The 57671-nt window shown below is 46.0% G+C and carries 59 protein-coding genes (1 of these 59 running past the window's edge); 46 read left to right on the forward strand and 13 right to left on the reverse strand.

Translation table 11 applies throughout. The annotated features are described in order from the left end of the window. The 3 genes from J2Z65_RS17435 to J2Z65_RS17445 form a co-directional block, all read left to right on the forward strand. Positions 1-300 (forward strand): group II intron maturase-specific domain-containing protein (locus J2Z65_RS17435; RefSeq protein WP_280526925.1); only part of this gene is annotated, 300 nt, incomplete at its 5' end. Between the two features lie 176 nt (positions 301-476). Continuing rightward, positions 477-1526 (forward strand): YheC/YheD family protein, encoded by a 1050-nt coding sequence (locus tag J2Z65_RS17440; RefSeq protein WP_167058080.1) that lies wholly within the window; start codon positions 477-479, stop codon positions 1524-1526. A 100-nt stretch (positions 1527-1626) separates the two neighbouring features. Continuing rightward, positions 1627-1833, forward strand: a complete 207-nt coding sequence (locus J2Z65_RS17445) for a hypothetical protein (protein WP_167058077.1) — start codon at positions 1627-1629, stop codon at positions 1831-1833. A 33-nt stretch (positions 1834-1866) separates the two neighbouring features. On the opposite strand, the gene J2Z65_RS17450 is transcribed toward J2Z65_RS17445, so the two are convergent. Then, positions 1867-2166 carry a hypothetical protein gene (locus J2Z65_RS17450; protein WP_167058074.1) on the reverse strand — a complete coding sequence of 100 codons (300 nt, stop codon included), beginning with the start codon at positions 2164-2166 and terminating at the stop codon, positions 1867-1869. 107 nt (positions 2167-2273) lie between these two features. Between J2Z65_RS17450 and J2Z65_RS17455 the strand changes: the two genes are divergently transcribed. The 4 genes from J2Z65_RS17455 to J2Z65_RS17470 all read left to right on the forward strand — a co-directional run bounded on the left by J2Z65_RS17455 (position 2274) and on the right by J2Z65_RS17470 (position 5417). Beyond that, positions 2274-2582, forward strand: a complete 309-nt coding sequence (locus J2Z65_RS17455) for a hypothetical protein (protein WP_167058071.1) — start codon at positions 2274-2276, stop codon at positions 2580-2582. A gap of 14 nt (positions 2583-2596) precedes the next feature. Then, entirely contained in the window at positions 2597-3067 is a 471-nt protein-coding gene (locus J2Z65_RS17460; protein WP_167058068.1) for a hypothetical protein, read from the forward strand. A gap of 145 nt (positions 3068-3212) precedes the next feature. Next, positions 3213-3971: a phosphoribosylformimino-5-aminoimidazole carboxamide ribotide isomerase gene (gene hisA, locus J2Z65_RS17465; protein WP_167058065.1), complete on the forward strand. Its 759-nt coding sequence runs from the start codon at positions 3213-3215 to the stop codon at positions 3969-3971. 75 nt (positions 3972-4046) lie between these two features. After that, positions 4047-5417, forward strand: coding sequence for a PDZ domain-containing protein (locus tag J2Z65_RS17470; RefSeq protein WP_167058062.1), 1371 nt, complete (start codon positions 4047-4049; stop codon positions 5415-5417). Here the strand turns inward: J2Z65_RS17470 and J2Z65_RS17475 are convergent. Next, a complete protein-coding gene (locus J2Z65_RS17475) occupies positions 5414-6307 on the reverse strand; it encodes an alpha/beta fold hydrolase (RefSeq protein ID WP_240159690.1) in 894 nt (297 codons plus the stop codon). The two genes, J2Z65_RS17470 and J2Z65_RS17475, sit on opposite strands and share 4 nt — an antisense overlap. Positions 6308-6453: 146 nt before the next feature. Between J2Z65_RS17475 and J2Z65_RS17480 the strand changes: the two genes are divergently transcribed. Continuing rightward, the gene (locus J2Z65_RS17480) at positions 6454-8004 is read left to right on the forward strand and encodes a tetratricopeptide repeat protein (protein ID WP_167058059.1); all 1551 of its coding nucleotides are present in this window, start codon (positions 6454-6456) and stop codon (positions 8002-8004) included. A 35-nt stretch (positions 8005-8039) separates the two neighbouring features. Further along, the gene (locus J2Z65_RS17485; protein ID WP_167058056.1) at positions 8040-8570 is read left to right on the forward strand and encodes a hypothetical protein; all 531 of its coding nucleotides are present in this window, start codon (positions 8040-8042) and stop codon (positions 8568-8570) included. A gap of 7 nt (positions 8571-8577) precedes the next feature. Here J2Z65_RS17485 and J2Z65_RS17490 read toward each other — a convergent pair whose 3' ends face one another. Beyond that, positions 8578-9207, reverse strand: coding sequence for a TerC family protein (locus tag J2Z65_RS17490; RefSeq protein ID WP_167058053.1), 630 nt, complete (start codon positions 9205-9207; stop codon positions 8578-8580). Positions 9208-9414: 207 nt separating this feature from the next. Between J2Z65_RS17490 and J2Z65_RS17495 the strand changes: the two genes are divergently transcribed. The 3 genes from J2Z65_RS17495 to J2Z65_RS17505 all read left to right on the forward strand — a co-directional run bounded on the left by J2Z65_RS17495 (position 9415) and on the right by J2Z65_RS17505 (position 12251). Beyond that, complete coding sequence (locus J2Z65_RS17495; protein ID WP_240159689.1) at positions 9415-10320, forward strand: S-layer homology domain-containing protein; 906 nt, start codon at positions 9415-9417, stop codon at positions 10318-10320. A 132-nt stretch (positions 10321-10452) separates the two neighbouring features. Then, positions 10453-10623 (forward strand): hypothetical protein, encoded by a 171-nt coding sequence (locus tag J2Z65_RS17500; RefSeq protein ID WP_167058050.1) that lies wholly within the window; start codon positions 10453-10455, stop codon positions 10621-10623. Positions 10624-11039: 416 nt separating this feature from the next. After that, positions 11040-12251, forward strand: coding sequence for a CapA family protein (locus J2Z65_RS17505; RefSeq protein ID WP_167058047.1), 1212 nt, complete (start codon positions 11040-11042; stop codon positions 12249-12251). 84 nt (positions 12252-12335) lie between these two features. On the opposite strand, the gene J2Z65_RS17510 is transcribed toward J2Z65_RS17505, so the two are convergent. Next, positions 12336-12560, reverse strand: coding sequence for a hypothetical protein (locus tag J2Z65_RS17510; RefSeq protein ID WP_167058044.1), 225 nt, complete (start codon positions 12558-12560; stop codon positions 12336-12338). A gap of 103 nt (positions 12561-12663) precedes the next feature. Here J2Z65_RS17510 and fosB point away from each other — a divergent pair, with 103 nt between their 5' ends. After that, positions 12664-13104, forward strand: coding sequence for a metallothiol transferase FosB (gene fosB / locus J2Z65_RS17515; RefSeq protein WP_167058041.1), 441 nt, complete (start codon positions 12664-12666; stop codon positions 13102-13104). Between the two features lie 137 nt (positions 13105-13241). On the opposite strand, the gene J2Z65_RS17520 is transcribed toward fosB, so the two are convergent. Together J2Z65_RS17520 and J2Z65_RS17525 are read right to left on the reverse strand one after the other, a co-directional pair. Then, the gene (locus J2Z65_RS17520; protein WP_167058038.1) at positions 13242-13409 is read right to left on the reverse strand and encodes a hypothetical protein; all 168 of its coding nucleotides are present in this window, start codon (positions 13407-13409) and stop codon (positions 13242-13244) included. A gap of 57 nt (positions 13410-13466) precedes the next feature. Further along, the gene (locus J2Z65_RS17525) at positions 13467-14351 is read right to left on the reverse strand and encodes a DUF2334 domain-containing protein (protein WP_167058035.1); all 885 of its coding nucleotides are present in this window, start codon (positions 14349-14351) and stop codon (positions 13467-13469) included. 371 nt (positions 14352-14722) lie between these two features. Between J2Z65_RS17525 and J2Z65_RS17530 the strand changes: the two genes are divergently transcribed. The 17 genes from J2Z65_RS17530 to J2Z65_RS17610 all read left to right on the forward strand — a co-directional run bounded on the left by J2Z65_RS17530 (position 14723) and on the right by J2Z65_RS17610 (position 33321). Continuing rightward, on the forward strand, positions 14723-15733 hold the full coding sequence (locus tag J2Z65_RS17530) for a LacI family DNA-binding transcriptional regulator (protein WP_167058032.1): 1011 nt from the start codon (positions 14723-14725) through the stop codon (positions 15731-15733). A 103-nt stretch (positions 15734-15836) separates the two neighbouring features. Next, the gene (locus J2Z65_RS17535) at positions 15837-17273 is read left to right on the forward strand and encodes an extracellular solute-binding protein (RefSeq protein WP_167058029.1); all 1437 of its coding nucleotides are present in this window, start codon (positions 15837-15839) and stop codon (positions 17271-17273) included. A 74-nt stretch (positions 17274-17347) separates the two neighbouring features. Then, a complete protein-coding gene (locus tag J2Z65_RS17540) occupies positions 17348-18223 on the forward strand; it encodes an ABC transporter permease subunit (RefSeq protein ID WP_167058026.1) in 876 nt (291 codons plus the stop codon). A gap of 8 nt (positions 18224-18231) precedes the next feature. Next, a complete protein-coding gene (locus J2Z65_RS17545) occupies positions 18232-19101 on the forward strand; it encodes a carbohydrate ABC transporter permease (protein ID WP_167058023.1) in 870 nt (289 codons plus the stop codon). Positions 19102-19132: 31 nt separating this feature from the next. Beyond that, entirely contained in the window at positions 19133-20413 is a 1281-nt protein-coding gene (locus J2Z65_RS17550) for a CehA/McbA family metallohydrolase (RefSeq protein WP_167058020.1), read from the forward strand. 6 nt (positions 20414-20419) lie between these two features. Continuing rightward, positions 20420-21211, forward strand: a complete 792-nt coding sequence (locus J2Z65_RS17555; RefSeq protein WP_167058018.1) for an endonuclease/exonuclease/phosphatase family protein — start codon at positions 20420-20422, stop codon at positions 21209-21211. A 39-nt stretch (positions 21212-21250) separates the two neighbouring features. Beyond that, complete coding sequence (locus J2Z65_RS17560; protein WP_167058015.1) at positions 21251-23875, forward strand: DUF5054 domain-containing protein; 2625 nt, start codon at positions 21251-21253, stop codon at positions 23873-23875. A 97-nt stretch (positions 23876-23972) separates the two neighbouring features. After that, positions 23973-24983, forward strand: a complete 1011-nt coding sequence (locus tag J2Z65_RS17565) for a LacI family DNA-binding transcriptional regulator (RefSeq protein WP_167058012.1) — start codon at positions 23973-23975, stop codon at positions 24981-24983. A gap of 201 nt (positions 24984-25184) precedes the next feature. After that, positions 25185-26327, forward strand: coding sequence for a GNAT family N-acetyltransferase (locus J2Z65_RS17570; protein ID WP_167058009.1), 1143 nt, complete (start codon positions 25185-25187; stop codon positions 26325-26327). 22 nt (positions 26328-26349) lie between these two features. Beyond that, a complete protein-coding gene (locus J2Z65_RS17575) occupies positions 26350-27174 on the forward strand; it encodes an ABC transporter permease (RefSeq protein WP_167058006.1) in 825 nt (274 codons plus the stop codon). Positions 27175-27203: 29 nt separating this feature from the next. Continuing rightward, the gene (locus J2Z65_RS17580; protein WP_167058003.1) at positions 27204-28235 is read left to right on the forward strand and encodes an ABC transporter ATP-binding protein; all 1032 of its coding nucleotides are present in this window, start codon (positions 27204-27206) and stop codon (positions 28233-28235) included. Positions 28236-28260: 25 nt separating this feature from the next. Next, a complete protein-coding gene (locus J2Z65_RS17585; protein WP_167058000.1) occupies positions 28261-29403 on the forward strand; it encodes an extracellular solute-binding protein in 1143 nt (380 codons plus the stop codon). Next, entirely contained in the window at positions 29400-30245 is an 846-nt protein-coding gene (locus J2Z65_RS17590; protein ID WP_209856004.1) for an ABC transporter permease, read from the forward strand. The genes J2Z65_RS17585 and J2Z65_RS17590 overlap by 4 nt, the downstream gene beginning before the upstream one ends. A gap of 74 nt (positions 30246-30319) precedes the next feature. Beyond that, the gene (locus J2Z65_RS17595; protein WP_167057997.1) at positions 30320-30781 is read left to right on the forward strand and encodes a hypothetical protein; all 462 of its coding nucleotides are present in this window, start codon (positions 30320-30322) and stop codon (positions 30779-30781) included. Then, on the forward strand, positions 30778-31797 hold the full coding sequence (locus J2Z65_RS17600; protein ID WP_167057994.1) for a CehA/McbA family metallohydrolase: 1020 nt from the start codon (positions 30778-30780) through the stop codon (positions 31795-31797). The genes J2Z65_RS17595 and J2Z65_RS17600 overlap by 4 nt, the downstream gene beginning before the upstream one ends. Beyond that, positions 31794-32552 (forward strand): MgtC/SapB family protein, encoded by a 759-nt coding sequence (locus tag J2Z65_RS17605; RefSeq protein ID WP_167057991.1) that lies wholly within the window; start codon positions 31794-31796, stop codon positions 32550-32552. The genes J2Z65_RS17600 and J2Z65_RS17605 overlap by 4 nt, the downstream gene beginning before the upstream one ends. A 16-nt stretch (positions 32553-32568) precedes the next feature. Then, positions 32569-33321, forward strand: coding sequence for a glycerophosphodiester phosphodiesterase (locus J2Z65_RS17610; RefSeq protein WP_167057988.1), 753 nt, complete (start codon positions 32569-32571; stop codon positions 33319-33321). Positions 33322-33377: 56 nt separating this feature from the next. Here J2Z65_RS17610 and J2Z65_RS17615 read toward each other — a convergent pair whose 3' ends face one another. Then, positions 33378-33722 (reverse strand): DUF1904 family protein, encoded by a 345-nt coding sequence (locus tag J2Z65_RS17615; RefSeq protein WP_167057986.1) that lies wholly within the window; start codon positions 33720-33722, stop codon positions 33378-33380. A 217-nt stretch (positions 33723-33939) separates the two neighbouring features. On the opposite strand from J2Z65_RS17615, the gene J2Z65_RS17620 reads away from it, so the two are divergent. After that, positions 33940-34290 carry a hypothetical protein gene (locus J2Z65_RS17620; protein WP_167057983.1) on the forward strand — a complete coding sequence of 117 codons (351 nt, stop codon included), beginning with the start codon at positions 33940-33942 and terminating at the stop codon, positions 34288-34290. 81 nt (positions 34291-34371) lie between these two features. On the opposite strand, the gene J2Z65_RS17625 is transcribed toward J2Z65_RS17620, so the two are convergent. Then, entirely contained in the window at positions 34372-34851 is a 480-nt protein-coding gene (locus J2Z65_RS17625) for a C40 family peptidase (RefSeq protein ID WP_167057980.1), read from the reverse strand. 194 nt (positions 34852-35045) lie between these two features. Between J2Z65_RS17625 and J2Z65_RS17630 the strand changes: the two genes are divergently transcribed. The 11 genes from J2Z65_RS17630 to J2Z65_RS17680 all read left to right on the forward strand — a co-directional run bounded on the left by J2Z65_RS17630 (position 35046) and on the right by J2Z65_RS17680 (position 48015). Then, positions 35046-35861 carry an MBL fold metallo-hydrolase gene (locus J2Z65_RS17630; RefSeq protein WP_167057977.1) on the forward strand — a complete coding sequence of 272 codons (816 nt, stop codon included), beginning with the start codon at positions 35046-35048 and terminating at the stop codon, positions 35859-35861. 47 nt (positions 35862-35908) lie between these two features. Further along, on the forward strand, positions 35909-36778 hold the full coding sequence (locus J2Z65_RS17635) for an aminoglycoside 6-adenylyltransferase (RefSeq protein ID WP_167057974.1): 870 nt from the start codon (positions 35909-35911) through the stop codon (positions 36776-36778). 298 nt (positions 36779-37076) lie between these two features. Further along, positions 37077-38603, forward strand: coding sequence for an MDR family MFS transporter (locus J2Z65_RS17640; protein WP_167057971.1), 1527 nt, complete (start codon positions 37077-37079; stop codon positions 38601-38603). A 306-nt stretch (positions 38604-38909) separates the two neighbouring features. Beyond that, positions 38910-41708 (forward strand): glycoside hydrolase family 3 N-terminal domain-containing protein, encoded by a 2799-nt coding sequence (locus tag J2Z65_RS17645; protein ID WP_167057968.1) that lies wholly within the window; start codon positions 38910-38912, stop codon positions 41706-41708. Positions 41709-41995: 287 nt separating this feature from the next. After that, complete coding sequence (locus J2Z65_RS17650; protein ID WP_167057965.1) at positions 41996-42682, forward strand: GntR family transcriptional regulator; 687 nt, start codon at positions 41996-41998, stop codon at positions 42680-42682. Between the two features lie 181 nt (positions 42683-42863). Continuing rightward, positions 42864-44297, forward strand: coding sequence for an FAD-binding oxidoreductase (locus J2Z65_RS17655; RefSeq protein WP_167057962.1), 1434 nt, complete (start codon positions 42864-42866; stop codon positions 44295-44297). 6 nt (positions 44298-44303) lie between these two features. Then, on the forward strand, positions 44304-44843 hold the full coding sequence (locus J2Z65_RS17660) for an MFS transporter (RefSeq protein ID WP_167057959.1): 540 nt from the start codon (positions 44304-44306) through the stop codon (positions 44841-44843). Position 44844: 1 nt separating this feature from the next. Beyond that, on the forward strand, positions 44845-45009 hold the full coding sequence (locus tag J2Z65_RS17665; RefSeq protein ID WP_167057957.1) for an HIT family protein: 165 nt from the start codon (positions 44845-44847) through the stop codon (positions 45007-45009). Positions 45010-45071: 62 nt separating this feature from the next. After that, positions 45072-45938: a VOC family protein gene (locus tag J2Z65_RS17670; RefSeq protein WP_167057954.1), complete on the forward strand. Its 867-nt coding sequence runs from the start codon at positions 45072-45074 to the stop codon at positions 45936-45938. 185 nt (positions 45939-46123) lie between these two features. Further along, positions 46124-46780, forward strand: coding sequence for a YheC/YheD family protein (locus tag J2Z65_RS17675; protein ID WP_167057951.1), 657 nt, complete (start codon positions 46124-46126; stop codon positions 46778-46780). 104 nt (positions 46781-46884) lie between these two features. Next, entirely contained in the window at positions 46885-48015 is a 1131-nt protein-coding gene (locus tag J2Z65_RS17680) for an L-dopachrome tautomerase-related protein (protein ID WP_167057948.1), read from the forward strand. Between the two features lie 81 nt (positions 48016-48096). On the opposite strand, the gene J2Z65_RS17685 is transcribed toward J2Z65_RS17680, so the two are convergent. Then, positions 48097-48861 (reverse strand): DUF817 domain-containing protein, encoded by a 765-nt coding sequence (locus tag J2Z65_RS17685; RefSeq protein ID WP_167057945.1) that lies wholly within the window; start codon positions 48859-48861, stop codon positions 48097-48099. A 271-nt stretch (positions 48862-49132) separates the two neighbouring features. Here J2Z65_RS17685 and J2Z65_RS17690 point away from each other — a divergent pair, with 271 nt between their 5' ends. The 4 genes from J2Z65_RS17690 to J2Z65_RS17705 are packed head-to-tail and all read left to right on the forward strand — an operon-like array spanning position 49133 to position 55004. Next, complete coding sequence (locus J2Z65_RS17690; protein ID WP_167057942.1) at positions 49133-50815, forward strand: efflux RND transporter periplasmic adaptor subunit; 1683 nt, start codon at positions 49133-49135, stop codon at positions 50813-50815. A gap of 31 nt (positions 50816-50846) precedes the next feature. Continuing rightward, on the forward strand, positions 50847-51569 hold the full coding sequence (locus J2Z65_RS17695) for an ABC transporter ATP-binding protein (RefSeq protein WP_167057940.1): 723 nt from the start codon (positions 50847-50849) through the stop codon (positions 51567-51569). Then, positions 51566-52744, forward strand: coding sequence for an ABC transporter permease (locus J2Z65_RS17700; RefSeq protein ID WP_167057937.1), 1179 nt, complete (start codon positions 51566-51568; stop codon positions 52742-52744). The genes J2Z65_RS17695 and J2Z65_RS17700 overlap by 4 nt, the downstream gene beginning before the upstream one ends. A gap of 52 nt (positions 52745-52796) precedes the next feature. Beyond that, positions 52797-55004: a hypothetical protein gene (locus J2Z65_RS17705; RefSeq protein ID WP_209856005.1), complete on the forward strand. Its 2208-nt coding sequence runs from the start codon at positions 52797-52799 to the stop codon at positions 55002-55004. Between the two features lie 91 nt (positions 55005-55095). Here J2Z65_RS17705 and J2Z65_RS17710 read toward each other — a convergent pair whose 3' ends face one another. From J2Z65_RS17710 to J2Z65_RS17725, 4 genes are all read right to left on the reverse strand, one after another. Continuing rightward, positions 55096-55995, reverse strand: a complete 900-nt coding sequence (locus J2Z65_RS17710; RefSeq protein WP_167057931.1) for an SDR family oxidoreductase — start codon at positions 55993-55995, stop codon at positions 55096-55098. Positions 55996-56088: 93 nt separating this feature from the next. Continuing rightward, entirely contained in the window at positions 56089-56271 is a 183-nt protein-coding gene (locus J2Z65_RS17715; RefSeq protein WP_167057928.1) for a hypothetical protein, read from the reverse strand. A gap of 3 nt (positions 56272-56274) precedes the next feature. Further along, entirely contained in the window at positions 56275-57465 is a 1191-nt protein-coding gene (locus J2Z65_RS17720; protein WP_167057925.1) for a Ger(x)C family spore germination protein, read from the reverse strand. Positions 57466-57492: 27 nt separating this feature from the next. Then, on the reverse strand, positions 57493-57671 hold the 3' end of the coding sequence (locus J2Z65_RS17725; protein WP_167057922.1) for a spore germination protein. It continues 1327 nt past the right edge of the window; the window shows 179 of its 1506 coding nt (coding positions 1328-1506); its start codon lies beyond the right edge, outside the window; the stop codon is at positions 57493-57495.

Genomic DNA, 57671 nt, shown 5'->3' on the forward strand with positions numbered 1-57671 from the left:
TTCCTGATGGGATGGTTGGGATACTTTCGCATTGCGTCAGCCAAAACACATTGTGGAAATCTAGATCAGTGGATTCGTAGAAGATTACGGATGTGCTTGTGGAAACAGTGGAAGAGGGTACGCACAAGGATTCGCGAACTGCGAGCTCTAGGAGTTCCCGAATGGGTGGCACTCAAAATGGCGAATTCGCGTCGTGGAGCTTGGGAAATGTCCCGAAATACAAACAACGCCCTAGATACCTCTTACTGGGAGGCAGAAGGGCTGAAAAGTTTGCTTACTCGTTATTTGGAGCTTTGTTAACCTTTAGGAACCGCCGTATGCGGACCCGCATGTACGGTGGTGTGAGAAGACGGGGGCTAGCCGCCCCCTCTTACTCGATCATGTGAAAAAAAGTTGAAGATCAGCTCTGTTTCGGACCAGAAAGAGCCCAATTGCATACAGTGTTAAAGATGATTTTAAGAGGTGGAGGCGTTATTGTGCGCAACGTGGTTGGCATTCTTCTGGATCGGAAAACATACTTAGGCATTCAAAGCAAACAGACCGGGTATGAACAAATTGATCTTTATAATCAAGCTGCTGAGAAACTTGGCATTCATCCTTTTTATATGTGCCTGCAGCATACGAGCGGGAATTCTGTTCTAGGTTTATGCTTTGAGAATAAAAGGTACCGGCTTATCCGGCTTCCAATCCCGAAGGTCATCCATAACCGTGCGATGTCGCTTTCGCCTTTATTGCATCGGAATTTGAATCTTCTCGCCAGTTCAAGCCGCGTCTTCAATCGCCGTAATCGATATGACAAACTGTTTATTCATAAGCTCTTACATACGAAAGAGTCGTTGCGGATTCACCTGCCTACAACTTTAGCGTATTCTCGCAAGCATATGTTGGAAGCGATGGGGCGATTCTCGGATTTTTTCGTCAAACCGACAAACAGCTCGTTAGGGGAAGGGATTATTAAGCTTTCTAAGCAAGATCATGAAACTTGGCGGCTTTTTTGGAGTAATCATCAACCTAGGGTTGTCAGCAGGGACAAAGCGCTTGCCTTTATACAGGAAAAGGTTGGAAATCAATGCTATCTTATCCAACAGGCGATTATGTTAGCAACGTATCGAAACAGGCCCTACGATTTACGAGTATCGGTTCAGCGCGGGGATAAAGGCATATGGCAGGTAAGCGGGATTGCTGGAAAAGTTGCCGCCCACAATAGGCAAGTTACGAATCTGGGCAAGGGCGGAGAAGCTAAGCGGTGTGAAGAATTATTTAGAGAAAGCGGGTTTCAGCCTGACCTAATGAAAGAAGCTATAGATAAGGTGTCACTGCGAATTGCCGAGTATCTAGGTAAACGATTGCCGGAAATGGCAGATGTAGGTTTGGATGTCGGAGTTGATCTATTGGGTCACATTTGGCTAATCGAAGTAAATGGCAGAGATCAAAGGTATGAATTTAAGAAATTAAATATGGAGGATACATTTTATCGAACGTATGAGACTCCGCTTGTGTATGCCAAATATCTACTCAATAAATAAAGAGGACGATCAAACAATCGAATTGGAGAATTCATCTAGTACACTAGCAATGCCAAACGAATACACTATGAATATAGCGCAGTAAAGGTGGAGTCTGATAGTGAAAAATCGGGTATTAGTCATTAAAATGAATTTATTGCCCTGGTACAATGAGCTCAATGATACGTTGGAAATCAACAACCCGGCATTCCCAGGATCTGTCCGTGAGAGAATTGCATTGTTTGGCGATTATTCCATCATTGCTATTAATCGCTTAGAAACGAGACTAAGACAGGATCGCCAAACAGCCAAAAGAAATAACCTCTAAAAACGTAAAAATACGATTTGGAGGTTTTTTCTTTTACAAGTGAAATTTTTCGATTTGTTCCCACTGCTGTTCAATCTCTAATATTTTCTTTTGGATGGGACCGAAGAGGTCGTAATGCGGATAAGAAGGACTATGGTGAATATATCGCGGATTGAGATCATGAGACACACACCAGTTGGTTAATCGCTTCAAATCCGAGCAACCTACCTTAGTAACAGTACGCACACCGCTAAATCGCTCATCGAGCCAATAGTGGGTTAAAAAGGCAATTTCGCCGCGGATGACGGCTTCTTTCCACCGATTAAGCTCATCTCTTTTTATGCCAAATGCCATAGTGGACTCCATCCTACTGTTTATTTTCATGGTAAAGGCTTAGAATATATAAAAGTGTGTTATAATTATACAATACATCAATGGTACATGGAAAAGGGGCACAAAAATTGAATGTTCATTTGAATTTTACGAACAAGGGCAAGCTGGTCATCGAGAATTTTAATAATGAGGAATTAATTGAAATTTTCAGTCGATATATGAACACATTGACAAAGAAATATGCAGTTGATATTAACGTACCTGAAGAGGCCAATCAAAATATTGTCCAAGATGGCTCGTTTAAGGTTGTTCTTTCCAATGTGCAATGCGACGTCGATACCTTTTTTAAAGAGCTCAGCCGGGATATCAAAGTACCTTTGAAAAAAAGGTCAGAAGGCAAATTGGAAAACGTATTTAAAATTCAAGTGATCGAGTAAGCGGCGGAGGTTTTATGCTGAGTTTAGAAGAAAAGTTAGCGATTGTGGAATCATTTCCCGAGTTGCAGCGTAAGGATGTTTCTCTGGGACGCATTAATTTTCATTATGAAGAAAGCAGCTATGATAAAAAGATTGTCGTCTACCATCTGCACCCGAACGGCAACGGATTTGTTTATGCAGATTATGTGAAAGGCTATGCAACGGATAGCAAAGGCTTTATCAATATTCGTGATTTTAACGGGGATGAGCTTCGCACCATTATTCAAAAGTCCATTCTTTCGTTAACGGATCCTTCATCCAAAGCTCAGCCGAAAATGGACTCCCCGAAGGAAGAACGGTGGACGGATGAAGACGGTCACGTTCTTTCCGTTACTTTTTCCGAGGATCTGTGGTACGTTTATGCTGGAAGTAATTTGGACTGTGCTTTCGAAACGTATGAAGAAGTCGAAGAGTATATGTCAGAAGAAGGATTTGCCAAGCAATAAATCAGCTATCAGGAGAGGGCCATCCCATGTGGTTTGGGAAGGTCCTTTCTTATGACTTAGACATGTAGGTCATCTAGGGTAATAATGTGCTATAATATTTGGAAAATCAAGTTAGCAACAATTTAGGATAGTGGGGGTAAAGTCATTGGAATTTCGGCCATGCATCGATCTACATAACGGAAAAGTGAAACAAATCGTTGGTGAAACATTAGGCACAGAGGGAAATGCTATTATAGAAAATTTTGTATCTTCTTATGATTCCAAGCACTATGCCTCCATGTTCAAACAGGATCAATTACTAGGTGGACATGTGATAATGCTGGGTGAGGGTAACCAAGATGAGGCTGTCAGCGCGCTTCAAGAATACCCCGGCGGCTTACAAATCGGCGGCGGCATCCATGCTGAGAATGCCAAGTATTACTTGGACCGCGGCGCTTCCCATGTGATTGTGACCTCTTATATTTTCCGCGATGGACAGCTCAATTTGGAAAATTTGAATAACATTGTAGCTGTGGTTGGAAAGAAACGTTTAGTCATTGATTTGAGCTGCAAAGAGAAGGACGGTAAGTGGTTTGTGGCGACTAACCAATGGAAGCAGTTGAGCAATTTTGAACTAAATGAAGAAAACATTCGGTTTCTGGAGCAATATTGCGATGAGTTTCTGATTCACGCAGTTGATGTTGAAGGCAAACAAAGCGGTATTCAGCAAAGTCTGGTTAGCACGCTCGCGAAGTGGGTAACGATACCGACAACGTATGCCGGCGGGGCAAGATCCTTCGAGGATATCGAGTTGTTCAAACAATTGTCGGACGGGAAGCTGGATATTACGATTGGCAGTGCACTAGATATTTTTGGGGGGAGCCTTTCGTACGATCAAGTTGTAGCCTATATGAAAGAGCAATGAATCTGAGATAATAAAGTAGCGAACTCTCCTGACGAGAGCATCAGCTACTTTTTTACATAGGGAAGGATGCGTAAAATGGCTCTCTGGCAAAAGCTTTACTATTCGGGGATGGTTTTGACTATGCTGTTAGTTGTTACAGGCGAGTTGATTTGGCTCCCCGATCCGCTGCGGTTTGGCGGCACGATGTATTGGATTGATGTCATCGATGAGTTGATTTATGTCCTTGTCCTCATTCCCTTGCTTTGGATGGCCGGTTCGCTTATTCATCTGTTTTCGGACAAACAGGTAGGGATGCGGATCCGAACATCAGCTGTTATCGCGGCTGGTTTGGCGAGCGCCATCATCCTGCTGACGATACCGAAAAGGCTGGAGTATTCGGCAGGGGCATTTATTCTGACCTTGCTGCTGGTGTTTGTGGATTTATTGTTCCATGAACGGAAACGCCGCAAGCTTCCGATCCGGAACATAAGTATTTTCGCTGTAATGGCGTGTTTCTTGTTGGTTATGTTTTGGCCTACGAAATATTTGGTTACGTACCCGGGATTGACCCTGAATATGAACCGATATGCGCACGCGAGTGAAGGCAGTGTTCACAGTGATATCTCGGGCGTGCTCGTGTTCGAACGTCCTGCTTTTCCGATTGATTGGGTTTATGCCAAGCTTTTTGCAAAGTATTCGTTTGAAGTCGAAGATTTAGGGATGACACTTGGTGAATACAATCAAGAAGTACGGCTTATGAAGGAGGATGCGAATGCTGCAGGAAGTGCTGTTGCTTTTCAAAAGGTGGGAAAAGGGAAGGGGATCACTTCCAGCGGTGTCCGAATTACGGCCATCCTCAAAGATAGTCCTGCCGCTGCACATATACGGCTTGGCGATGTGATCCAACAAGTGAACGGCCAAGCCGTTACCACGGTTCAGGAACTCACTGAACGAATGAAAACGGTCAAGCCTGGCGATCAGGTATCGATTGCGGTGCTGCGCGGCGGCCAATCAATCACCCTGCAGGCTGCAACACGTCCGAATCCTGATGATCCAAGCCGTGCAGCTTTCGGTATCCAAGTGGCGAACGAATTGCAATATGATATCCCGCAGCTTGTGACCTATCATGATTATTTATTGCATGAAGGCGGCCCGTCTCATGGCGCCATGTTGGCGCTAACCTTGATTGATCAACTTACCCCTTGCGGAGTGACCTATGGCAATCACGTCGCTGGTACGGGAACAATGGAGCCAGATGGCTCTATCGGTCCAGTAGGAGGGTTGGAACAGAAAGCCTATACCATAAGCCGAACGAACGCCGATGTGTTCTTTGTGCCTGCTTCAAATGAGGCGGAAGCGAGAAAAGGGGCTCCTCACCTTCAAATCGTGCCCGTACAGACGTTAGATGATATTTTGAAGTGGCTAAAAGATCATTCTAAGCAGGCAGGTCAGTTATCCTGCCCTTAGTCTCTGGCAGCCTCGTACAGCTTCCTTGCGATACGCTTAGGTTCGAACTGTATTGTTGTCATATGATCGCCCGGCGTTTGGATGAGTCTGAATAAGCCTAAGCGACTGGACATCTGAGGGTGCCACCCATAATCAGGATTACTCAGCGGTAACGCGGTATCGTCTGTTAGATGCACGTAGCTTCTTGGTACGGTGAGACTGTAAAATTTCTTCAAATTCAGCTTTTCAAAAAGAGGCCCGGCAGGTTCCGGTGAGATTTTATTATAGAGGGATTGGACCTGTGGAAGGCTTCCCAAATTAGAGAATTGTTCTCGGTATACAGGAAACGGGAGCATAATCGTATCGTCTTTTGAACTTTTTCTAAGCTGTTCAAACGTGCCTAACATGGGGGCTGGGAACTCATCAACCAGCCTTTCGCCATCTTTCAGTACAAAAGCGTTAATAAAGACGAGCCTTTTTAAACGTTCAGGGACAAGCTCTGCTACTTTTTGTACCAATGTGCCGCCGAAGCTATGTCCAACCAAAATGATGTTGTGAAGATTATGTGATTGTATATAATCGGCAATGGATTTCGACAACATCGGATGGGTAACAGCCTTGTTAGGGTCAGCGCCATGTCCTGGATACTCGGGGACATAGACGATATGGCCCTTTTTGCGAAGCTCGGCTGCGACACCCGCCCAGAAGCTTGCATCCGCCCAAGATCCATGAATAAGTACGAAGGTGAGGGGCTGCTCCCTTTCACGGTACTCTTGATCTGCATCCTGTTCCCACGGAGCCGTTGACATAAACGGCCAGTTGGTAGGTTGAAATGGAAAATGGCCCGAATAGGGGATCGGGAACGGCAAGTACGCCGGGGCGTGTGGGGGAGTTTCATAATTGAGAGTCATGGTAGACTTCCTTTCAAATAAGATGTAATACTATATGCCCAGAATGGCCTTTTGCCTATGGAAATATCGGAAGGATGTCCGGAAAGGGCTTTTATGGTAAGATGGGAATGGTTTTCCACAACATTCAAGTAAAGTAGGTTCTGTGCATGGCATTCAACGATCCGAAGAAGTACCGATTCAGTGAGTCTCCTATCTGGGAGCTGCAGCGAGCCTATTATGAAGAGCAGGGCATACGTGCATGGCAAAATAATGAGGTTCCTGAGTACATAACTAGTAATCCGATGATTGCAACCTGCTATGCGGAGATCATATTTGGCTTTCTTCAAGACCGGGCAAATCTAGGCAGCTTTTCTGAGCCTGTTACGATTGTCGAACTTGGCGCCGGCTCTGGCCGTTTAGCCTTTCATATTCTGAAGGAATTGTGCACGATGAGGGATTATGCAGGTATGCCGCTTCCCTCTTTTCGTTATGTGATGAGTGACTTGGTACTCAAAAATATCACCTACTGGCAGCAGCATCCGAGCTTGCGCCCATTTGTGGAACAAGGGATCCTGGATTTTGCCCAGTTCGATGCCGTGGCGGATTCAGAGCTAACCTTGACGGAAACCGGCATCCGCATCCGAAGGGGAGACTTGCAGCAGCCTCTGCTCATATTGGCGAATTATTTTTTTGACAGTATCCCGCAAGAGCTGATCTATGTTGATGATCAAACCGTCTATGATTGCATGGTATCACTTCATTTCTCAGACAAAGCTGCAGAGTTAAGCGCCTCTGAGATGCTGGAAAGCGTGACTGCCGAGTATGAATATCGCCTAGCTGCGGATTACGAGCAGGAATCGTATCCCTACCGCAATGTGATTGCCCAATATACGCAAAAGCTTGAGGATTCCCACATCCTCTTTCCCGTCAGTGGCTTGCAATGTCTTGAACGCTTGAGCTTGCTCTCAAGTGAAGGCTTTCTGCTAATTACTGCAGATAAAGGAGACCACCGCCTGGAGAGCTGGGAATATAGCGAGCCGCCTCAGTTGATTCATCACGGCAGCTTTTCACTAACAGCCAATTATCATGCCTTGAATTATGTTTGGGAGCAAAGAGGAGCCCGATGTTTATTTACGCAGCATCCGTATCATCACTTGAACATTGGCTGCATGTTGATGATCGCTAATCCGCTCGGATATGGAAACACTCGATTAGCTTATCGGCGATTTATAGAGCGTTATGGCCCGGATGATTTTATCACGATCAAAGAATGGCTGGATGCGTATTTGGAGCAACTGGAAGTGCCGCAGTTCCTATCCTTTTGGCGATTGTCCGGCTATGATGCGCAGCTATTCCTGCAATGTTCAAGCCGACTTATGGAGCTGCTGCCGATGGCTGAGGAAGGGACGTTCTCCGACATTCGTCAAGGCATTTTGCAGATGTGGGAGGGGTACTATCCGATGGGGGCTCAGCATGAAACTGCTTTCGAATGCGCAGAGCTTCTGTACCATATGGAAATGTTCCAGGATGCGATAGTCTTCTACGAACGAACGGATGATGTCTATCATCAAAACCCCGATGCTCTTTATGCAATGGCGATCTGTTATTACGAGGTAGGGCAATTTGAAGCTGCAAGGCGTTATGCCGAGATTATATTGAAGCTAGTACCAGAGCATGAAGGAGCTTTAGCGCTATTGGAGCTTGAAGATCAGCTGTAAAACTAGCCGTGCTAAGCAGAGGAAGGTGATATTTCGTGGAAGAGCAATTGCAAAAGGCTAAGGAACTTTTTGTCTTGTATCGAGGCAACTTTATTCACATGCATCGTGAGGGTGTCCTAGAGGCTTACAAACAATTTGAAGTCGGAAGACAAGTGGAAATTGATTGGTATTCTGAAATGATTGATGCATATGCCAAGGAATTGTCGATCCGGAACTGGGAGGCGGTCTCCGGCTTGGGGGCGCTGGCTAAATATTATCAAGACGCCCGAATCGTTGATCATGTGACTGCCTTTATCTCTCGTCAATTGATGGGCGCGGATAGCATCGTTAAGTTGATGTATGCCGAGAAACTTTTGGAGATTATTCAGACAACGAAGAACGTCATTGCCAAAGAAAAATTATATGAGGCTTATCGGCATGCGTTAAGAGTTTTGGAGGACATCATTGCAAAACCGCTCATTGTTGACCCGGGGCATGAGCTTTCTCTTTTTCAATTAAAAGACAAGAAATCGCTTAACCTTCGCGCAAGAAAAAGCATCGAGGAGATTAAACTTGTTGAGTTTTGAACAGATTCTACAATCGGTGCGTTCTGCTTCTCCAGAAATTAAACCACCCCACACCACAGATCGCACACATCGCAATAATGCCCATTAAATCGAACCATTCCTCTTGAAGCAGCAGGAGGATGCCTGGTTCTTTTTTTATTTGGAGGACAGCGAGTTGCGCCAATAGGCCGGCGATGGCGATTTCCAGCCACGGCATTTTGACGAAAAACTCTTCCATTTTGGAGGAAAAAAAGAATAGAAGAAATAAAGCTGGGAGCACGCCCATGGCAATAAATGCAACGTTATTCGAAAGTCTGGCTGAGAGCAGAATACTATCAATGCCCATAACTAAATCTAATGAAGCAATGCTGCTAAAGATCCATATCAGTGAAAAATGCTTTCTCATTTGATTTTTAGGCAAGACCATCCGAATGGCAAAGAAGAACATGACGGCGGCCGTACAAACACTGACGTAGGGAACTTTGGACCAGGACTGGACACAGGCGATATAGATGATGCGCAGGAGGCATAATACAATCAAAAGGTACACTCTAAACTTACTTCTCAGGCTGTACCTGTTAAGTGAATTTTGAATCATGATCGCGTTATCTACATTTGTAAATAAATTATATATGAAAATAATAAACCAATTTTGCATAGAAGGATTTCCTTTCGCGGGCATTCGCCTGTCCCTAGAGACTAAGATCATTATATGATTGGGATTCCAAAATAAACCAAATCCATCATAGAAATGAGTCTGAACATTTGATTTAAAAAGCATAACAATCTGCAACATTATGGAGAACCTTCACGTTAAGTAGGTAACACCATGGGAGTCATATTAAAATAGCAAAGGAGAGAATAAATGATGAAAAAGTTAGCCGCCATAACGTTAACTTCCTTGTTGATTAGCTCATTGACATTTAGCTCCGCATTTGCGTTTTCGGACTTGGAGGAAGGTCAATCGGAAGCTATATTGGCATTGAAGGATCGGGGGATCGTGAGCGGGATCGACAGCGAACATTATGTACCGAAAGGTAAAATCAGTTATGCGCAAAGCGTGCAAATGATTGTTAAAGGCTTGAACTTGAATCTGGACACGATTCGTTTCATTAAACAGCCTGTGGCATCGGATACGTATACGAACATACCGAACGATGCTTGGTATGCGGATGCATTTATCATTGCTCATTATAATGGACTTGAAATTCCTAAGGATGTGAATCCGAACTCAACCATTACCCGTGAGCAGTTCGGGGATTTACTCGTGCGTGCCCTTGAAAAGAAAGGGAATTTCCCGTTAGTCAAAATGTTTATTGTCATCAAGGATGAGGATCAAATAAATGTGAATTACCAAGGCACTTTGCAACGATTGTTGCTGTATAAGATCACACAGTTGGATAAAGACGGCAAGTTCAATCCGAAAAGCGAACTTACGCGTGGCGAAGCGGCCAGATGGGTATATCAAGCGATTCGATTTGTAGAAGCTCATACGCAGAATCCGGCTCCGGTTGAAGAAGTTTCCGTTAAGGTTGAGAAAGTGAATGACGATGTCAATAAAGTGACTTTGTCCAAAGAAATGCCGAATCCCGGATACGGCCTTGTTATTCAAGCAATCGAGTTAACGGCGGACGGCCAGGCGGTCATTAAATACACGGTGAAGAAACCGAACCCGGATATGATGTATCCGCAAGTGATAACTGAAGTAAAGGCAGAAACGTATGTTTCTTCCAAATATAAAGCAATTGCTGAGCCTGCTGGCTCACAATAAATAGGAACTGCTGCTGCCTTGTATGAGGTGGCGGCATTTTTTTTGTGCCCTTGCAACCTGTCATTTGGACAGGTCCGGATTTAACTCTCTCTCATAAAATATAGCATCCTATTTTAATAGGAGGTGAGAGAGATGAAAATAAACTATTTTACGTTAACTTTGGGCTTGATTGGTGCAGCTAAATTGATTTTAGACGCGTACGGGATGGACCTTATTAAAGATACAGATATGAACGCGATCGCAAACGGTGTTGCTGCCTTGCTTTCTGTTATCGGTATTTATACAAACCATCAGAAACCTTAGTCTATCTTGTTTGAGGTGGAATAGGACAAGGGAGGCATCGAGTATGTACTCGGGGCCTTTTTTGTGTACAGCCCGTCTCTTGCGAATGATGGGAACTACAGGGTGATATTTCTTCGGAAATCGCCATTTTGCCCAAATGTGGGAAACTATGGTCAGCTATTTCCTCATATTGCTCGAATTTCCGCCCAAATCGGAGAAATAAAGCCCTGTAGATCCCCTATGCCTGCGAAATCCCCGCTTATCGCTAAAATAGCGGACTGTGGTTTCTTTCAGGCGGCTGGGTGGCATGGATTGCTTAACTTTGCAGGCAAATGCATTTGAAACAGAAGGGCGCTATTGGAGCAAAATTAGCTGCGGTAGAGGGAATTGTTCTGCTTGGACATAATAATGTAAAATGTCAAGCTGGAGGGATTGACTTGAGTAGAAAACACGTCGCTATGGTCACTGTGATCGCTTTAATGCTGCTGCTAAGCGCCGGATGCTTCTATTCCGCCAAACCTTCTGTCCCTCAAGAACCCACTCCGCAAGCCAAAGAATCACAGCCACCTTCAGCCGCGATTCAGCCTGTCCCGTCAATCCTGCATACCGCGCCTACGGAAGTAAAGCCAAGACAGTATAAAGTAACACTCGCAGCAATCGGTGACGTTCTGATTCATAGCGAAGTTTATCAAGATGCCAAGCAAAAGGACGGCACATATCATTTTTCAGGCATGTTTGAGAGCGTGCAGAGATACTTGCGTGAACCTGATCTTTTAGTTGCTAATCAGGAGACGATGATTGGAGGGAAGGAGCTGAGACTGTCCGGTTATCCTTCATTTAACAGCCCGCATGAAGTCGGGGATGCCTTGAAGAAGGCAGGGGTGGATCTTGTTACCGTCGCCAATAATCATACGCTTGATCGTGGTGAAAAAGTGATTCAAAGCGCTCTTTCGTACTGGGATCGACTAGGCATTCCTTACACAGGATCTTTTAAATCACAGGAAGATCAGAGTCAAATCCGTACACTGACCAAAAATAACATCACATTTTCTTTTCTGAGCTATTCCTATGGCACGAACGGGATTCCTCATCCCAAAGGAAAAGCCTACTTAATCAATCGAATTGAAGTCACTCAGATCGAGAATGACGTGGAGATCGCCAAGCGAATCTCTGACGTCATCGTAGTCGCCATGCATTGGGGGACGGAGTATGAGTCTTTACCCAATGAGAATCAAAAGTTCCTTGCCCAAAAGCTAGCGGATCTAGGCGTACATATCGTTATCGGAAATCACCCGCACGTTCTGCAACCACCGGCGTGGGTGACGGGGAAAAATGGCAACAAAACACTCGTGCTGTACTCGTTAGGTAATTTTATTTCCGCTCAAGGCGGATTAGCTAAACGCGTCGGCGGAATGGCGGCGATAGATGTCATCAAAACCACGGAGAGAGAAAACTTAGCGATTGCGTTGCAGCATCCGGCTTTTCTTCCCACCTATACCACTTACCGAAAAATGACCCAGTTTAGGGTGCTCCCCATGCGTCAAGTCAGCGAGGAGCAGCTGAACAACGGCAATTTCCAATATGATCAAATTCAGAGACATATGAGAACTTATATGCAAGAACTGAGATTCATCGATACCGATAAGTAGCGATATGAAAGCGAAACACCCCTCGAACTTTTCGAGGGGTGTTCCTTGTGTAAGCCCAGATGGGGCTTCATCTCGTTCGAGTCATTACGAGAGACTATCCTCTTCATCTGTGCTTGCCGTTGCTCGTGCAGTTCGCGCTTCAGCCAATTGTGCATGCGCCGCGTCCAGTTGTTCTTGCGCTGCTTGAATCACTTGACGGCGATTATTATCGGCTGTTTGAGCTTCGTTGAGATTTTTAAGTGCATCAGCTACTGCATTATGAGCTTGGATCTCTGCATCTTGCTGCTGATTGGATTGTTGGTCTGACATGAGGCGGCCTCCTAATTGTTGGAATTTTGCTTAGTTAATATTCCCAAGAAAGCAGGAATCATTCATTGGATAATGGAAAATATAGGCCGAAGGAGGGTTTTGTTTGAAAATTAACAGCGTAAATCACTTTCTTTTTTCTGTCACGGATTTAGATAAATCCATTCAATTTTATCAAGCTGTTTTTGGGGCAAAGCTGCTAGTGAAGGGGAGAAGCTTAGCTTATTTCGACTTAAACGGCTTGTGGCTGGCGCTGAATGTGGAAAAGGACATTCCTCGCAATGAGATTAAGCATTCTTACACGCATATCGCATTTACAGTTGAGGATGAAGATTTTCAAACGATGGTAGAAAAACTTGAGCAACTAGGGGTGAACATACTTCCAGGACGTGTGAGAGATGAGAAGGATAAGCGTTCCGTCTACTTTACGGATCCAGATGGGCATAAATTTGAATTTCATACGGGCACTTTGGAAGATCGGTTAGCTTACTACATGAACGAAAAACCTCATATGTTATTTTATGATAATGATGATGATGCCAAATAAGTCGGCAATGTGCGGTCTATTGATCAAGTAACGGCTCTGGAATCCGTTGTTGATGAGATTAAGCCCATTTATCGAAAGAGGCTGCCCTCAAGGTTGATCTACCTTTGGGACAGCCTCTTTGATTTGTAACAGGATCTTTAATCTTGCGACTGGCTGTTGGAAGAAGCGGAAGGGTTGGATTGGAATACTTCTGCTGCTTCCTCTGCGGAAAACTCCGTATCATCTTGACCTGGAACCGGAAGTTTATTTAGTTCTGTAGACTGAACTTGCGCTTTGTTTGCTTGATTATTATTTTGATTCTGCATAACGACACCTCCTTAGTCTTTTAACAACAAAGTATAGTATCCCATAAAAGGAATATTTTATACGGATTGTGAGGACATAAAAGAATAAATCAAGTCTTGAATGTTGACGAACCTCCGCTCTTTGGAGAGCATGTCGTGGATTAGCCGTTTGAGAGGCGTACGTTCCTCGTAGTAGGGAGGAGCATATTTTCGAATGTGAATGTACGGAAATTCAAGAAAGGGATGATAAAAGAAGGAAGCCAAATCCGTCTCTTCGTACTGACTAACTTGGTTCATAATCCTGGTGACATCTTGTTCTACGGCATCAGAGCTAACATAGCCAAGGGGGGTTGGCACGTAATAGGTTCTTCCAACAATTGAAGCAGCGGTTTGATAGGTCACCTGCCGATTGGTCGGGTCGTGGGGATTGTTTTCGTAAATGAGCCAGGAGCAGGCTTCCAGAATTTTACGCTGCACCTCCGATGCGGCATAGTGCGGTGTTTCAAACCAATCCGGCCGCAAACCGGCAGTTTGAAAGGCAGACAAGGCCATGTGAAATCTGCCGTATGCATAGGACCTCTGAATATGCAGGCTATCCGAAAGAGAGGACTTCGGATCATCTGGCGGACAATCCTTGAGGCAGTCCGGATAAGCAAATTCAAACCCTTCGCCGCTGACGGATTGACCGTATTGATGGGTATAGCCGTGAATGCCCAGCGAAGCGCCGCGCGTTCTTAATGCTTGTAACGTTTCAACAAATCTTACGGATACAGGATCAAAAGGATTGCTGATCGTACAGTCATATTGAAGCTCCGGATTAATGAAGCGGGAAATGACAGCCACGTGAAAAGGTATTTTTTGCATATATAAATAATCTGCAACGGCGCGCAATTTCAACTGGCTCTCCGTTGTTTCGTAATAGCCTCCAGGTCCGATATCCTCCAGCCGTAGTAGTGCTTTCACGTTGAAATCCCCCCGCAACGAATAGGTTGGTTACTTCCAATACCATTGTATGTGTAAGACTTCTGTTTCAGTTCGATGAAAATAGGCGGCGTAATTCATGGGTAATGTTGTCGATTTATAGCGAAGTAAGTCGATTTCTGACAAAGAGGAAAGTCGATGAAAGAAAGCGATTTCATTTATTGTTAAAATCGTGTAAACTCCTTATATGACGTTAGGTTAACCGCTTTCCCGAATTTTACGAATAATTCATAAAAAACCTGTTGTAATTTGCATGTTTTTAACTATAATAAGAAATACAAGGATCGTTAAACCGGTTTAATTAAACCGCTTTAATGAATGATTAGAATAAAGTGCTTAAAGGAGGTGGAAGGATGGCTACCATTGATGATGTTGCCAAGCTGGCAGGTGTTTCCAAAGGAACCGTCTCGAGCGTTTTCAGCAAAAAGCGACCGATTTCTCAACCGGTGACAGATCGGGTGCTTTCGGTAGCCAAAGAACTAGGCTATTTTCCGAATCATATTGCCAGAAGCTTGGCGATTAAGAAGACGATGATTGTTGGATTGAAGATGCCGATTTCTAAGGCGGGCAACCTGTCACAATTTGAAATTCAAATGCTCAATGGTGTGATAAAGGAATGTACGAAGCACGGGTATCGCATTCTGCTCGACACGCTTCCGGAGCACGATGATCTTACGCAATTTTCAAGTGATCCTGTAGATGGCGTTATTATGCTGAATCCACGTAAGCATGATCAACGCATTGAGCGATATGAACAAATGAGAATTCCATTAGTGCTTGTAGGAAGGCCTGATCCTTTGGATAGTTCGATCAGCTACGTGGATAACGATAATGAACAGCTGGCGTACGAAGTCGGCAATTACTTGCTGACTCAGGGTCACCGTTCTATCTTATTCTTAAATGCCTCATCTGATATGACGGTGTCGGTCGATAGAGTAAATGGTTTAAAGAGAGCTTTCGATGTACAGGGAACCCCTTTTCATAACGCCAAGGTCATGAACTTTGACCGCAAACATCACGCAACACCAACAGAGTATGGTTACATATCCATGATGCAATCGCATCAAAAGATTCCTTTCACGGCTGTCGTGGCTGACACAGACAGAGTTGCGCTTGGCATTCTGCGAGCTACCAGAGAGCTTGGGATGGAAGTTCCAAGAGATCTCTCGATCGTGGCATTAAGCAACGACGTGAGGCTGGCCGAAGAGATGACGCCAAAGCTGACATCCGTCGAGCTTTCAGCGGAAATGTTAGGAGCCGAGGCTGGACGCATTTTAATTCAAAAAATGATTGATCCGCAAACAGTTGAACAATGCATTGTAGACGCACAACTCATTTATCGCGAGTCTTGCAGAACCCTATAGGAATGAGACGCATTCTGAACCGGTTCATCGTTTGAAATGAAAGCGCTTTATTAAGGTTTCGTAAAGGCTTGTCCCATAAAAACGCAAATTACGGAGGGGTAATATGAAAGCCAAGAAAACGAAAGTTGTCAGTTCGATGATGGCCGTTCTACTCGTTGGAAGTTTAACTGCTGGTTGTACGTCAACTAGCACGACGGGGAGCGAAACGCCGAAAGCATCCGATCAGCCGAAAGCAGCTGAAGGGAAGAAGGAAGAGCGTTCACTGCGGATGATGTCCGCCGTCATTGGCGGTAAAACGCCGGAAGAAAACGTCCTGTTTGAAAAAGAAATCGAACGCTTAACGGGCATTAAAGCGAAGTTGGAAAAGCCAGCTTCCGATTACAATCAGAAGCTGATGGCGGCCGTTTCCTCAGGCGAAAAGTACGACCTTCTGCAAGTGAGCAAAGAACTTATGAATACGTTGACAGAGCAAGGCGTTCTCATGCCGCTGACGGACCAAGTGAAAGGGTCGAAAACGCTGCAAGATCCTGATGTTCTGCCAACACAGGAATGGGACCAAGTCAAAACCAAAGACGGCAAAATCTACGGTGTATTCAGTAAATTCCAAGGTGGAACGATGCCGATCGTGCGCGCTGACTGGCTTAAAAAGCTCAATCTGCCTGAGCCCAAAACCTTTGACGACTACTATAAGGTGTTGAAAGCATTCACGGAGCAAGATCCGGATGGCAATGGAAAAAAAGATACCTATGGGCTGAGCACAGCCGGGATGTATGAGCTGCAAGGCTTCTTCAGCGGCGCTGGCTTGAAGCAACGGTATGTGGAGAAAGACGGTAAGCTGGATGTTCCTTATTCAACGGATGCAGCCATCCCAGTCTACGAATGGTTGAACAAATTGTATAAAGAAGGCATTCTGGACCCTAACTTCGCGACAAACGATACAGGTAAAATGCGTAATCTATTCCTTGCTGACCGTGTGGGCATGATTACTTACTGGGATGCTTGGGTAGGCATGCTGAACAACACAAGGAAAATTGCCGATGCCAACACGACATTTGAAGCGAAGGGCCTTCCAGGGGTTGCAGGCGCTGACGGGAAATATATGCTGCGCCGTGGAGATCCGGATGTTTGGGTGATTCCGGTTAACGCGCAAAGTCCGAAAACAGCCTTTGAGTTCATCGAGTGGTGGCACTCCAAAGATGGTATCGTTCTTGGCAGCATGGGAATCAAGGATACGGATTATAAGGAAAATGACGGTAAATATGAGCTTACGCAAGCCGGAAAAGATCATGCCATGGATCATGGTGTCCCTTTCTGGTATAACAAAAAGTTCCCGAATCCATTCGGTTTACTTCCAGGCGTGAAAGAAGCGCAGGATCTTGTTATGAAAAATGCAACGCTGGAGCTAACGCCGCCTAAATGGGCAGATGCGGAGAAAATTATTAACGAATACTCCTTCAAAGCCATTCTTGGCGAGATGCCGGCTGCCGATGCTGTGAAGAAAATGCGTGAGCAATTGAAATCAGCAAAATTGATCGATTAGTTTCTCTGTACGGTGCTTGGGGGAGTATGTGCTGCATGCTCCCCTTACAACTAATGGCAAGGTGGTGACTTCGCTTGAAAGCCTTATGGAAATTTAAAGCCCTTTACATGATGATGCTTCCAATCATGGCCTATTTCCTTGTATTCTCCTATTATCCGCTCGTTCGTGGCTTCATCATCTCCTTTCAAGAATTCAGATTGATTGGAAACCGGCCGTTTATCGGATTTGATAATTACCTGACGGTGCTGAAAGATCATGCTTTCTGGGAAATGCTGCAAAATACGCTGCTGCTAGGCGGGGGCATGCTGCTCATCGGCTTTATTATGCCAATTGCGCTTGCGCTATCGCTTAATGAGATCCTTCAAGCCTGGTTTAAAAAAGTCATCCAGATGATTGTTTATATTCCGCACTTGTTTTCATGGGTAGTCGTTGGCGGCATGTGGATTCTCATGCTTTCTCCGGATACAGGCATTGTGAATGCGATCCTCAAACTGGTAGGCATGGAAAAGCCGATTGCCTTTATGTCCAGCACGGACTCGGCCCGTTGGGTCATGGTGCTAACTTCGGTGTGGAAAGAGATGGGCTTTATCTGCATCCTCTATCTGGCGACAATTGTAGCGATCAATCCTGCTCTCTATGAAGCCGCACGTATCGATGGAGCGAATCGCTGGCAATTAGTTCGTTATGTAACACTGCCATCGCTGGTTTCAACGATGAAAGTGGTTATTATGCTCAACGTGCTGAGCATTCTGCGTATTTTCGATCAAATCATCGTCATGCGCAACGGCGCCATTGCCAAGAAGGTCGACGTCATCATGATGTACACGTACCAAAAAGGGATTCTGGAGTTTAAAGTCGGTTTAGCAACATCAGCAGGATTTCTAGTGATTTTCGCGACATTGATCATTACGTTTGTGACCAGAGCGATCATTCGCTATGACGAGGGGTGAAGGGATCCATGAAAACAAACAAATTGCATACGAGTTGGGGAAGCCGGCTGTTCGATGGGATTAATCTGTTATTTTTGTTCATCCTGCTGGCTACGATGCTTATTCCGTTATTGAATACGTTCGCGCTGGCTTTCTCATCCAATTTTGCTTCCATGCAGCCAGGCATTATTTTATATCCGAGAGAATTCAGTTTCCAAGGTTTTACGACTGTTTGGAATCGCATGCAATTGTATCTACCATTTATGAATAATGTGATTGTCACACTTGTAGGAACGGTTTGTCATGTGTTTCTATGCTCGATGGCTGGTTATGTACTGATCCAAAAAGGGTTACCTGGGAAAAAGCTGATGGTCTCAGCTATTTTACTTACAATGACGATTCCAAGCGAAGCGATTATGATCCCGCTTTATGTGGTAAATAAAGAGCTTGGTTTGTTAAATTCTTTAACGGCATTAATTATGTCCGGTTTAGTTTCCGGATTCAGTATTTTACTTATGCGCAATTTCTTCTTATCTGTACCTGTTGAAATGTCGGAGTCAGCGACGATGGATGGGGCTGGTGCATTCCGAATTTTCTTTACCATGTACATCCCCCTTGCTGCGGCGGGACTGGCGACAGTGACCCTTTTCGAATTCGTTAGCCGTTGGAATCAATTCACGCCAGCACTATTATTTATTAGCAATCACGCGAAATATACGCTGCAAATTGCCTTGAAATCGTTAATCGTGGATACCGATTCGACATCCAGCAACTTTATTGTTACTACGAATGTTAGGATGGCAGGGATTGTGATAGCGCTTATCCCTCTCGTCATTATTTATCCTTATGTGCAGAAATATTTCGTTAAAGGCATTTTGGTAGGAGCAAACAAAGAGTAATCTTCATGGAAAAGGGAGCGTGGTAGTCGTCATGCTGCAGCTTAATCGAAGAAAACAAATCGCGGTATACCGGAGAGATATCCATCACTTTGAGCAAAGTACATATATTGAAGTACCATTCGAAATGCCTGAACAAGTGGAAGAGGTTCATGTTCATTTCTCGGTTCAATCACATGGTGAGGCTAAACCGGTCATTGATCTTGGCGTCAGAGACAGCCATAAAGTACGAGGCTGGAGCGGCGGTGCGCGTTCCGAGTTTGTTATCGGACTGGAAAAGGCGACTCCCGGCTATTTGCCTGGTGAGCTGCAAGCCGGCGAATGGGCCGTTCTTCACAATGCCTATAAGGTTCCGGCAGAAGGCTGTGAGGTGACGATCACGGTCACGTTCTACTTCCATACTGCGCGCTGGTTAAAAGGCGATCTGCACACACACAGCGTGAACAGTGATGGAACCTATACCTTAGAGGAAAATGCTGCAATCATGGAGCAGCTTGGATGCGATTTCATTGCAATGACGGATCATAATGCGGTCAGTCAAAATTATTCGTATCCTCGAAATACGTCGGTTGTCATGATTCCTGGGATGGAATTTACAACGAATTTCGGTCATAGCAATTTCTTAGGCGTACTAGAGCCTATTGATGATTTCCGGGTAAAAGGCCAAGAGGATGTCAACGCTCGAGTGGCGACAGCACGTGAGCGCGGGGCTAAAATCGTTCTTAACCACCCCCACTGTGATTATTGTCCTTGGGAGTGGGATCTGTTTGTGGACCATGATTGGTGGGAAGTATGGAATGGCCCTTGGACAGCGCGCAATGAGCGAGCGTTGATCTGGTGGCAGGAGCAGCTTGCATCAGGCAGAAAGCTTGTCGCGATTGGAGGCAGCGATGTTCATCGGCCTGATCCCTATGTGAAGCATGCGATGCCGTGTACATGGGTGTATGCGGAGGCGAAAACCGTTCCGGGTATTTTGCAAGGGATTGAGAAAGGGCATGTGGTGATCAGCTACTCGCCGGAGGGACCTTTTGCGCAGCTGACTTGTGGCGACTATATGACGGGAGATACTGTGCCAGCAGAAGTGACTGACAACATCATTGCGAAGGTTGAACACGTACGTGAGGGAGATCAAGTTAAGCTAATCAGCGAACAAGGTGTAGAACGAATGGAAGTTTGCTTAACAGCTGGCGCCTATGAGTTGGAAATGGAACAGAACGGCAGAGCGTTTTACCGCGTTGAAGTATGGCGTCATTTTGAGGAAGTGGATAAGTCCTTGATGGCCATGCTTACGAATCCAATTTATTTTCAGAGGTGAGTGCAAATGGAATGTACAGTGATGACATTTAACTTAAGATATAATAACCCTGGAGATGGACTTAACGCTTGGCCGCATCGCATCGACCGGGTTGCTCAGATGATCCTGGCGCATGATCCAATAGTCGTAGGAACTCAGGAAGGCTATTTCGACATGCTGCACGATTTGCATCCGAGGCTTGCCGAATATGCTTGGATCGGTGAAGGCCGCTTTGGCGCTCATGAGAATGAGCACTGTGCGATTTTCTACAAGAAAAAGGAGCTGGAGCTTCAGCAGCATGGGCAGTTTTGGCTGTCCGAAACGCCGGAAGTGACCGCTTCCATCTCGTGGAACAGCGGTTTTCCCCGGGTCTGTACGTGGGCCGTATTCGAGTATAAGGAAACTGGGGAGCGCTTCATCGTGTACAATACACACCTCGATCATCAAAGCCAAGAAGCCAGAGATCTCGGCACCAAAGTCATCTGGGAGTACATATCCGCCCATCACAAGGAATATTCTCTTCCTGTTATCTTAATGGGAGATTTCAATAGCCATCCTAACGATTTGCCGATACGCTTCCTGCGAGGCGAATTGGATTTGCAAGGCCATGAGTCATGGCTAAAGGATGTTTACAACGTGGTACCAGCTCCAATCGGATGGACAGCGCATGACTTTCAAGGCGGCGAGGCCGGAGAGCCGATCGATTATATTTTCGTTTCACCGGATGTGGAGGCTCTTGAGGCCGTCGTGGATAGAAGGCAGATGGGCGGCGGGTATCCGTCCGATCATTATCCAGTGATTGCGAAGATTAATCTCTAGAGAAGAACATCCAGATTGCTGACAGAAGGAGATAGAGGCATGACATTAGAGAAGATTTATGTCGTTTTTAAAACGCATTTTGACATTGGCTTTACGGGATTAGTCTCAGACGTCGTTGGGCGATATCGCACCGAGATGTTGAAGGATGTTATTGAAATTTGTGACCGGACCAAAGAAAATGACGAACATGAAAAATACGTTTGGACCATGTCCGCATGGCCGCTGCTTCAATCTCTGAAAGGCAGTCAAGAGGAAGAAAAGCAGAAGGCGCTTGGCTTTCTGGAAAATCGGCAACTGATCTGGCACAAGCTTCCCTATACGACACACACGGAATTTTGCGGCCTGGAGGAATGGATTCGCGGCATGTACGTGTCTGAAGGACTCACTGACCGCTTCGGGTACGACCCGAAGGATGCCAAAATGACGGATGTTCCGGGACACACGTGGGTTGTGCCTTCTCTCCTTAAGAAAGCTGGCGTTGAGTTTCTTCATCTCGGCTGCAATCCGGCTACAACGCCGCCAGACGTTCCGCCGGTATTTTATTGGGAGGGACCGGATGGTGAAAGGCTGCTGACGTTTTATTCCAAAGGATCCTACGGGACGGGCATATTGCCTCCGGAGGAGTGGACGCACCCTGTTTGGCTCGCGATGATTCAGACGAGCGACAATCATGGGCCGCATGATGCGAGCATCATCGAAGAGATGAAAGCTTCCATTCGAGACAGCGGCTCATCGGCCGAGCTGCATATCGGCAGTTTGGGCGATTTCGCAGCGGATTTCTTATCGCGAAACCCGGAATTGCCGGTTATTCGCGGCGATATGGCCGATTCTTGGATTCATGGTGTCGGGACTGCACCGCGTGAGGTGGCAAGGGTCAGAGCGCTGAGAAGCCAAGTAACGGCTGTCGAAAGCGCATTGGCCGTGAGTCATTTTACAGGTGAGAAGTTGGAAAGTGAACAAGTGGTAAAAGCGAAAATCGATGAAAGCTACGAGCACACGCTGTTGTTTGGCGAGCACACTTGGGGAATGGATTGCAAAACCTTTCTATTTCCTAGGGTAGCGTATGATAAGAAATCATTTCTGCAGTTAAAACAAAGCGAACGTTATCAGCGGATGGAGCAGTCCTGGGCAGAGCAGATCGATTATCTGAATAAAGCGGAAAGCTCTTTGCATGAGGCGAAAGCCGGTTTGACGAAAGAGCAGTTGAGCGGCAGTCAAGGCTCTAAGGCGCTGCGCGTTCATTCGCATCTAGGCTGGAGCCGGAATGCCAAAACATTCATTCCAGAAAGTGACCTGCCAGCTGAAGATGAAGTGCTGATCGATTCGGTTTCAGGCGAAGTGATTGCGCTGCAGCTGTGTGAGGGTGGGGCGGAAGCTCTAATCAGCGGCCTGCCTGCGCTTGGTTATAAGACACTCTACTATGCGAAGAAAGAAGGCCAGTCGGCTTCGATCCCAGCAAGGAGTGAAAGGAAATCTATTGCTTATTTGACGGAAACGCAGGCGGTTATCGAGAATCCCCATATGATCGTAAAAGTAGATCGGAACACGGGCTGGATTCAAAGCCTTTGGGATAAGAAGCTCCGAAAAGAGTGGATTGACGACCGTTCTGAAACCGGTTTCGGGCAGTACAACTATGATATTTACTCCAATAAGGAGATCACGCGCTACTTGAAAAAATACGCGTATCGTTTTTATGATTGGGGAGTGCATGATTTCGGGAAAACCGATTACCCGGAGTTGCAAAAAAGACTTACATTCTCTACGCATTCAGCAGATGTACTTATTTGGGAAAATGACAGCTCCGCTGGTCTGACAATTAAGGCGGTTACAGATGCTGAAACTACGTCCGACTATGGCAATGCGGGTACAATCGAATGGACATTCTCTCTGACCGACGATTCACCGTATTTGGACGCTGCCTACAAGCTTCACGCTAAACAGGAAACACCGCTGGCGGAATCGGGCCATATTGTGTTTCCGTTGAAACTGGAACGCCCGCAGTTCAGGATCAATAAGCTGGGCTCTGTCGTGAATCCGTTGACGGATACGATTCGTTCCTCCAGCACGCTGCTTCATTGCTGCGAGCATTTTGTTGATATTTCCAACGGCTTCGCGGGTATGGCCGTCATTCCGCTTGATTCGCCGCTGTTTTTTATTGGGACAAATGGCATGTGGGACTATGAGCATGAGTATAAACCAGAGAAACCGGAACTGCATTTCAATTTATTCAATAACTGGTGGGGGACGAATTTTCCGCAATGGAGCGGAGGAGACTTGAGCTATCGGTTCCGCTTGGTACCGCATGCGGGGGATTGGAGAGAAGAGGAGGTTTGGAAAATCGCGCAGGAAACGATGACCCAAACCGTTACGACATCTGCTCTAGCCGACGAGCGCAATGCGATAGCAGAAATGCTTCCGGCGGGGCTGGACGGGATGGCTGTAAGCTGCTGGAAACTTGCAGAAAATGGAAATGGTTGTATCCTGCGAATTCGCAAGTGCACAGGTGTACGGCGAGAAGTGGAGATTGTACTCCCGGAGCAAGTGAACGAAGTTCGTGTGACAAATCTTCTAGAGCGAGATCAAGAAGTTTTGCAAATGAATGAGAATCGGCTTCGCCTGGTAACCAATCCTTTCGAAGTGCATACTTTTAGAATTATCCGTTAATCGTCACTATCAAGTTTACAGCGCGGCAGTTCTTATCGTATGATAGAGCCAATATGGAATATCAGTGAAAAGGAACGTATTTTGAGAGGGGCTAGGAATGAAACCGACCATTTACGATGTGGCCCAAGCCGCCGGAGTGTCCATCGCTACCGTATCGAAAGTGATTAACGCCACAGGCCGAATTAGCGATAAGACGCGGAAGCACGTACATAGCGTAATGGAGCAGCTGAAGTACCAGCCAAGCATGGTAGCGTCCGCATTAACGGGGAAGAGTACATACACCATCGGCCTCACACTTCCTGATTTGGCGAATCCTTTCTTCGCCGAAATTGCCCGGTCTGTTGAGGATCGGGGGCACGAACACGGTTTCAGCGTATTTATTTGCAGCACGGACAACGATCCGGACAAGGAAGTGAAATATTTATCGCTGCTCATGCAAAAGCGAGTAGACGGGATGATTTCCGCCACCCGGATTCAAAATGATCACTTCCTGAAGAAGCTGATCCAGCAAAATATCCCTATTGCTTTAATAACGGGAGAAATGCCAACGCTCGCTGTGGATACGGTTATGGTCGACGATTATCTCGGAGGCTTCCAAGCGGGTAATCATCTTGTTGAGCTAGGTCACAGGCAGATCGCCATCCTTGTAGAGGATATGGATAACATGAGCAACCGTGAGCGGATTCGAGGCTGTAAACAAGCACTGGGTAACGCAGGTTTGCAAGTGGAGGAGCATCTTATAGCAACCGGAGGATTCACGGTTGAAACAGGCCAAAAGGCCATGTTACAGCTGCTTCAACTGGAAGACCGGCCGTCAGCCGTGTTTGCTTGTAACGATCTGCTGGCCATAGGCGCTATACGCGCAGCCAGAGAAGCGGGCATGCAGCTGCCGAACGATCTTTCGGTTGTCGGTTTCGACAATACGATTCTAGCAACCTTAATTGATCCGCCGCTTACGACCATTGCCCAACCCATACAGGAAATCGGGCGCAGGGCGGTCGATCTGCTTGTACAGGAGATCAAAGGAGAGAAAGTGCTTAAGCAGCGCGTTGTTTTGCTGCCTGAGCTTGTTTTACGCAATTCATCAGTGTCCTATAAGGAGCAATAGACCGTTTGACCTGTCACGATAAAAATTCGAAAAGGTGCTGCGGTCTACCTTTTTCACATTAGGTTAAGCGCTTTCCTTGCTATTTAATGCGGACCATTTATTTAATTGATTTCCAAATCATTCTTTGAATCAATCATAGTTTACAGAGTGAGACATATTTTAAAATAAGGGTAAGCGCATACCTAGAAAAGAGGGAATGAAATGCCGAAGCCACGTACAGCAAAAATAGATGAAATTGATAGACTGGTTGAGCTAGCAGACCGCATATTCCGTAAGCCTGGGCAAACGTCTATGGGTACCGCTTATGCAAGGCTTTTTGCGAAGGAAAATGCCGGTCATCTGCTCGTTATGGAGGATGAGGGGGTTCTCGCTACGCTAGTTGGCTTGCTGCAAGCTGACATATCCGTAGAAGGCTGTTCTATTCGCACAGTAAGTATGGGTGCTGTATGTACAGATCCGGCCTATCGCGGAAAGCAGTATGCCGATACACTTTTCAAAATGAGTGTGGAGAAGTGTGTTGAGGACGAGGCTCATCTGATGCTCATATCAGGTGCGCGCAATCTATACCTTAGAAACGATTGTGTCGAGGTTGGTGCGGTGAAATTATTTACGTTCCAAGCACGATCTGGCGTACATGATGATGAGGTCTCCAGCCATTTAACGATAAGACCTTTCGATGAGTCCATTGACCTGCTTTCAATGATTACGCTCATGGAGCAGGATACCGCTTATTACAAAAGAACGGAAGCTGAGCTTGCCCAATTAATCCGCAGTGCTGCCGTTTTAAGCAATGCTAGCGCTGAACAGCATGTATGGATGGCTTGCGACTCAGACGGAACTGCAGCAGGGTATATCGTTTTTGGCCCGATAGAAAAAAATGGTGTCTCGTCCGTAAAGGTCATTGAATATGCCGGCAGTGATGAGTCTGTGTTAGTCCTGTTGCAGCAAATCGCTCTAAATTTCCATGGACGGCAAGTGAATGTGCACGTGATGGGAGATCGTCCGGCGCTTGTAGAAAAACTGGTTGTGAGTGGCGCTTCCTTTATCGAAACCAACATTCCCGGAACGATTCGGATAATCGATTTTCTTGGTTTATGGCGATCTTTGAAACCCTATATGGCAGCAAGAGTAAGCGAAGAGACGCTCTCGGAGCTGGAGATTTCTGAAGCATCTTTCGGTTATCGGATTGCCTATCGCGGCCATGCACATCTCGTCGATCGCCGTGGAGCTGCAAGACTTGTTTTTAATGGTCCGCAGCTGACGGAAACAAGTGAATTGAAAGAAATTCTTGGCAAGCTTTTTCCGCTCCCGTGGGTGTATACCGATAATTTAAATTTTGTCTAGTAGAAAGGAGAGGTCACACGACATGCTGTGGTACTTCAAAGCGCTAGGTAGACGTAAGCTGGTTGAATTTATTATCCTTGTCGTCTTTGCCGCATTCTTTATGGGACCGCTGCTGAACCTTCTCATCCTAGCGTTTACAGGGAGGTGGCAATATCCGGCTCCACTGCCGCAATCGTGGTCGCTGGATTGGTGGCGGTTCGTGCTTTCCAACCAGGAAGTTGTGAAATCTATCTCTTTATCGTTCATGATTGCGATTGTTGTAACCGCTTTCTCTATACTGCTCTGCATACCTGCCGCCTATGCGTTTGCACGAATTCGTTTCCCGTTAAGCCGGATCTTCTTGTTTTCCTTCCTGCTAACGCATGCATTCCCGAAAATGGGCTTGTACGTTTCCATTGCGGTTTTGTTTTATAAAGTCGGACTGATGAACACATTTCTCGGAGTCGTACTCATCCATATCGTCAATACCTTGATGTATATGACATGGATTCCTTCAGCGGCCTTCCGCAATGTCCATAAAGCACAGGAGGAGTCGGCGAGAGATGTAGGCGCATCGCCGTTTCGCGTCTTTTGGAGCATTACGTTTCCGATGGCACTTCCCGGCATTACAGTCGCGTCGATCTTCACCTTCTTAAGCTCACTGGATGAAGCACAGGGAACTTACCTTGTTGGGATTCCGGACTTCCGTACAATGCCTGTAGTTATGTATTCGATCATTTCGGATTATCCGAGTACGGCAGGCGCAGTCTTTTCCATTATTTTGACACTGCCAACCATCATTTTGCTTGTTGCTGCACAGCGTTTCGTTTCAGCAGACGTGATGTCAAGCGGCTTCCAAATGAAATAAACTCAGTCATTCCATGGAAGGAGTAGCTTATGATCCAACTATCCATTAGGCAACTAGCCAAAAGATACAAAACAGGCGAGGGCGTCTCAGACATCAATCTTGACGTAAAAAAGGGTGAACTAGTCACTTTGCTCGGCCCGTCGGGATGCGGGAAGACAACCGTTCTGAGAAGTATTGGAGGATTCCTTGAGCCTGACTCCGGCGATATTCTCATTGAGGGCAAGAGTGTACTGAAGCTGCCCCCTGAGAAGAGGCCGACTGCGATGGTTTTCCAAGGCTACAACTTGTGGCCTCATATGAACGTTTACAATAACCTCGCCTTTGGTTTGAAAATCCGGAAGAAAAGCAAACAGGAAATCGATGAAGCGATTCACCGGGTGCTGGAGCTTGTCAGGCTTCCTGGGTCTGAGAAGAAATTTCCGGGTGAGCTGTCAGGCGGGCAGCAGCAGCGTATAGCCGTAGCCAGAGCTTTCCTGTTGGAACCTGCTGTTTTGCTGCTGGATGAACCTTTCTCAGCGCTGGATGCGAAGCTTCGGCATGAGATGCGGGAAGAGCTGCGCGATATTCAAGCCAAAACCGGACTTACCATGGTATTCGTAACCCATGATCAGGAGGAAGCGCTGTCCATTTCCGACAATATCGTCGTCATGAATGCGGGGAATGTGGAACAAATGGCATCTCCCCAAGTGATCTACGACAATCCGCGCACGTTGTTTACCGCTCAGTTTATAGGGAAAATGAATTTCATTAAAGGGAACGCTGGCGGTTCTCACGTGAATGTTAAGCAGCTGCAATTTCATAATGTGAATCAACTGGAGGGGGAAGTCACGGTGGCTGTCCGTCCGGAGGATATTATGTTTGTTAAGCTGGATGAGGGGTTACCTGCCAAAATTCATCAAATCATGATTCTCGGCCATTATGCAGAAGTTTCGCTCGAAACGGAATGCGGTTTGCTCAAAGCCTTTTTGCCTCGTGATGCTGTGAAGAATAGACAGGTCGGTCAGCTTGTACATGTCACGTTTTCCAAGGTACTGACTTATATGGGTCAGCCTAAGAAATAAATAGAAATCCAAGGAGGAATAAGGGATGGTCTCTATGAAAAAACGGTTGAGTGTAGCAGCAGCTTCTGTTTTGGTGTTATCGACATTGGTCGGTTGCAGTAACGGGGGAAGTAAGCCGGCAAGCAGCTCACAGAAGCAGGATGAGTTCCAATTCTACTTTACCGGCTCTCTAAACGTGAAACAGCTGTGGGAAACCTTGGTCCCGATGTTTGAAAAAGCGAATCCGAATATTAAGGTGAAGATGGTTTACATCGACTCTGGTTCAGGCGGCCAGTCCACCCTTGACCGGATCACCGCTGCCAAAGCAGCCGGCCAAAAGTCCGGTGACATTGACCTGTACGAAAGTAGTTTAAGCGATTTGACTAAGGGGATGAAAGGCGATCTGTGGGCTTCCTTAGACAAAACAAAAATTCCTAATTTAAGTAAAATTGATGAGAATAACTTGAAAAACCTCGACGGGAAGGGAATTCCTTACCGAGCTTCAGCTGTTGTTTTGGCGTATAACAGCGCAAAAGTGAAGAATCCGCCAAAAACGGCGGATGAGCTGTACGACTGGATACGTAAAAATCCAGGCCGCTTTGCCTATAATGATCCAGCTACCGGCGGGTCTGGGGATTCTTTTGTACAGACGACCATTTATAACTTCCTTCCGCCGGAAGCCAATACGAGCCAGGACCCGAAATGGATGGAGCAGTGGGATAAAGGCTTTAAGCTGCTGAAAGAGCTTCACCCGAGCATGTACCAGAAAGGCGTGTATCCGAAGAAAAATCAAGGCACGCTCGATTTAATGGCGAACGGCGAGGTGGATATGATACCGGCTTGGTCAGACCAAGGGCTTGAGCAAATCAGCAAAAAGCTGCTGCCCGAAACGACGAAGCTGACGCAAATTAGCCCGTCTTTCACCGGCGGTCCGACTTATCTGATGGCTCCGAAGCTTTCCGAACACTTGGATTCGGTTGCTAAGTTCCTTGATTTTGTTCTAACCCCTGAAGCGCAAACCGTCATTATTCAGAAAATGTATGGCTATCCGGGCATTAAATGGTCGGAAATGCCAGCGAATCTGAGGGATGAATTTAAGGATGTGGCAGCTGGATACCGCACGTTCAACCTTGGTGATTTGGGCAAAGAGATTCAAAAACGGTGGCAGCAAGAAGTTGCAGGCCAATGAATAAACAGGTAAAGCAGGGTATTCTTGGACTGTCACTCGTCATTCCTGCCTTTTTACTCTTATGTTTTGTCGTTATTGTCCCGATCATTCTGGCGATCAACGAGAGCTTTAGAGACGATAACGGCACGTATACGATGCAGTATTACACGAAGCTTTTTACGGATAAGGTGATGTCCGCCAACATCGTATTCACGTTAAAGCTGACGATTATTTCCGTACTCGCCGTCGTTCTGATCGGTTATGCGCTTGCGATCTACATGCGGTTTAGCAGCGGACGCATTGTGAATGGCATAAAAAAAATGTACATGATTCCGATGTTTGTCCCTTCAGTTATCGCATCTTACGGGATTATTAACATGTATGGCAATCATGGTTGGTTGTCGCGCCTATTACTGCCCCTTGGTGTGGAATCGATTCCAAAGATTATTTTCGACTATAAAGGAATCTTGTTAGCTAATCTTTGGTTTAATATTCCGTTTACCACCATGCTGCTTGCCTCTGCATTATCAGGTATACCGAACGCTCTGATCGAAAGTGCGAAAGATATCGGCGCAGGGCGGCTGCAAATCTTTTTCAAACTTATCGTTCCGCTGACTTACCGCACGATGTTAGTAGCGATCACTTTCAGCTTTATGGGGATCATTGGCGGCTTTACAGCGCCGTTCTTAATTGGTCCGAACTCGCCGCAAGTGCTTGGGGTCGCGATGCGCCAAGTTTTCTCGGTATATCAAGAAACTCAGCTCGCAAGCGCTACAGCTGTATTTATGTTCGTTTTATGCTCATTTATGGGTTATTTCTACATCCGCACCATGATCAAAGACGATAAACTATCGTCGCATTAAGGGTAATGCTATGGAATGAGCACCTGTCCCTTAGAGAGGGGATAGGTGCTTTTCATCTAGAAGGAGGAAATCCGATGAAGACATTGCTTATTGCTGAAGGAACCGTGACACCGAGCTGTTCGAAAAGCCATATTACTTATACCCTCCATTTGCAGAAGGATTGCGACCAGCTTCATGTTGAATTCGGCTATGATCCGAAAAAACTAGAGAATGAAGGTCAGGCCGAGGCGCTGATTCGCGAAGGGCTTAACCAGTACATATTGGAAGAACACAGAGCCACTTACAATTGGCGGGAGTTTCTGCCTTTACAAAATTTGATGACGCTGTCCTTCGATGATGAGCATGGTTTTCGAGGCGCCGGACACCGACATGATCCGATCCAGCATCTTGTGATCACATCTACAGAGGCTTCTCCAGGGTTTACGCCTGGCGTCTTTCCAAGGGGGCAATTGAAAATCATGATTAATCTTCATTGTGTCGTGACCGAAGAATGCCGATATCGTCTGCATGTTTGGGAAGGAGGTGCAGACGTATGAAGCAATGGCTGCCATTTGAGCTGCACTGTCACACCTTTCATAGCGATGGCAAGCAATCCCTTATGGAGCTTGCTGAAGCTGCCAAAGCATTAGGGCTGCGAGGGGTTGCGCTGACGGATCATAATACAATGACAGGATTAACGAATCGGGAAGAGGTTGTTGCGGCTACAGGTGTGGAAGTGATTCCTGGTCTGGAATGGACCACATTTTTCGGCCATATGCTCACACTGGGGTTATCCGAGTATGTGGATTGGCGAAATTTAAGCCCCTTCCACATCCATAGAGGGATAGAAGGCGTCCATCGCCAAGGCGGGCTTGTCGGACTGGCTCATCCCTTTCGCGTTGGCAGTCCGATGTGTACGGGATGCTACTGGGAATTTGAGGTCTCTGACTGGAACGAGATCGATTATATCGAGGTTTGGTCGGGATTATTTCCGTCCATCCGCAGAAATAACGCGCGTGCGCTCAGACTGTGGACGGATCTGCTTAATCAAGGGCATCGGATAGCAGCTACAAGCGGCAGAGATTGGCACGTATCCGACCCGGTTTCAGAGCCGGTATCGGCGACTTTTTTGGGGCTGCGCGATACGGTTATGGCAAGCTCAGGCATTGTCGCGGCAGCACTCGATGCGTTGAAACGCGGAGCGGTTGCCGTTTCCATGGGGCCGCTGCCTCAGCTGCGAGTCAGCCATGCCAAGAGCCAATCGGCGGATATCGGCGATGTCGTTCCTCTTAAGCCAGGCGCGCGATATGAAGTCATGGTTGGGGTCGATTTCTCTGCAAGAGGAGGCCAATGGGAGCTGCCCGATCATCCGTTAGAGATGAAACTCGTTAGTAATAAAGGGGAGCTGGCGAATTTGAAATTGACGCGGGATCGGTCAGAAATGAGCACAGAGCTTGATTTGACCGGCGTGCAATGGATGCGGGCCGAGATGTACGGTGTATTTTGCAACTTGTGTACGTTGATCGGATTTACAAACGCCATTTATATGACAGAAGGAAGTGTTTTCGCATGACAGGGACAGCGGGAATTTGGACAATTAGCCATGGTGAACTGCTATTGCGCTTGGTTTTAGCGGTTTTTATGGGAGGAGCGGTGGGCATTGAAAGGGAGTGGCATAATCATGCCGCGGGATTCCGGACACATATTCTGGTCTGTCTGGGCTCGACGACTATCATGCTGCTTTCGATCTACGGGTTTTCTGAATTTGCTAATGAACCGAACGTGCGATTAGATCCAGCCCGTCTTGCGGCCCAAGTCATCAGCGGAATTGGGTTTATCGGAGCCGGTGCGATTTTGCGAAATGGCTCGACCATCAGCGGTTTGACGACAGCCGCATCGATCTGGGTCGTAGCCGGCATCGGTTTATGCGTCGGAGCCGGTTTTCTTTATGCAGCCGTTTTCTCCACCATGCTGCTGCTGATTTCCCTATTTGTCCTAAACAAGTGGGAGAAATATGTCATGCGTCACCGGCGAAATCACGAGATGACGATTAAGACATTGGATAATCCGACTGCGCTTGGTCAAATCGCCACAGCCCTTAGTAATGAGGGGATTCAAATCGTGAATGTCAAAATGATGCGTAAAGACGCGGCAGCAAGCTCTGGAGAAGCAGCGACCATACAGCTGCAATTCGTGCTGCATGTCCAAAATCCAGTCAAGCTTATGGAGGCCATGGAGAAGGTACATACCTTGGATTTTGTCATTTGGACTGAATCAGGAGGCAAATCATTGGACGTCACGCATCAAGGGGTCAGGCAGGTACATTAAGAGGAGGAAAAATGTTATGATTTCATTTCCGCGAATGACTGCCCATACCGGCTGCATGGGCACACCGGATAATACGCTTAAATCGATAGAGACAGGACTTCGTCTAGGAGTCGATATCCTTGAAGAGGACATTCTTATCACAGCAGACGGGATGCTTGTACTTTCCCATGATGATCAAGTTCATGCAGCAGACGGAAGCGAATACTGCATTTCTCAGATGAGCTTTGCAGAGCTGAGCAAGCTGGATATTAAAGCACATAACGGCTCAGAGGACGAGACGATCCGGATCCTTCCCTTGGACTCATTACTAACTTACTTGCAGGGGGCGAGCGTTCGGTTGAATTTGGATCTTAAATCGGATGCCTGTGTCGAGCCCGTTTCCCTCTGGATCGAACAGAATCGACTTCTGGAGCAAGTCTTTCTCTCAGGCTGTGAGATCGATCGAGCCCATCTCGTAAAGCGTGTTAATCCGCGCCTTCACAAGCTTCTCAACGTTGATGCTGCGATATTCATGGCAAATAACTACACCGATACGGCGCATCAAATCTGTAAAGATGCAGTAAGCGCTGCTTGCTTTGGGCTTAATTTAAACTATCGCGTTGTGAAGCCAGAACTGCTTGAGATCGCGAAGGGTTATGGGCTTGATGTTTGCATTTGGACGGTCAACGAGGAAGCAGAGATGAAGCGGTTTATTGAGATGGGGGTTCATTCGATCACGACACGTCACGTATCTGCACTTATTCAGTTGAAGGAATTGTATAGCTGTTAGCGCAAAAAAGCCAACTTGAGTTGTAACCCAAGATGGCTTTTTTCTTTTGTATAGGTTCACGTCAACGAAATCGGCTCTTCCAGGCTGGACTTCAGAGGTTGTCCTTCTTTGTAGTACAAATGAGGGGACAATAGGATAAAAAAGATATGAACATCGCGAAAGCCATGCGCGGCTAACAAGGTATTCATTTCCTGTGCAATGCGGTCATGCATTTCCTGATCTCTGGGAAACATGAGGATTTCCAGAGATTGCGGTGAATTGTTTAACTGATCTACAAGCAGGAGCTCGATTTTGACTTTTTGCTGCAAGACGCCTGTTATCTTTGAGAATTCCTGAATCACGTTGGTCGAAATCGAAGAAACGAAGTCCTTCTGAAATCCTTTGAAACGGAGAAACGGCATGCTGATTCCTTCTTTGCATAGTTGTTTGCGAATTTAATCATTCTATTGAAAAGTTAACGTAAAAACAAAACCGATTTTAGATGAAATCATTCTCAGAACTAGATAGATAGGTCATGTGAACGATTTGCTGCGCTTAGACGTATTATAGATGTTCTCATAAGTTTAGGAAAGAAAATGAGTTCTGCAAGTAAATAATTGAAAGCTCGGAGGTAATCCTATGTCAAGAACAATTGAATATACGAACGATCGTTTCATTCTTCATCTATCAGGATTGACAAGCGCTGCGGCGTTAAAACGTCGGGTCGAAATTCCGTACAACAGCATTAATAAAGTTTCCATTGAGGACTTCAAATTATCCATGTTTCGATTCAGAGTAGGTACCTCTGTTGCTGATATACGAGAAGGCCGTTTTCTGATTGGGGACCGATGGTGCTTCATTTCTTATGAGAATCACAATGATGTCGTGGTTCTGGAACTTGAGGGTCATGAGTTTGGTAAAGTTGTGTTTCAAGTCGAAAATCCGGAGGAAGTCAAAATGCGTATTTTGGAGCATACTGAGAAAAAATAATCGGTGTACCTGAAAGTGAAAAAGGAGAGAGTTCAGAGGAAGAAGAAATTCCCTGAACTCTCTTTTTGTAGGAAGCAGATCTTAGTAATGTCTAGCTGTTATGTAGCGAGTGCTCCAGTAACCTGTGTTCAGTGATGAAATGACTACACCTGAGCTCTTCGTATTGCTTATAAAATTACCGTTTCCAACGTAAATTCCTACATGGTCGATTTGGCCAGGCTTGCTCACGCTGAACATGACTAGGTCACCAATAGCTAATTTGCTCTTGCTGGGAACTCGGGAACCGAAGCTCGTTTGAGCTTTAGAGCCCCATGGGATGCTTACGCCATTTTTCTGGAACACAAATTGTGTAAATGCGGAGCAATCAAATGTCAGATGCTGTGGGTCTCTCGTACCAAAACGGTAGGTTACTTTGCCGATATATGATTTTGCAGTATTCACAAATTTATGACCATTCGTCGCGTAAATCTCTTGTGCTGAAGCAGATGCAGGCATTGACACCCCAACCGTCGAAAATAGTACTGTAAGCGCTACAGTGGTAGAAATAACTAGTTTTTTCATATGTATTAACACTTCCTTATTCCAAATTTGGTAGTTAGAAGGCTTTATGGGATAACTGTACCATAGAAAATCATGGTGAACCCTAGTTGATTACTGGTTCTGAAGGGGATATTAACCAATGTAATTCTTGTTAGCCGAAAGTAGATTAATATAAGATGAATGATATAAATGACCAGAGGAAGGACTAAGCCGTCATGATTCAATATCAAAATGAACACGTTACTGTATTCCAAAGCGCACTCTTTCAAACCACTTCCACGGTGATCCAAACCAAGGAGATGGTACTCATCGTAGACCCGAATTGGCTGCCTAATGAAGTCGCGGCGATTCAAAATTATGTCCATGCGATCAAAGGGGAGCGGGAGACATATCTTCTTTTTACCCATGGCGATTTCGACCATATTATTGGGTATCAAGCATTTCCGGATGCGACAACAATTGGCAGTTTGGAACTTCAAAATCACCCTAAGAAAGAGCACAAGCTGAAGCTGATCCGGGATTTTGACAACCAAAATTACATCACCAGAAACTATCCCATTCAGTTTCCAGAGCTGGATATTGTGGTCCAAGAAGATGGTCAACAACTTCAACTAGGAGAGACAACATTGACTTTCTATCACGCGCCTGGTCACACGGCTGATGGCTTGATGACGGTCGTTGAACCGCTCGGTATTTGGATAGCAGGTGATTATGTATCGGATTTTGAGCTTCCATTTATTTATCAGAGCGCTAAAGCCTATAGTCAAACCCTTGAAAAGTGCTGCATGATGCTTGAAAAGCATTCTATTCAACTCTTAATTCCTGGACATGGTCTGGCAACTTCGGAACATAAAGAAATGAAGAGACGTCTGGAGATGGCTTCCGATTATTTGAAGCGGCTTCGGCAGTCCGTTATTGCGAATGATGAGCCTGCGCTAGAAGCTCTTTATCAAGAGCATGCCTTTCTATCGTCCTTTACCGAAGAATGTCATAAGGAAAACGTGAGTATTATGAAACGAGAGTACTTGTAGTTCTGTCCTAATTTGATGATGAGATGGCTGCCTGTGGAGGGGAAGAAATGAGAACGGAAAATGAAATGCTGCAATTAATTGTTCAATTCGCTCAAGAAAACGAGCATATCCGTGCTGTTATCATGAATGGATCGCGTGTTAATCCGAACGTTCCGAAAGATATATTTCAGGACTATGACATTGTGTACGTGGTGGCATCGCTTCAGTCTTTTATAAACGACCGCAGTTGGATTAAACGGTTTGGGGAATTAATTATTATGCAAACGCCTGATGAAATGGGCCCTGAAGCTTCAGAACCGTTTCACAAATTTGCCTTTCTCATGCAATTCACAGATGGAAATCGGATCGATCTTACGTACTTTGCGGCTGACCAGGTGGCTGCTCTCGGGAGAGACAGCTTAAGCGTGCTTTTGCTGGATAAGGATGGTATCATCGAGCCCTTTGCGGAACCAAGCAATCGTGATTATTTGCCGGAACCGCCAACCGCAGCCGAGTTTGCCAATTGCTGCAACGAGTTCTGGTGGGTAAGTACATATATTGCCAAAGGGTTGTGGCGCAGGGAGCTTGCCTATGCGAAATTTATGTATGATCGGCCGGTTAGGGACATGCTGATAAAGATGCTGCAATGGCATATCGGAGTGAAAACCGATTTCGCCGTTGATTCAGGGAAATGCGGCAAATATTTCGAGACCTACTTGGAGCCTGATTATTGGGCGGCATTTGTTCGAACGTATTCGGATGGAGACTATGACAATATGTGGAACGGGCTTTTTGTCATGTGTGAACTTTTCAGAGAAACAGCGCTCGGAGTGGCTGATCATTTCGGTTATCCGTATGCTGCAGAGGAAGATGAACGTGTGACAGCTCATTTGGCACATGTGAGGGAACTTCCTTCAAATGCAGATGGCATTTACTGAGGATCATAGACGGAGGCAGAAAGAAGACGATAGGGGGGCTAAGTATGCAAGAATTTGTTGGCACTTGTAAAACATGCGGCAAACAAATCTTTTGTCGGGAAGGCTTTCTTGACGGTGTTGTTTTGGAGGATAAAAGCCTTATTTGCTTTGCTTGTTTGGAGCAGTCCGCGAGTATTCCCGATTGATTTCCGCCTTCAGACGGAGAATGATTAAATCCTCAAGTCGGATGATTGAGTTCCTGTACGCAGGTAAGATGAACGTATGGAAATCAATCATTTTGAAAAGATGAGGTGCGCAATTGAATAAGGAAGCGAATAACAAAAAGCTGATTTTAATCGGCCTCCTGTTAGGGCTCGTGTTCTCCGAATTGGACCAAACTGCCGTGTCCACGGCATTGCCAACCATAATTCGGGATCTGCATGGGCTATCACTTTACGGTTGGGTAGCAGGAATTTACATACTCTCGATCACGATGTTCATGCCTATTTTCGGCAAATTGGCCGATATTTACGGACGAAAGAAAATCTATTTGAGCTGTGTCGCCCTGTTCTTGGCCGGTTCTGTCATTTGCGGTTTATCGGGCTCTATGACAATGCTGCTGATCGGCAGATGCATCCAGGGCATCGGCGCAGGCGGCCTCATGCCATTAGGCATGATCATCATCGGAGATACGTTCCCCTTAGAGCAGAGGGCAAAAGTACAAAGTATTGTCGGTCCATTATTAATTTTGCCACAATTGCTAGGGCCTACCGTTGGCGGATATTTTGTCAGCCATGTAAGTTGGCATTGGATATTTCTCATCAACATTCCAGTCGGTGTGACCGCGGCAGTTTTCGTTTCGAAAGGACTGCGCGAGTCGAAGCATGCGGAGAGACAATTGATTGATTGGGCAGGCGCCATCACGCTTGTTCTCTCTATGCTGTCGCTGCTGCTGGCACCTGTATTAATCGATGTAAAAGGATATACTTGGACTTCTCCGATCATTATTGGCTTGCTGGTGTTATCCTTGGCGCTTATCGTCCTATTCGTGCGTATCGAAGCGAAAGCCAAGGAACCGATCATCCCACTTGTACTGTTCAAAAATCGCTCCGTAGTCGTCCTATCCATTATCGTATTTTTGACGATGCTCGGTATTATGGGGGGAATGTCCGGATTCCCGTTCTTTGCTCAAAATGTCATGGGCATGACACCGACAGCCTCCGGTTACTTGTCATTAGCTTTCATGGCAGGGGCCATTCCGGCAAGTGTGCTTTGTGGAAATCTGATAACAAAAGTTGCTTACAAGCATCTGTTCATCGTTTCGTTCATTTTTCCGATCGCCAGCTTTATTATGCTGTCACGTATACACGTGGATACGACTGTGCTGTATATCATCGTTTCGTTTTTCATTATGGGGCTCGGGATTGGGGTATTATTCGGGTCCGATAATCTCATTGTGCAGGAATCCGTCAGCAAGGAACATAGCGGGGTAGGCGTGGCAACCGTTCAATTATTTCAGGCCATTGGGACGACGCTGGGCTTCAGTATTTTCGGCAGTCTTCTTTCGAGAAATATTACCAGCGGCATCTCCGGTTTATCGGATCAATTTCCCGCAGGCACTAGCGAGTCCATCATGAATGGAGGCATTCCGCAAGGGCTTTCCGCAGATTTACTGCTGCAGATCAAGCTGGTTTTTGCTGAAGCTTTCCAGCACATCTTTGCGATTAGCATCGGCTTCGCCGTTGTAGCCTTCCTGGTCACCTGGATCATGAAAAAAGAAGTTTTAACGTCTAAAGAAGAAACGCCTTCCGCACCATCTGTTGTGACTTCGAGTTCAAGTGTGTAATTCAGTAAGTGCTTGTTCCAATAAAAAGCCTAAGAGCCGATTAGAAACGGTCCTTAGGCTTTTTGAATGTTTAGAAGAACAAGATATTAGAATATTTATACAAAACATGATAATATCCAATGTACTTTGCCTGATGTTAGGAAGATAATATTTTGTGTAATCGTTTTCTTTCTGATTATTTCGATACATTTTATATCGGAAAATTGAGAGGAGGAGCACTCAATCTCAACCCAGATCGAACATAAATATTGCACCAGAACACCACAAGTAAGGTCACTATTTTATGGGAGGATTTGAAACCAAAGGATGAGAAAAACATCTGCTTATGTGGCTTCAGTGTTATTACTATCCTTATTGCCCCTTAACTATCCTAATGTAGCGGTCGCCGATGCCGTGGATATTTACAAAGATCCGGCTGCACCGATTGAACAGAGGGTTTCTAACTTGTTAAGCAAAATGACGCTAGATGAAAAAATCGGTCAGATGGTTCAAGCAGAAAAGGCATCTCTTTCCACGGTTTCCGACGTTCAAACATATTTTTTAGGTTCTGTATTAAGCGGCGGAGGATCCGTTCCTGCTGCTGGAAATAATCCAACAGCCTGGAAAGCCTTGGTTGACAAATACCAAAATCAAGCTTTAGGATCGCGTCTCGGTATTCCAATCATTTACGGTGTAGATGCTGTGCATGGTCATAACAACCTGCAGGATGCAACAATGTTTCCGCATAATGTCGGATTGGGTGCAGCTAATGATGCGGATCTTGTGAAGAGAATCAGCAGCGCTACCGCCGAAGAAGTAAGAGCGACTGGAATTCAATGGACATTTGCTCCCGTTATTTCAGCCGTTCAAAATATTCGCTGGGGCAGAACGTACGAAGGCTACAGCGAAGATCCGCAAATCGTCAGCAAGCTCGGCGTTGCGGCTGTACAAGGCTTGCAAGGCGATCCAAACGATCCTGGATTTTTGAAAGGCAATAAAATCGTTGCCAGTATCAAACATTACATTGGAGACGGCTTAACAGATAACGGGGTAAATACTGGCAACATCACGATTCCGGTTCCGGCAGGAAAAACGCTGAATCAAGCCAAAGATGAATACTTGGCTCCTTACCTTGCCTACTACAAAAAAGCGGTAGATGCAGGCGCACGTAACGTAATGATCACATACAGCGGTATTAACGGACTGAAATCGCACGCGGATACACATCTGATTACGGATGTGTTGAAAGGACAAATGGGATTTACGGGCTTTGTCGTTTCGGATTATGACGCCATTCAACAGATCGTCGTAGATGATCAAGGCAATGATGTAAGCGGAGCAGCCAACTATAAAAAACAAATTAAAGCTAGTGTAAATGCCGGCGTTGATATGTTCATGCTTTCCGCTAAAGGGAATACGACAGCTAGCTCCGGGGCAGGGAGCGGTTGGGCTGGATTCATTAACAACTTAAAATCGTTGGTAGGCTCTGGCGATGTATCAATGGCACGGATTGATGATGCCGTTACCCGAGTTCTCAGAGTCAAGTTCGAGAATGGGCTGTTCGAACAGCCATTATCGGATAGTGTAAATAGTCCTTCGAGTGTAATCTATAACGCAGACCATGCTGCGCTTGCTCGCGAAGCGGCTAGAAAATCTCTTGTTCTTTTGAAAAACAGTAGTAACGTACTTCCATTGAAAAAAGATGGATCGCAAAAAATTATCATGATTGGCGATAAAGCAAGCCATATTGGTTATGAGCTTGGCGGCTGGTCGCTCACTTGGCAGGGTTCAGGAAATGCGATTACGAAAGGCACGAACCCACTCGACGGTATTAGAAATGCGGTAAATGCCGGAGCAACTGTGGATTGGGATCAAACAGGAGCAACTGCTACAGCAGGTCATGATATTGCAATCGCCGTCATCGGGGAAGATCCTTATGCGGAAGGCAGTGGTGACCGTAAAGGTACGGACTTGACTTACGGAACAGGTGGCGGAGCATCCAGCGATACTAGCATTGTCGCTAACCTGAAAGCGGCTAAAGCAGCTAATCCGAATTTAAAAGTGGTTATTATCCTCTTATCGGGCAGACCTCTTGTCATCACTAAGGATATCGATAGTTGGGATGCCGTTGTAGAAGCTTGGCTTCCAGGTTCAGAAGGCGGAAATGGTATTGCTGATGTCGTATTCGGCGACTACGATTTCCAAGGCAAACTGCCTTATACGTGGCCTCGTGATTTCGCTGAAATTAATGCGAAAGACAAAAGCAACCCTTTATTCCCACTCGGATATGGCTTAACTTATGCAGCTACAAGACCTGGCAGTTCATTGACAGGTACTGACCAAGCAAATGCAAATCAACAATTCAGTTTGACCTATACATTACAGAACTTGAATCAAAATGCGTTCGCGCAAGATGTAACGGTAACTTACGATCCTACAAAATTGGAATACGTTTCTGCAAATCCGATTAAGGACGGCGTTACAATCGTAGACAAAAAAGCGACATCCGGCCAAATCCGCTTTATCTTGGCCAATGTTGGATCCAATCATGATGCAAACGGAGATTGGCTGAATCTAAATTTCCGTGTGATTTCGCCGCAATCCGCCAATGCGTCTGTCATTGTTTCTAATGTAAATCTGGCTGATGCACAAGGTGTGGAGTCCACGGTAAGCGGTACTTCCCATAGTGTTCAAATTATCGTGGTTGACAAAGCAGCCCTGAGCGCCGCAATTGCAGATGCTCAAAGCAAATACGATGCAGCAACAGAGGGAAGCAATCCTGGACAATATCCATCAGGCTCAAAAGCTGCCCTGCAAGCTGCTATCACAGCTGCTACTACGGTTTTGAATAATACGGGGGCTACACAAGCCAACGTAAATCAAGCAGTAACGGATCTGAATGCGGCCATCCAAACATTCACATCCTCGGTTATTGCTCGTGCAGTTAGCGATGTAACTGGTGACGGTAAGATCAGCGTCGGTGACTTGGCTGTTGTTGCTGCTGCTTATGGTAAAACATCGACAGATTCAGACTGGAATCAATACAAAGCTGCGGACGTTAACAATGACGGCAAAGTAGATATTACAGACCTTGCAATTGTTGCAAGCTCAATCCTAAAACTGTAATCTCTCAGACTACGAGCAGTCTGCTGTAAAGCAGGCTGCTGCCGTTTTCCCTTCGCTCCAATAAAAAACCTAAGAGCCGTTGAGAAACGGTTCTTAGGTTTTTTTTAGTAATGAGGAGCTTGTGTTACTCAAAAAAATAGGGGTTGCAAACCCTTACAATGGCATATATAATCAATTTAGTATTACTAGTAATACTAGTTGTACAGCTTGGAGTGAGCTCTTTGATGGTTTGTCTAACTTTGGTACAGAAGTAGTAGTAGAGCTCCTTTAGGAGGGTCACAAGAACGATGAACATTAAATTGGATGCATCACGAGATGCAAAGGGATTAGTCCGCGACTATGTCCACGATACACTAAAGAGAAACATTATGGAGCTAAAGCTAGAGCCTGGTCGGTTCATTTCTGAAAAAGAAGTCGTCGAAATGCTGCAGGTTAGCCGCGCCCCGATCCGGGAAGCGTTCGTTAAGCTGTCGCAAGAGGAATTGATCGAGACGATTCCGCAGAAAGGTTCATTCATTTCGCTGATCGATCTTGAGCTTGTCGAGGAATCGAGATTTGTAAGAGAGACGATGGAACGCGCCATCATTCGGCAGGCTTGCGAGATGCTTAATGCGGAACAAGTGATGCAGCTGCAAAATCTGATCTCGCTCCAAGAGCTGTGCGTCGAGGGGAATAATTACGAGCGATTGTTTGAACTAGACGAAGAGTTTCATAAAACAATCATCGTTGGCTGTGGCAAATACCGGACTTGGAACTTACTGCAGCAGCTAAGTACTCATTACAATCGAATCCGCTTTCTGAGATTGGCAGTTAATTACGATTGGCAAATCATTCTTTCCGAGCATCAAGCGATTACACGGGCGATCCGCGAGAAAAATCCCGACGAGGCTGAGAAGGCGATGGGCGAACATTTGGGCCGCGTCAGCTTCGAAAAGGAAGAGCTTCGTCTGAAGTACCCCTCATATTTCAAGTAGGTCCTTCCATCGATATATGCGTTTCTCAGCAAAAGCTTTCAAAAACTTTCAGCAAAGTTTTTGGGGGCTTTTTTATTTAATTTCATGTTAAAATTGTTAATAGGATATATTTTACAAATGCGAATATACGGGAGTGTTGTAAAATGCCGTGGCCAATGGTGCACCTGGAGAGGAACGGGACTTGAAAAAATGGATCGCTCTTTTTCTTCTCACTGCCCTTTGTATCGTTAATTACTTGCAAAATGATTCGCTTGACCAAGACCCCTACCTCATCACGGATTACAGTCGACTGCATCCAGTAAAAGTAACAAGTGTAGTTAAAGGTCATGAGGAGCAGCAGCTGCGGAATCTGTTGCAGGAAGCACGGGAAAAGCATTTGACTGTCTCCATTGCCGGACAACGGCATAGCCAAGGTGGACATACGTATTACAAAGACAGCGTTGTCATCGACATGACTTCATACAACCGAGTGCTATCTTTCGATCCACAGCAAAAACAGATTCGTATAGAAGCTGGAGCGACATGGAAAGACTTACAGGATTACGTCAATCCCTATGGGTTGGCGGTGAAGACGATGCAGTCGCAAAACCTTTTTACGATCGGTGGATCCCTTAGCGTGAATGCGCATGGCCGGGATATTCGAAACGGATCACTCATTAAAAGCGTTGAAGCGTTCCGCTTGCTTCTCGCAGATGGACGCATCGTTAACGTAAGTCGAAATGAGAACGCAGAGCTATTTAATCTTGTTATCGGCGGTTACGGTTTGTTCGGAATTATACTTGATGTAACGCTTGCATTGACTGAAAACGAGATGTATAAGCTGCGGTTCGATAAGATGGACGTCAGTTCGTACAGTCAGTATTTTGAGGAGCAGGTGAAGGCAAATCCTGATATTCATCTGCATATAGCGCGTATATCGGTAGCGCCTGACCATTTTTTGAAGGAAATGTATGCATTGAATTATGCGGTAGAGCGTTCCGTTCCGTTGGAAGGGAATGACCAATTGAAAACGAGAGAAGACGGCGTGATCATCTCGAAGCTGATGTTCAATTTGAACCGTACATTCGACTGGGGGAAAAATGTGCTGTGGAAGTTGCAAAAGCCGCTTTTTGCCCAGCAGGAAGGAAACTTAATAACGAGGAACAACGCTATGCGTTCAGAATCTCAGTTCATGGACTATCACCAAGCGGGGAGCAATGATATTTTGCAGGAATATTTCATCCCGGTCAAAGAATTCGCCGGTTTTGTTGATGACATGAGGATGGTGCTGCAAACGGAGAAGTTGAATCTGCTGAATATCACGGTACGATATGTGAACCATGATGAGGAAGCTGCGCTCTCCTATGCAACGGACGACATGTTTGCGCTTGTTTGTCTGTTTAATGTTCCTTTGTCAAAGGAAGGGCAGGATCGTGTGCGCTCAGGTATCCAGACTGTGCTTGATCGCGTGATTGAGCACAAGGGATCGTATTATTTGCCGTATATCGCGTATCCGCGGCTTGATCAATTTCGTACGGTCTACCCGAGATCTGCAGAGTTTTTTCAAAAGAAAGAGCAGTACGATCCAGATCATGTTTTCATGAACTACTTTTACACGGATTACAAAGGGGAGTAACCAGTGATGGATACAAAATGGCTCATTCGCTCACAAAGTATCGTGACGCTGGCAGCAGGCATGATTTATCCCTATTATTTATTGTTTTTAAAAAATCTCGGCAACAGCTACTCGAAATACGGGCTTGCATTTGCTGTCTTCACGATTAGTTCAGCGGCTGTGTCGCAATGGCTGGGTTCGAAACTGGATCGTCACGGCATCCGTCTGCTGACATGGAGTTCGCTAGGCATGATGGCTGCAATGCTGAGCTTCCCTTGGGTAGCGAGCTATTCATGGGTATTGGCTTTGCAGCTTCTGATGGGCGTATGCAATGCGATGCAAAAAATGAGCGAACGTCTGCTGCTTGCTGACTATACCGAAAAGGGCGAGCGTGGACCTGTTATTGGGACTTTTCATTTTTGGACATCGGTCGCTTCAGGTTTCGCTGTCATCCTGGGCGGTTATGTGATTGATTGGTTGACGATCAACGCGCTTTTTTATGCTAGTGCATTGTTATATGCGAGTAGTGCATGGGTGACTTGGCGGGCAAGGAAAAGGAGGGAATGATATGGAGGGCGATCAATGTCTCGGCACTGCGATTGAAATTTATCACATGCATATTTTTCCTCGTTATGAGCAAGATGGGTTTGCATGGCAGGAACCGATTGACACAAAGAACGCGAAAGAGCGTTTATCCGAAACAAGGGAGAGAATACGTGATCTTATTTCTTGACGTAATTAAATAACTTTACTAAACTTAATTACAAATAGTAAGTATTAAAGGAGGAACTTTCAATGTCCACGACCTTACCTTCAGATATGAAGCTCGGTATTGTAAAATTATATGTTTCAAATCTAGAACGTTCTATTCGCTTCTACCAAGAGATCGTTGGTTTGCGCTTAGGAAAATCTAACACAACGTCAGTTGAACTGACGGTAGACGGCAGTACCCCCTTTCTAATGCTGGAAGAGATGGCCGATGCACGGGTCACTCCCCGCAGATCAGCAGCAGGGCTTTATCATTTTGCCATTCTGCTGCCGACACGGAAAGATCTCGGTCTTAGCTTAAACAATTTGATTCAGTCAGGCATCCATATTGGCCAAGCGGATCATTTAGTGAGCGAAGCGCTGTACATCACAGATCCGGATCATAACGGGATTGAAATCTATTGCGACCGGCCCAGAAGCGAATGGCGCCGCGATGCGCTCGGTAATTACATCATGGCCTCTGATCCGATCGATTGGGACGGCTTGCTGAGCGAAGCGGAAGGAACGGAATGGAGCGGTTTACCGGCCGGAACGACGATGGGACATATTCATTTCCATGTAAAAAATTTGCAGAAGTCCAAAGAGTTTTACTGCGATCTTCTTGGCTTTGATGTGGTGGCAGATGCAAGAGAGACGATGAGAGCTTTATTCATCTCCGCCGGCGGATATCACCATCACATCGGGTTGAACGTTTGGGCTGGCGAAGAGGCACCCTCGCGTCCTGCCAATGGAACAGGGCTTGATTATTACACGCTTGTCTTCCCTAATGAGCAAACACGTAATGAGGCGATTGACCGGTTGAAGCATGCTGGCGTATTAGTGGCAGAGATTGACGAGACTGTAACGGTAACAGATCCATCCGGCATTCAATTGAGATTAGTTTACGACAAGTAAAGCCAATGCGAGCAGAAGCAGTTGTTGGAGAAATCCTGCAGCCTGCTTCTTTTTTATTGTCTGCCCCTCCATTGAGCCGTCTGCTAAGTTACTTATTTTAGGAATAGTTCCGGATTGTCCGTTTCCCTTCTCGCGAACCAGGCATATTTTAGCATAAGGAAGGCATGTACAGAGGAGGAGTTTTTATGCGTCTGGTTGCTAGTAAATGGTCGAAGTTCGCAGTCCTGCTGCAGCATTCCGGCGTCGCCAAGCATATTCCTGCGATGCGCCGTTATAGCGCGGAGAATCTTGCAGCGATGCTTCGTCAATTTCAATTTGTCGTGGCAAAGCCGATTGTTGGTACCGGTGGCAGTCGTGTTATGAAAATCCAAAAAGCTGGTAACAGCTATATGCTGCACAGCGCAGGAACGAGAACCATGTATCGCAATTGGAATGAATTGTTGCAGGCTATTAACCGGATAAGTCAGAAGCGCCCTTTAATGATTCAGCAGGGCATTCACTTGGCCACCATCGATGGTCGGCCAGTCGACTATCGGGTCAAGCTGGCAAAAGTTGGACGAAAATGGGAGATTCGAGCGGTTGTTGGGCGATTAGCTCGTCCGGGACTATTTGTCACGAACCTTTGTCAAGGGGGCACGCAGTTGAGAGGCAGATATGCCGTAGGATGGACATTCCCTGCAGCGCAGGTTAAATCCAAAATCGACACCATGGTAGGCGTATCCCGAACGTGCACGATGCTGCTAGAGGCCAAATATCCAGGCATTGGCATGCTAGGTTACGATTTTGGGATTGATAAACTGGGAAGTGTTTGGATTTTTGAAGTGAATACAAAACCCCACTAAATACACTGAATTCGCCACATGCTTGAAGCCCACACGTCTTATTTCTGAGCGCATACCTATATGGTAGATGTACAACTACTTACGAGGTCGCAGGAGGCTCACCCATGTATAAAATAATATGCCACTGGAGCCGGTTGGATTGGAACTTTCCCGAAGTTGTCATGAAGCAAGAATACGAAACGAATCAAATTTGGAAAAAGGCAATGCCCGCCAGCGTGAAAGTTGATCTTCAAGGACAATTCTATGTCTCTGTCCCGCGTTGGTCTCACGGTATTCCTGCGACGATGAATCGCATCGTTGTCAAGGAGGGAAAGCCGCTGCTGGAGGCCTTTCCGAGCTGGGATTGGAATACAGCAGGCCAAGTGGATGTCTTGCAATCCGTGCTTGGCTATGAAATTGATGAATATAATCGGATGTGGCTTCTGGATCAAGGCAAAATGGCATACGAACCATCGGCAGAAGGTTCGCAGAAGCTTGTGATTTGGGATTTGAACACTAATAAGTTGATCGACTCTATCGTCATTCCCTCTGAGATTGCACCCTATCGGACATCTTTTCTGAATGACCTCGTTGTGGATAATAAAAATGGATTCGTTTATATAACAGATTCCGGCTGTGGACACCAGGATCATCCGCTTCGTGGAGGTATTATTATTTACAACATGAGCACCAAAACGTTGCGGCGCGTGTTGGACCAGCATTTCAGTACACAGGATTTCCCTAATTTTCATTTTCAAATCGATTACAAGCCTGTGTTCAAGGATAAGCCACTGCGTATCGGCGCCGATGGCATTGCTTTGTCAGCGGATCGATCTACGCTTTACTATTGCCAAGCGACAGGCCGCAATTTATATGCGATCCATACAGGGCTGCTGCGTAACGAGCAAATGCCTCTAGAGCAAATAAACGGCGCCGTGCAGGTTCTTGGCAGCAAAGGAACGACGACTGACGGTATGCACGCCGATAATCGAGGCAATTTATTTTACACCATGCTGGAGGGGAAAGGGATCGGTTTCTTCGATGCGAGAGATCGCAGCTTCCACAAATTCGTTTCGGACGACAGGATGCTGTGGGTGGACGGGGTTGCTTTTGATCAGAAAGGTTCCATCATTTTTAACAGCAACCGGCTTCACGAGATGTTTGGGGACGATGACATTGATTGGAGCAATCCGTACAACTTAATTATATGGAAAGCTTATGTGGGGAAAGATGCCAAATCTTATTTGTATGGGTAATCGCATAGGACTCTCTATAGGAATCTGGATAAAAGAGAACTGTCCTTCGAGTAGATGAACTACTTTGGGGACAGTTTATTTTCATTGTTTTGTTTTGAGCCGTTTCAGTTCCGCTACAATGACAAAGGATACGATCACTAGTAAAAACCAAGCGACAATTTTGGATGGATGTACGAAATGCCAGCTATGATCTTGATTGGGATATCGCCAAGCGTCCAGATAAGTCGCCATATTTTCTGCAATCCAAATGAAAAAACCGATGCACAGAAATGAGAGTGAGAGTGGCATCGCATAACTGATTTGACCTAACTTAAATCCGACTTTTGACCGGTAAAAGAGAATGCATAGCAATATGATGAGCAAATATCTCACATCAAAGATGAAATGATGAGTAAAGAAATTAAGATAAATACTTACGCCAAATGGAACAGTGATCCCAATTGGCGGGTAGGCGTCCAAGGAAAGCTCCAATCTTCGCCATGCTTGACAGATAAAACTTGCCACGCTTGCATACATAAAACCGCTGTAGAGCGGAACGCCATACAATTTGCTAAACCCTTCCTCTGGATAACTCCATGACCCCATATGTACTTTGAACAATTCTAAAGCGATGCCGATTAAATGAAAAACACAGATAACTTTTAGCTCATCTTTTGTTTCAAGTTTGCTTACGTACATGAACAGTTGCAACAGAATACAGCCAGCTAGTATAAAGTCATATCTGGGGAGACCAGGAATAGTTAACAGTTTGCTTAACGCAAGTGTTAGAAAAATACCTACGGGAAATATACAAGACATCGCTGCATGGTAAGTAAAAACACATAATTGTTTCAGTAACAGTCTCATGTCTTTGTCACCCTTCCGATTGCTGATCACATCTAGTATATCGAAGACTCTGATACAAATTGACTAGTATTGGATAAGTTTTGTTCAAATAAATACATGAAACCGATGGGTTTCATGTATTTTCCATTTTCAGCAAACGTTAAGTTGGTTTTCAACTTTCTTTCAGCCCCCGCTCAGTAGAGATTCAGCCTATCCCCTTAAACTGCTTACATGTGAGATGTATATGACGAAGACAATCGTGGTCTTGGTACATGGGAGAGGGGAATCATCGATGAACTTGAATCGGAAAAAGAAATGGATCATTGTCGTTGTGGCTGCGATGCTGTGTGGGGCAGGAACTTACTATTACATACATAGCAAGTCGAAGCCTGCAGTAGCTGCATCTGAGCAACAATCGGCGATGAAGGTGACGAAAGGCTCGATATCTTCATCCATATCGGGAACTTCTCAGTTGGATGCGAAAGATAAACAAAATATTGTCATTCCGGTGGACGCGATCATTAAAACGATGAACTTAACGCAAAATCAAGCGGTTAAGAAGGGAGATGTGCTCGTAGAGCTGTCTGTTCCATCTACCGAAACGAACCTCAAAGAAGCACAGGTGAGCCTGCAGCAGTTGGAGAAAGAACTTTCAGAGCTGCAGGGCGAACAGAACCATATGAGCGTATCCGCTTCGATGAGCGGAAAGCTTACGTTAGCAGCCAACTTGGATGTGGGCAGTCAAGTGAACAAGACGACGAAGATTGGAACGATCTCAGATACTTCGCAATTCAAAGTCAAGCTGCCGTTCCCGCTACAAGAAGCTGTTCAATTGCAGAAAGGCGATAACGTTGAACTAACAGTTGACGGGTATTTGCTTTCTAAAGTTGGGACGGTTTCAACGGTTTCTCGTGAAATGAAGGCTGATACGAATGGAAATAAAGTTGTTGATGTGGAAGTTTTGGTTTCAAATGACGGGACGCTTTCCTCGGGCTTGAAGGTGAAAGGCAGCATCGGCAGCGGCGATGACAAAATAGAGTCAACGGAACTAGCAGCTTTAGATTACGTGCGCACGGCACCCATTTTTTCGGAAGCTAGCGGAACAGTCAAAAGCCTGAAGTTTAAAGACGGAGAAACGGTGAAGCAGGGGGACCTCATCGCAAGCTTATTTAACGATGATCTCCAGCAAAACATCATCAGCAAGCAAGCGGCTATCGACAGCCAGAAAATTAAAGTTGACGATGCACAGCAAAAGGTAGATCAATTGACAATCACAGCGCCTTTTGACGGCGTGTTCTCGGCGGACTTTGCCAATAGCAAAAGCAATGTGCTGCGCAACTATCCGGTCGGCGCGCAAATTACTGCCAATACGACTTTAGGGGCGGTAGCGAGCTTAAGTACGATGCAGCTGCCCATTGCCGTGGATGAGCTGGATTTAACGAGTGTGAAGGTGGGGCAGAAGGCAGTAGTAAAAGTCGATGCGATATCGGGCAAATCTTTCGAGGGTGAAGTGACTTCCGTGTCCAATGTAGGGACTACTTCGAACGGCGTTACGACGTATGATGCGGTCGTTTCCATTCCGAACTCGGAAGCGAGTGAGCTCAAATACGCGATGACGGCAACAGCTGAAATTTTTATTCAAGATAAAAAGGACATCCTAGTCGTGCCGATTCAGGCCATTACGACGACAAAGGGCAAATCTACCGTTTCTCTGAAGAAAGCGGACGGAACTGTGGAAGAGCAGCATGAGATTAAGACCGGTATTCGCAGCAAAACGCAGGTTGAGATCTTGAGCGGCTTGGCAGAAGGCGACGAAGTGGTCATGCCAGTACGCAAGGCTGCTACGACAACGAACCAGCAAAGGACACAAGGCGGTTTTCCTGGTGGCGAAGGCGGTCCTCCGGCTGGCTTCCAAGGCGGTGGAGCCGGCGGTGGCTTCCAAGGTGGTCAAGGCGGTGGAGGTACGCGCCAGTGAATAATCAGCTTCGCGGAAAGGAGCGAGTCGTATGAATATCATTGAACTAACGGGAGTCACCAAGAGCTACGCCCGTGGGGAAGAAGAGCTGCAAATTCTGAAAGGGATCACACTGCATATTGCGAAAGGTGACTTTGTTGCGATTATCGGTCCCAGCGGATCGGGGAAATCCACCCTGATGAACACAATCGGGCTGCTGGATATTCCGACCTCAGGCACATATTCGCTCGATGGTGTCTCCACCGAGAAGATGTCCGACAATGGTCTTGCCGAACTACGGAACCGGAAGATCGGCTTTATTTTCCAACAATTCAACCTGTTGCCCAGATTGTCAGCCATCGAAAATGTGGAATTGCCCATGATTTATGCGGGCATTCCTGCCAAACAGCGCCGAGAACAAGCACAGCGCATGTTGGAGAAGCTGGGGATGGGTCAGCGCGGACATCATAAGCCTAGCGAATTGTCCGGTGGACAGCAGCAAAGGGTGGCGATCGCGAGAGCGCTAGCTATTTCACCATCATTGATTTTGGCGGATGAACCTACCGGAGCTTTGGACTCCAAAACAGGGATAGAAGTGCTGGAGTTAATCCAGGAGCTGAATCAGCAGGGCAACACCATCGTGTTGATTACGCATGATAATCATATCGCAGATCATGCCCAGCGTGTTGTTACGCTTCGAGATGGCGAGATTATCAAGGACGTTCGCAATGAAACGATGCTTATTCCACAAGTGGAGGAGGCGGTTTCGCTATGAGACTTTGGGAGCTTTTCCAAATGGCCATGGCCACTGTACGCTCAAATCCGCTCAGGACGGTTTTGACGATGCTCGGCGTTATTATTGGCGTAAGTTCGGTTATTACGCTCGTCTCCATTGGGCAAGGCACCTCCAAATCGATTGAGAAGCAGTATGAAGGTCTAGGGACGAACCTGCTGACTGTTAACCTGCTTGGCAATGGCCGCGCAACCCAACTGAAATATGAAGAACTCATGGACCTGGAGAACACAGCGGGGATTAGCGCGATTGCGCCGACGATGACCAGAGCCAGTACGAGCATTAAATATGACCGTACCACGGAAACGTATATTGTACTAGGTACGAATGACCGTTATCTGAGCATGCAAAAGGGGGAAATCGGCAGCGGCCGATTTCTAGCCCAAGCAGATTTGGACTATCGCAATCATGTGGCTGTCATTGGTACCGAAGTGGCGACGAAGTTTTTTGGCAAGGATGATCCGATCAATGAAGAAATCAATGTCAATGGCTACATGTATACGATTATTGGTGTTTTGAAAAGCAAAGGCTCGAATACAAGCGGGACGTCGCTGGACAGCTCGGTTATTGTGCCACTGCCAACGATGAGCAGAGACTTTAAACTAGGATCAATTCGTTCTACGTATGTTGAAGCAGCTAGCGGCGATGATGTGAGCAGGGTGCAGGCCGTGCTGGAGCGATATTTAACGAACAAATTCAAAAGTACGACAGGATTTAACATTTTCAACTCCTCCGAATTGATCAGTGCCAAACAAACAGCGTCCAGCACGCTAACGAACCAGTTAGTAGCTGTAGCAGCCATTTCGCTTCTGGTAGGCGGTATCGGAATCATGAACATTATGCTTGTGACGGTAAGTGAAAGAACACGAGAGATTGGGATTCGTAAATCCATTGGAGCTAAACGCCGGAATATTCTGCTGCAATTCTTGGTGGAAGCGACGTTAATCAGCGGCATGGGGGGATTCATTGGCCTTGTTCTTGGCGTAGGTTTATCGCTCGCATGGCCTTACATCAATCCGAGCCAAGCTACGAGTCTTTCGTTAAACGTAGGATTATACGCGTTCTTATTCTCGGCTTTAGTCGGTGTCATTTTCGGATTATATCCGGCCAACAAAGCTTCCAAATTGAAGCCAATCGATGCCCTTCGTTATGATTAGTGACTGCTGAATGAATTGTTTACTATTAAAAAGCTACGGGAGGTAAAACATCATGATCCGCAAATTAACATCGATTTCTTTGAAAAATACGACACTAGCTTTGTTCTTAACCGGCAGCATAGCCGCTGCCTCGTTACCCGCTGGGATGGTTCATGCCGCCGGGGAAGCGGTATATATCTCATCATCTTCCTATTTTACATTAAGCCAAGCTGCGCTTTCGTCTTCATCGCTTCAGTTTGCCGTATCCATACATAATGGAGACAACAAGGCAATTGACTTCAATCAATACGGCGTGCGGGTAACAGATACGGCTGGGCACAGTTATACAGCCAAATTGAGCGAAAAGAAGAGCGCGAGCGTTCTTCCCGGTCAAGAGGCGAGTTACCGCTTTTACGCCAATTTAGACGAAGGCGAAACGGCGGATCAGCTGAAAATTGACGTCTTCCGCTGGGATGCGGGGCAGGCTGATTTTATGAATCATCTCGGTCAGCTGCCCGTCAGTTCTGCGCTTGGCGAGGGCCAGGCGAGCGTGCCGGAAGAAATTATTAATCTTCGAACAGTGGACAGCACGTTGGCGAATGATTCCTCGCTTGCGTTCCAGTTAGGACAAAGCGTTCGCGTTTCGGAAAATGGCAAATGGTATCTTTATACGCAGGTGTCAGCCAAAAACCTTGGTTCCAGTTCTGTTAAACTGCCTGCAGGACTTCAGTACCGATTGGTGGATGCCAATGGTATGAAGTACGATTCATCGATCGCAAATGGATCAGGAACAACTTTCCTTCCGAACGAAGCGGATACAGTGACGTTAAAAACGCCGATCTCCAAACAAATGGCGATGTCGGGTGTTTCGTTGGAATTTTATTATTTGAATCAAAGTGAAGATGTGACGCTTGGGAACATGAATCTTAGCACTTCTCTTCAAACAACTGCGCTAGATACGAAGGTGGTGTACAGCGGTCAGCAGACAGGCGAGCAAATGACAGTCAAAGCGAGCTCAACCAAGTATGCCAATCAAGCTGATGGCGTTCATGTGCAAACGATCGTGACACTAAGCAATGACGGGAAAGAGGCTGCTGCAATTCCTTCGTTCTTCGCTGCGTATCAAGTTGGCGAATCCGGCACAGCTTTGACCGCTACGGATAATACGGCCCGTGATACGTATTTGGCTCCGAATGAAACGACGGATTATTACTTCAACGCGGTTCTGCCGGTAGGGGTTGATCCTAATACGGCGCAGCTTGTCCTCTGGCAGAAGACATCGGATTCCTCGGCGAGCTCTGGCGGCGCAACATCGTCTGCTGCAGCGAATGCAACGAGCACATCGGCAACTGCCGAAAATAGTACCTCTGCAAGTACAAGTATGAATACAAATGCAAATACAAGTTCATCCGCGAATACAAATACAACTGTAGGACAAATGCCTGTTGCTGTATTCCAGCTTAAAGGCGCAGTCGAAGCCCAAAACGGTTTCACGACAGCTGTCAGTTATACGATTGGCAGCAAGTTGAATTTGACTAATAGCGCTATCGTGAACAAAAATGTAGATGTTTCGCTCGTTGAGCTTCACGCGCACGAAAACGATGATCTAGGCTACAAAACGGCCATCGCCAAGTATAAGTTCACAAATAACGGCACCAGCACGATTGCACTGCCTGAGCTTCAGAACGAGCTGCTGGATAGCAGCGGCAATTCATACACGGGCACGCGTCAAAGCTCAGTCACGACACAGCTTACGCCGGGCAGCTCTTATGTGGTCAGTTACTCCTATTTGCTGCCAAACGGTAAAACAGATGACGATGAAACTTTTGCACTGAACATTTTCGATGATAAATCGGTGTCCGAAGGCAAAGTGTCGGCAGGAACGTATCAGGTTTCTCTGCAGAAGGACGAAAACAGCGACACGCTTGATCTGTATCCATTCTCTTTGAAAGTCAACAGTGATTCGATCAGCTGGCTTTACAGTAGCGGCTCTTATTCATATCAATTAAATCTCGATCTTGATATCACGCATGAGGATCAGGTCATCATTGACTCGAACTTCTCCAAAATTGAATTCGATATGGTGGATTCCCTCGGTCGCATCGTGGGCACCCAAACGTCCACACTAGTTGGCACTGGCAAGTTGATAAGCGGCAGTCAAAAAATTGTCGTCACTGGATTAAAAAATGAACAGGTAGACTCTGGCGTCGTCGTCAACATGTATGAAGTCATTGATACCCCTAACGGGACAGCTAAGCGCCTGATCAAGCAATTCCATTAAAATAACTTAGGTTCCTTTGAGGCGTCTGTGTGCTTTTCGCATATGGGCGCCTTTTTCATTGGTTCACCAAAAATTGCCGGACGCCCAACACCTAGGTTTCCGTCATAATCCCACCGTTAACATGCAGCACCTGTCCGGTTACAAAGGAGGAATCATCCGATGCCAGATAAATGTAGGTCGGCGCTAATTCGAAAGGTTGGCCAGCCCGTTTCATCGGTGTTTCCAAGCCGAAAGTTTTGACGTATTCGGCGGAATAACTGGAAACGATGAGGGGGGTCCAGATCGGACCTGGAGCTACTGCGTTCACGCGGATGCCTTTCTTCACGAGCTGAAGTGAAAGCGAACGAGTAAAAGAGACAACGGCGCCCTTTGTTGCAGAATAATCTACAAGCAGAGGGGCTCCGGCGTAGGCTGTCACAGAAGCTGTGCTTATAATAGAACTCCCTGATTTTAAGCAGGGAAGCGCTGCTTTGGTCATATAAAAATGAGGGAAAATATTCGTCCGGAACGTGTCCTCCAGCTGCTGGGCACTAATATCCATAATGCTCTCCTGCGGAAATTGCACGCCTTGGTTCAGGACGAGAATATCGATTTTTTCGAAGCATTCCAATGTTTTACTCACAACTTCTGCGGAGAAAGCCTCGTCTCTTAAGTCACCGGCAATTAGAAGAGCTTGACGTCCATATTGAGACACCATTTCCATCGTAGCCCGGGCATCTTCATGCTCATATAAATAGACTAATACAACATCTGCGCCTTCTTTGGCGAAGCCGATGGCAACGGCTCTCCCGATCCCGCTGTCTCCGCCTGTGATAATTGCAACCTTACCTCTAAGCTTTCCGCTTCCAACATATTCAGGATTATCTGAAATGGGGGTGGGAAACATTAAGTATTCCAAACCTGGCTGCTTATCTTGATGCTGCGGCGGGAAGGTCACAGGCTTATTCTCACAATTCAATTCATAGCTGTAGTAAGGATACATCGGATACATAGGTAATCCTCCAATCTTTTTACAGAAGCAGGATATTCACCTAGTTTATAAATGGTTCTGACGCGACGGGTTGCTCTGCCAATTAAACTCCATTCATGCTGTAGGATCAGCTTTGACGGATACGTGCTGAAGAAATAGAATGCTCAAAGTCAACCCGATGAGCATGAGGGAGAGAAAGACGATCCATTCTATTTTCTCATTTTTTTTCTTCAAACGGGGAATCTCATATGCCGTAATTGCCCCATAAAGGAGGATAGTGAAAATGAGTTTGATCATGGATTAGCCCCCTGACTCTTGGATAAGCCCCAAACGTTTTAGGCTCACATTAGGATGAATGGATACTTCGAGCTCAGGGAAAGTCTCATCCCAATTCTGTTTGAATTGTTGATTCCATTGCTTCGGAAAGGAGCGATACACAGCCCTGCCAATCCCAAAAATATCGGATTGATATTTCTTCTGTGCTTTATCCAGAGCTAGCTGCACTCTGTCCTTGAGCTCTTTATTCAGCTTCATTTGAAGATAATTGATCATGTCAATTTGACTTACTTTGATTCCTGAGGCATTCTCTAGCAAATTAGCATCAACACGGATATTGACATCGATTGATAAACGGCTACCGGTAAGCTTTGGAACGATATCGGATTGAACCGTAATAATTTCCATGCTGACTTTACCGCCTCCCTTTTCCTTCGGAATATTGATGGTAATGACACCAATGGATATTTCGTTTCGCAGGTAAAGAAGTCCGCGTGTTTCCATATCATCCAGCCAACCGACCAATTTATCTTTTTTGAAAACAGCTGAACCTGAAATGATTTGCGTTTGCTGCTGTGACGTGCTTGCTACGCTTTGTTCCGATTTCATTTTAACTTCCCTGGGCACCAGCTCAAATTGCGGAGAAACAGGCTCGATCCCCTCATCCAGTATCATATCCCAGAATTCTTTGATTGTAATTTTAAGCCCGATGCCTTGTTTGGTTAGTTCTCTCGTTTCTTCGGAAGGCACTTTCTCCAGGAGTGCTCGGCTGTTTAATAAATCAGCGGCTTCTCCTTTCGTACAGATCAAGTAGCTGTGAAGGCGTGGTTCATGATATCTGGCAAAAAAGTCAATGATGTGAGAAATACCTTCCTTGGCCAGCTTTTCTCCAATGATTAAATCTCGGCTGTGCGCAAAGAAAATATGTCGCGATATTTTCTTTTGAAGATTCCGGTATGCGTCCGAAATGGTTTCGCCTGTCGCTGAAATCACGAATGTACTGCTTTTCTGATCTCCTCCGCCAGTGCCCATAGTTGAAGATCCGAGTTTAGCCGGGATGCCTACTTGAATGGATAATCGCAATTGTTTATCCGGCATGAGGTCTAATCCAATAGCCGTTACAATACCAATATCATTAATCTCTATACGATTCCAACAACCTGCAAGAAGAGGAAGGATCATAGAGAACAGCACTAATATGCTAAGTTTTTTCATGATTCTCATCTGCCCTTTGGGAACGATCTAGTTTTTGCGGTTTGGCGATTGTGGACGCAGCCATTTCTTGAACCGGCTTGTGTTCTTTTTGGCCGTATCGTGCGGCCGCTCCGACATTGCCCACCATGGCGCACGTACCATTACATCCTTAAGTTCAGTAAGTGTAAAAGGCGCAATGGGGGATAAGTAAGGAACCCCAAAGGAGC

The sequence above is a fragment of the Paenibacillus aceris genome, from assembly GCF_017874035.1.
Lineage (GTDB): Bacteria > Bacillota > Bacilli > Paenibacillales > NBRC-103111 > Paenibacillus_E > Paenibacillus_E aceris.

Bases quoted from the DNA above. Each gene is read 5' to 3' on its own strand.
- J2Z65_RS17545 (WP_167058023.1), top strand. From the start codon at position 18,232: ATGAAAACAAACAAATTGCATACGAGTTGGGGAAGCCGGCTGTTCGAT.
- J2Z65_RS17605 (WP_167057991.1), top strand. From the start codon at position 31,794: ATGACAGGGACAGCGGGAATTTGGACAATTAGCCATGGTGAACTGCTA.
- J2Z65_RS17690 (WP_167057942.1), top strand. From the start codon at position 49,133: ATGAACTTGAATCGGAAAAAGAAATGGATCATTGTCGTTGTGGCTGCG.
- J2Z65_RS17695 (WP_167057940.1), top strand. From the start codon at position 50,847: ATGAATATCATTGAACTAACGGGAGTCACCAAGAGCTACGCCCGTGGG.
- J2Z65_RS17510 (WP_167058044.1), bottom strand. From the start codon at position 12,560: ATGTCAGACCAACAATCCAATCAGCAGCAAGATGCAGAGATCCAAGCT.
- J2Z65_RS17660 (WP_167057959.1), top strand. From the start codon at position 44,304: ATGGATACAAAATGGCTCATTCGCTCACAAAGTATCGTGACGCTGGCA.
- J2Z65_RS17650 (WP_167057965.1), top strand. From the start codon at position 41,996: ATGAACATTAAATTGGATGCATCACGAGATGCAAAGGGATTAGTCCGC.
- J2Z65_RS17585 (WP_167058000.1), top strand. From the start codon at position 28,261: ATGGTCTCTATGAAAAAACGGTTGAGTGTAGCAGCAGCTTCTGTTTTG.
- J2Z65_RS17630 (WP_167057977.1), top strand. From the start codon at position 35,046: ATGATTCAATATCAAAATGAACACGTTACTGTATTCCAAAGCGCACTC.
- J2Z65_RS17590 (WP_209856004.1), top strand. From the start codon at position 29,400: ATGAATAAACAGGTAAAGCAGGGTATTCTTGGACTGTCACTCGTCATT.
- J2Z65_RS17475 (WP_240159690.1), bottom strand. From the start codon at position 6,307: ATGACTCTCAATTATGAAACTCCCCCACACGCCCCGGCGTACTTGCCG.
- J2Z65_RS17470 (WP_167058062.1), top strand. From the start codon at position 4,047: ATGGCTCTCTGGCAAAAGCTTTACTATTCGGGGATGGTTTTGACTATG.
- J2Z65_RS17615 (WP_167057986.1), bottom strand. From the start codon at position 33,722: ATGCCGTTTCTCCGTTTCAAAGGATTTCAGAAGGACTTCGTTTCTTCG.
- J2Z65_RS17645 (WP_167057968.1), top strand. From the start codon at position 38,910: ATGAGAAAAACATCTGCTTATGTGGCTTCAGTGTTATTACTATCCTTA.
- J2Z65_RS17530 (WP_167058032.1), top strand. From the start codon at position 14,723: ATGGCTACCATTGATGATGTTGCCAAGCTGGCAGGTGTTTCCAAAGGA.
- J2Z65_RS17610 (WP_167057988.1), top strand. From the start codon at position 32,569: ATGATTTCATTTCCGCGAATGACTGCCCATACCGGCTGCATGGGCACA.
- J2Z65_RS17580 (WP_167058003.1), top strand. From the start codon at position 27,204: ATGATCCAACTATCCATTAGGCAACTAGCCAAAAGATACAAAACAGGC.
- J2Z65_RS17570 (WP_167058009.1), top strand. From the start codon at position 25,185: ATGCCGAAGCCACGTACAGCAAAAATAGATGAAATTGATAGACTGGTT.
- J2Z65_RS17495 (WP_240159689.1), top strand. From the start codon at position 9,415: ATGATGAAAAAGTTAGCCGCCATAACGTTAACTTCCTTGTTGATTAGC.
- J2Z65_RS17595 (WP_167057997.1), top strand. From the start codon at position 30,320: ATGAAGACATTGCTTATTGCTGAAGGAACCGTGACACCGAGCTGTTCG.
- J2Z65_RS17535 (WP_167058029.1), top strand. From the start codon at position 15,837: ATGAAAGCCAAGAAAACGAAAGTTGTCAGTTCGATGATGGCCGTTCTA.
- J2Z65_RS17665 (WP_167057957.1), top strand. From the start codon at position 44,845: ATGGAGGGCGATCAATGTCTCGGCACTGCGATTGAAATTTATCACATG.
- J2Z65_RS17490 (WP_167058053.1), bottom strand. From the start codon at position 9,207: ATGCAAAATTGGTTTATTATTTTCATATATAATTTATTTACAAATGTA.
- J2Z65_RS17600 (WP_167057994.1), top strand. From the start codon at position 30,778: ATGAAGCAATGGCTGCCATTTGAGCTGCACTGTCACACCTTTCATAGC.
- J2Z65_RS17675 (WP_167057951.1), top strand. From the start codon at position 46,124: ATGCGTCTGGTTGCTAGTAAATGGTCGAAGTTCGCAGTCCTGCTGCAG.
- J2Z65_RS17450 (WP_167058074.1), bottom strand. From the start codon at position 2,166: ATGGCATTTGGCATAAAAAGAGATGAGCTTAATCGGTGGAAAGAAGCC.
- J2Z65_RS17680 (WP_167057948.1), top strand. From the start codon at position 46,885: ATGTATAAAATAATATGCCACTGGAGCCGGTTGGATTGGAACTTTCCC.
- J2Z65_RS17480 (WP_167058059.1), top strand. From the start codon at position 6,454: ATGGCATTCAACGATCCGAAGAAGTACCGATTCAGTGAGTCTCCTATC.
- J2Z65_RS17685 (WP_167057945.1), bottom strand. From the start codon at position 48,861: ATGAGACTGTTACTGAAACAATTATGTGTTTTTACTTACCATGCAGCG.
- J2Z65_RS17710 (WP_167057931.1), bottom strand. From the start codon at position 55,995: ATGTATCCGATGTATCCTTACTACAGCTATGAATTGAATTGTGAGAAT.
- J2Z65_RS17700 (WP_167057937.1), top strand. From the start codon at position 51,566: ATGAGACTTTGGGAGCTTTTCCAAATGGCCATGGCCACTGTACGCTCA.
- J2Z65_RS17560 (WP_167058015.1), top strand. From the start codon at position 21,251: ATGACATTAGAGAAGATTTATGTCGTTTTTAAAACGCATTTTGACATT.
- J2Z65_RS17635 (WP_167057974.1), top strand. From the start codon at position 35,909: ATGAGAACGGAAAATGAAATGCTGCAATTAATTGTTCAATTCGCTCAA.
- J2Z65_RS17500 (WP_167058050.1), top strand. From the start codon at position 10,453: ATGAAAATAAACTATTTTACGTTAACTTTGGGCTTGATTGGTGCAGCT.
- J2Z65_RS17460 (WP_167058068.1), top strand. From the start codon at position 2,597: ATGCTGAGTTTAGAAGAAAAGTTAGCGATTGTGGAATCATTTCCCGAG.
- J2Z65_RS17620 (WP_167057983.1), top strand. From the start codon at position 33,940: ATGTCAAGAACAATTGAATATACGAACGATCGTTTCATTCTTCATCTA.
- J2Z65_RS17670 (WP_167057954.1), top strand. From the start codon at position 45,072: ATGTCCACGACCTTACCTTCAGATATGAAGCTCGGTATTGTAAAATTA.
- J2Z65_RS17625 (WP_167057980.1), bottom strand. From the start codon at position 34,851: ATGAAAAAACTAGTTATTTCTACCACTGTAGCGCTTACAGTACTATTT.
- J2Z65_RS17555 (WP_167058018.1), top strand. From the start codon at position 20,420: ATGGAATGTACAGTGATGACATTTAACTTAAGATATAATAACCCTGGA.
- J2Z65_RS17720 (WP_167057925.1), bottom strand. From the start codon at position 57,465: ATGAAAAAACTTAGCATATTAGTGCTGTTCTCTATGATCCTTCCTCTT.
- J2Z65_RS17550 (WP_167058020.1), top strand. From the start codon at position 19,133: ATGCTGCAGCTTAATCGAAGAAAACAAATCGCGGTATACCGGAGAGAT.
- J2Z65_RS17565 (WP_167058012.1), top strand. From the start codon at position 23,973: ATGAAACCGACCATTTACGATGTGGCCCAAGCCGCCGGAGTGTCCATC.
- J2Z65_RS17705 (WP_209856005.1), top strand. From the start codon at position 52,797: ATGATCCGCAAATTAACATCGATTTCTTTGAAAAATACGACACTAGCT.
- J2Z65_RS17715 (WP_167057928.1), bottom strand. From the start codon at position 56,271: ATGATCAAACTCATTTTCACTATCCTCCTTTATGGGGCAATTACGGCA.
- J2Z65_RS17575 (WP_167058006.1), top strand. From the start codon at position 26,350: ATGCTGTGGTACTTCAAAGCGCTAGGTAGACGTAAGCTGGTTGAATTT.
- J2Z65_RS17520 (WP_167058038.1), bottom strand. From the start codon at position 13,409: ATGCAGAATCAAAATAATAATCAAGCAAACAAAGCGCAAGTTCAGTCT.